Source organism: Synechococcus sp. F70.1 (assembly GCF_047502745.1).
Classification (GTDB): Bacteria; Cyanobacteriota; Cyanobacteriia; order Thermostichales; family Thermostichaceae; genus Thermostichus.
In genome coordinates, this window is the sequence record NZ_JANSJL010000035.1 from 1 (window position 1) to 50,695 (window position 50,695).

Genomic DNA, 50,695 nt, shown 5'->3' on the forward strand with positions numbered 1-50,695 from the left:
TCCCCGGCCTACGGCCCGCTGTCGCGAATGCCCTTCAGGGCGGGGAGTATGTCAATCCAGGCTAGCCAGCCGTTTGCGCTTGGAGGGTAAGGAACTCAGGCAGTTTGCACCTGGCGCACCAGCCCCGTTGCCGCCAAAGCAGCCAAGGCGCGATCCCGGTAACGACCATAGCGCTCTTGTTTGCTGCGAACCTTTTGCCCCTCCAGCTCCGGCAAGAGGCCAAAATTGGCTGGCATGGGCTGGAAGTACTTGGGATCGGCGCTGCTGATGAACTGAAACAGGGATCCCATCATCGTCTCCGGCGGCAACGTGATCAAAGGCAGCCCCAGAGCCAGGCGAGCGGCGTTCTGTCCGGCCAGCCACCCCCCCGCCACGGCGCAGGCGTAGCCTTCAGTGCCCACCAACTGGCCGGCAGCCAACAGGGTCGGACGGCGGCGAAATTGCAACGTAGGCAGCAAAAGCTGCGGCGAGTTCAAGAAGGTGTTGCGGTGCATCACGCCAAAGCGGACAAACTCCGCTGCTTCCAGGCCGGGGATGAGGCGAAAGACCCGCTGCTGTTCTCCCCACTTCAAATTGGTCTGAAAGCCCACCAGGTTCCACAGCTTGCCTGCTCTGTCCTCCTGGCGTAGCTGCACCACCGCATAGGGCCGGGATCCCGTGCGGGGATCCACCAGCCCCACCGGCTTCAAGGGTCCAAAGCGGAGGGTGTCTTTGCCGCGCCGGGCCATTTCTTCAATGGGCAGGCAGCCCTCGAAAAACTTGCGCTCCTCTTTTTCAAAATCCTTAAGGGGCACCTGTTCTGCCTCCACCAGCGCCTGCCAGAAGCGCTCGTACTCCGCCTCTGTCATGGGGCAGTTGAGGTAGGCCGCCTCTCCTCTGTCGTAGCGAGAAGCCTGAAACACTACTGTGCGGTTGAGGGAATCCCCGGTAACAATTGGGCTGGAAGCGTCAAAAAAGCTCAGGTACTCCAGGCCGGTGAAGGCCTGCAGCGCCTTGGCTAGGGGCTCGCTGGTCAGGGGGCCGGTGCAGAGGACAGCTATCCCTTCTGGGATCTCGGTCACCTCCTCCCGGCGCAGGGTGATGAGAGGATGGTTGGCAATGGCTTCTGTTAGGGCCTGGCTAAAGCGAGCCCGATCCACGGCCAGGGCTCCCCCTGCCGGCACAGCGTGGCGATCCGCGGTGGCGATCACCAGAGATCCCAGTTGGCGCAGCTCTTCCTTAAGCAGCCCTGCCGCTCGATCGCTGGCTATGGCCCCGAAGGAATTGCTGCACACCAGCTCTCCCAGTAGATCCGTATGGTGGGCCGGGCTTTGCCGCACAGGGCGCATCTCCGAGAGGATAACAGGCACCCCCAGTTGGGCGATTTGCCAGGCGGCTTCTGTCCCTGCCAGCCCACCGCCCACCACATGGATGGGGGCCACGGTTGGCGATGGATGCGCGGGATGGTGCATCACAGCCTCCAGAGAAAACGCTCAGCCAGTTAGGTACTCCCCGCTAGCAGCTCCCTCAGGCGGCAAAGTGAATGCGCAGGTAGTCCTCTTCCATTTTGGCTCGTGCCGGCTTCATGGCCGCTAGAGCCTGGGGCAACACCAGGTTGCGGCGGTGGTTGCCAATGCGGATGTTGAGCTCGTCGCCAGTTTTGCTAAGCTCCACCTGCTCTTTGGGGATCCCGGGCAAGTAGAGGTCTAGGCGGTACTGGCCGTTGTCGGTAACCACCTGCATTGTCTGCTCAGCGTAGAACACCTCCGCCGGGTTGCGGTCTCCCCAGAGATCCTTTTTCAGGCGGGCCAGGGCGTCCCACCCCACCAGCTCCTCGGGGTAAAGCGGGATCTCCACCACCGGTAGAGGAGCAAAGTCCTCGTGGATCTGCTGGCGATACTTCTGCTGGGCAGCCTTCCAGGCGGCAAAGTAGGGATCCACCACCCCTTCTGGCAAAATGCGGTTGGCGATCACCAAATCGGTGGCGACGCCGTAGAGGCTAAGGTAGGCATGCGCCCGCAGGGACTCCTTGATCACCATCTTTTCGGGGTTGGTGACCAGGCGCACTGAGGTGATGCGGTTGTCGGTAAGGATGCGCTCTAGCCGCTCGATCTTCTGGTAGAACTCGTAGGGGGCATCTAGCACCTGGTCATCTGGCAGGGGGAGCCCGGTTAGCCCTTTAACAATCGGCTCGGCAATAGGGCGCAGCACCCGCGCCAACCCCTGTAAAGGTTTGTAGAACTTGCGCATGTACCAGCCGGAAACATCGGGCAAGCTGAGGAGGCGCAAAGCCGTGCCAGTAGGGGCTGAGTCGATGATGAGCACATCGAACTTGCCTTCGTCGTAGTGGCGGTTGACCCGCACCAGGGCAAAGATCTCGTCCATCCCCGGCAGCACCGCCAGCTCCTGCGCCTGCACGCCGTCCAGCCCGCGGGCCTGCAACACCTGCGTGATGTAGGCCTTGACGGATCCCCAGTTCAGTTCCAGCTCCTGCAGGGCATCCAGCTCCGCTCCCCAGAGGTTGGGTTTGACCTCCACCGGCTCGTGGCCCAAGGGTTGGTCGAAACTGTCGGCCAGGGAGTGGGCCGGATCGGTGCTCAGCACCAGGGTTTTTAGGCCAAGCTCGGCACAACGCCAGCCGGTCGCCGCTGCCATCGAGGTCTTGCCGACCCCTCCCTTGCCAGTCATGAGGATGATGCGTTGCATGGGAGCGCCGTTTACATTCTTTTACAGTTCTAGGCTAACCGATTTGCTCTTTTCTCCTCCGAGCGGCCAAGGGCTGGAGGGCAGTCAACAGGTACACTATATGGTTGCTGAGAAAGTAATGGCCAAGAGTCAAGCCGGTGAAGACAGGTGGGAGGTGGAGGATGATGCGTCGCTGGCGCAGTTTGCTGCTACTTGCCATCCTAACGTTGGGCCTGTGGCTGGGATCCCTTCCTGTCCAGGCGGCTGCCGCCTTGCCCCGAGAGCTACAGCAGCTAGAGCAACACGTAGAGCGGCTGCAGAGCCTGGTGGACGCTGAGGATTGGCTGGAGATCCGCTCCTACCTTCACGGGCCGATGGGCCTGACCCGCAAGACCCTAACTAGCCTGGCAAACACCTTGCCCCAGCAGCAAAAGCGGGAGATGCTGCGCTTGGCCAAGGAAATGGGCCGCAGCTTGGAAGAACTCGACTTTGCCGCCAAAGCCTACGACCAACCAGAGGTGGAAGCTGCCCAGGCCAAGGTGAGAAAGACGTTGCAAGAGCTCAAGGCCCTGTTTTCGTAGTTGGGGACAGAGCGGGTCAAGTTAAGGGGAAACGCTCCCGCAGATCTTGAGCCACCGGCGGGGGTACCAGGTGGTCAATGGGGCCGCCTAGCTTGGCCACTTCCTTAACTAAGCTGCTACTGACAAAGCTGTGCTCGCTAGCAGTAGCAAGGAAAAGGGTTTCCAACTCAGGAGCCAGGAGCTTGTTGGTGTGGGCCATCTGCAGCTCGACATCAAAGTCAGATAGCACCCGCAAGCCGCGCACAATGACTTTTGCCCCTCGCTGGCGGGCGTAGGCCACCGTCAGGCCGGAAAAGGTGTCGACCTCAACGTTTTTTAGGTGGGCAACAGAGAGGAGGATCTGGGCTTGCCGCTGCTCAGGAGTAAACAGAGGCGTTTTGTTGGGGTTTTTCAGGACTGCAACGATGACTTTGGAAAACAGACGGCTGGCCCGCTCGATGATGTCGAGGTGCCCAAAGGTGATGGGGTCAAAGCTGCCGGGGTAGAGGGCAATCATGCTAGAGAGGGTACCGCTCTTCTTAGCCTACCTGCTCTCGGGCCCACGCCAGATAGGTAGCGCTTACCTGAGCAGCCGGCAGAGCCAGGATCTCCGGCTCCTGGTAGGGGTGGAGCTCCCGCAGCCGCTGTTCCAGGCGGGGATAAGCCCTGCTGGGCAACTTAAGCAGCAGCAAGTATTCTTTCTCTGTCTGCAGGGATCCCTGCCAGCGGTAGTAGGAGGCAATGGGGGGCAGCACCTGGGCACAGGCCACGTAGCGCTCGGCCACTAAGGTGTGGGCCAGGCGATGGGCGTCGGCTTCGGAGCCCACGGTGGTCATGACCACGGAGAGGGTTTCTAGGGCGGTCTTGTCGTCCATTAAATTAAAGCTGGCTGTAGGCATTCCTCTCCCCCATCCTACCCTTCAGGCTCCGCAAGAAAAAGGGCAGAGCTAGGCCAGCTCCTCAATAGCCCCACCCAGCCGGGAGGGAGCACCGCCTTCTACCTGAGGACGGGTAGTTTACAATAGAACTCTGCCCGGCTCAGGTCGGGCTTGTATCTTGTCGTTATCTAGGGAGAAACAAGCCTTGCCGAAATTTGCCCTAAAAGCTTTGTGGCTGCAAAACGATTTGGCCATTGCAGTGGATCAAGTAGTGGCCAAAAACCGCAGTCCTCTCACCCGCTACTTCTTCTGGCCCCGAGATGATGCTTGGGAACAGCTTAAGGCTGAACTGGAAAGCAAAAGCTGGATTAGTGAAGAAGATCGCATCAACTTGCTCAACCAAGCCACTGAGCTCATCAACTACTGGCAAAATGGTGGGCGCGACCGCCCTATTAGCGAAGCCCAAGCCCAGTTTCCTGACATCCTCATCAGCGACAGTTCGTGAGTGTTCCCTGCTTCCGCCTGCTATCTCTGCATCCAGGCCATCTTGCTGAGGCTGCCGCCTTTGGGCTAGATTAGCACTCGAGGTTCCAGAGTGCTAACTCTTGACCTAGCCAAGGGAAGGGATCGCTGTCGACCTCGCAGGATCCCGCTCTGCCCGGTAGCACTTAGAACAAGTGGCCTAGTTGCTAGTTGAGATAGCGAGGATCAGGGATTCTATGGCAAAGCAGATTTTGTTTAAGGAGGAGGCTCGCAAGGCTCTAGAAGAGGGCATCAATCAAGTAGCAAACGCAGTCAAGGTTACGATTGGCCCTAAGGGGCGCAATGTGGTTCTAGAGAAGAAATTTGGCGCTCCTCAGATTGTTAACGATGGAGTAACAATTGCTAAAGAAATTGAGTTGGCCAATCCCTTGAAAAATGCCGGTGCCCAGTTGATGCGGGAGGTGGCCAGCAAAACCAACGACGCGGCCGGGGATGGCACCAGTACAGCCACCATCCTGGCCCAGAGCATGATCCAGGAGGGGCTAAAGCACGTTGCGGCAGGAGCTAACCCTGTAGCCCTGCGGCGCGGCATTGAAAAGACCACCGCCTACCTGGTGGAGAAGATTGCCGCCCAGGCCAAACGGGTGGAGGATCGCAAGACCATCACCGAGGTGGCCACTATCTCTGCCGGTAACGACAGCGAGGTAGGCGAGATGATCGCCAGGGCCATGGATGCGGTGGGGCGAGAGGGGGTGATCACGGTCGAAGAGTCCAAGTCGATGGAAACCCAGTTGGAAGTAGTGGAGGGAATGCAGTTTGACCGCGGCTACATCTCTCCCTACTTCATCACCGATACCGAGCGGATGGTAGCGGAATACGAAAACGCCTATCTGCTCATCACGAGCAACAAGCTCTCCAACGTGCAGGAGCTGGTGCCTCTGCTGGAGCGGCTGGCCCGGGAGGGGCGGCCCTTACTGGTGATTGCCGAAGATGTGGAGGGAGAAGCCCTGGCTACCCTAGTGGTCAACAAGCTGCGGGGAGTGTTGAGTGCGGTGGCGGTGAAGGCTCCCTCCTTTGGGGAGCGGCGCAAGGCCATGCTGGAGGACATTGCCATCCTCACCGGGGGCCGGCTCATCTCGGAGGAAATTGGCGTCAAGATGGAGAATGTCACTCTGGACATGCTGGGGTCGGCCCGCAAGATCACGGTTACCCGCGACAAGACCACCATTGTTACCGATGGCAGTACTAAGGCGGCCGTAGAAAAGCGGGTAGCTCAGCTCCGCAAGCAGCTGGAGACCACCGATTCTGAGTACGACCGCGAGAAGTTGCAGGAGCGAATTGCCAAGCTGGTTGGCGGAGTGGCGGTCATCAAGGTGGGAGCTGCCACCGAGACCGAGCTCAAAGACCGCAAGCTGCGCATTGAAGATGCTCTCAACGCCACGCGAGCAGCCGTAGAGGAAGGGATCGTCCCTGGCGGGGGGGTGACGCTACTCCACCTTTCCAAGGGGATCCCAGACTTTAAGGCCAAGTTGAATGCCGAAGAGCAGGTGGGGGCAGACATTGTCTACCAGGCCGTGCGGGCGCCGCTCTATCAGATTGCCCACAATGCGGGGCTGGAGGGATCGATAGTGGTGGAAAAGGTTCTGGAGCAAGAGATGCCCTACGGCCTCGACGCCCTGACCGCCGAGTATGTGGACATGTTTGCCCGCGGGATTGTAGACCCGGCCAAGGTGGTGCGCTTGGCCCTGCAAAATGCGGCTTCCATTGCTGCCATGTACCTCACCACGGAGGCCGTGGTCGTCGAGAAGCCGGAGCCCAAGCCGGCCAAAGGCCGCCCGAGCAAGCCGGGAATGATGTAATGATGTAAAGCCCTTCTGCAAGCCTAGGCCCCTATTCGGGGGCTTTTTCTTGGGCGGAGCTTTCGGGCCGCAGCAGGGGAAAGGCAATGACATCCCGAATGCTGGGAGCATCGCACAGCAGCATCACCAGGCGGTCAATGCCTAGGCCAAGACCGCCCGTGGGAGGAAGGCCATATTCCAGGGCCGTGAGGAAGTCTTCGTCAAGAAAGTGGGCTTCTTCCTTGCCAGCTGCCTTTAGGGCTGCCTGGGCCTCCAGCCGCCGCCGCTGATCCACCGGATCGGTGAGCTCCGAGTAGGCGTTGGCTGTCTCCCGCCCAACAATGAACAGCTCAAAGCGCTCGGCCAGCCCTGCCTTGCTGCGGTGAGGCTTGGTGAGCGGACATACCTCCAGGGGATAGTCCAGGACAAAGGTGGGTTGGCGTAGGCGGCTTTCACAGCAGTGCTCAAAGGCCTTGACCAGCAACTGGCCAGGAGAGTCCTGGGGTGAGAGATTGGGGATCCCTTGCGCGGCCAAGGCGGGCAAGAGCTCCTCAGAGCACTCTTTTTCTACATCGATGAAGATGCCAGTGGCCTCTTCCACCAGCTCTTGCATCGTCACCCGTCGCCAGGGGGGGGTGAGGTCGATGGCTTCCCCTTGGTAGGTAAGCTGCAGGGATCCCCGCACAGCCAGGGCGGCGTTGCACACCAAGGTTTCGGTGAGCTCCATCATCGTGTGATAGTCAGCAAAGGCTTGGTAGGCCTCCAGGGAGGTAAATTCCGGGTTGTGGCGGGTGGAGATCCCCTCATTGCGAAAGACCCGCCCAATTTCGTAAACCCGCTCGATCCCGCCCACCACCAGCCGCTTCAGGTGCAGCTCGGTGGCAATACGGAGGTAGAGATCTAGATTCAGGGCGTTGTGGTGGGTTACAAAAGGCCGCGCCTCTGCCCCCCCGGGGATAACCTGCAACACCGGCGTTTCAATTTCCACAAAGCCTCGCTCTTCCAGGGTCTGCCGCAGGGAGCGGATGATCTTGGCGCGGTCGAGCAGGGTCTGTTTGACCTCGGGGTTGACGATGAGATCGACGTAGCGCTGGCGGTAGCGTTTTTCCACATCCCGCAGGCCGTGCCACTTGTCAGGCAGAGGCAGCAGGGCCTTGGTCAGGATCTGGTATTCGTCCACCCACACCGACAGCTCCCCTTTTTCGGTGCGCTTGAGGCAGCCCCTGGCCCCCAGCCAGTCGCCCACGTCGATGAGCTTGTCTAGGTTCTTGAAAGCCACCTCCCCCATGCGCTCTGTTAGCCGCTGCTTCTCCAGGTAAAGCTGGATGGTGCCAGAGCGATCTTGCAGAGTCAAGAAAGCGAGTTTACCCATCACTCGCCGCGCCCGGATTCGCCCAGCCACGGCCACCTGGACATCCTCCCGCTCCCCGCCAGGCTCCAGGTCAGCAAATTGCGCCTGCAACTCGGCAGCTAGGTGGGTAACGGGAAAAGAATAGGCATAGGGCAGGATCCCTTGCTCCTGCAGGTGGCGGACCTTTTCTAGGCGGGCAGCCCGTTGAGCGGCTTCGCTGCTAGTGGAAGGGGTGGACATAAGTAAAAACTGCTGAAACCAACAAGCGAGGAAGAGGATCCCGGCTTTGCCCCTGCGCTCCCTAGAAGGCGCTTAGGCTCTAGGACAGGCTTAAGGCTTATCCCTGGGCAAGGCCAGCCAAGAGGGCCTGCACCTGCTGGAGGTGAGCCCAGGCGCTGGAGCTCCCTTCTTGGTACCGACTCAGCTCCGCCTCCAACTGCCCCAGATACCCTGCCCACTCTGCCCAGCGCTCCTGCTCAGCAGCAAGCGCAGCTTGCAGTTGGTTGAGGCGCCCCCAGGTTTCGGCCATTGCCTGGGCCCGGGCCCGCAGGGCCTCCTCCTCTTGCTCCAGGTGTTGCCACTCCTGCTCCAGGTCCTGCTGTTGGCGGTTCAGTTGCTCCTGTTGAGCTGAGAGAGAAGCTTCCAGTTGGTGGACAAGCGTTTGCAGGCGGTCTTTTTCCTGGAGCAGCTCCTGCTTTTGCTCGGCCATCTGTCCCAGGAGGGGACCAATATCCACTCGAACCGGAGCGGCAGCCTGATTCTGTAGCTGCTTGAGGCGAGCCTCGTGGCGGGCTAGTTCCTCGTACTCCCGCTGCAGGTTTTTCTCTTGGGGCAGCAGAGCTTCTTCTAGGGCGCTACAGGCAGCCTGGGCGTAGTCGATCTCCATTTCGAGGTCAAACCGTTCCTCGGGAGAGGCGGTGGCCAGCCGCGCTTGTAACCCCTGTAAGGTTTGCCGGTTCTGCTCCAGCTCAGCCCGCTGCTGGCTAACCTGGGCCGCCCGCTGCTCGTAGTCCCGGCGCATTTGGCTAACCAAAGCCGCCAGCTCCTCCACTGAGACCGCCACCTCCTCCCCTCCGTTGCGGCTACCGTCAACGATGAAGTCGTACTCCTGAACCAAACGGTAGGCTTTTTGCTGGAGGCTCTCCTGAGAGTGCAACTGCTGGAGGATCCTCTGCAGTTGCTCTTGGTAAAGCTGCAGGGATCGCTGCTGAACCTGCCAGCCAGCCTGGCTTTGCTCGAGGGCATGGCGGGATCCCCACCAGGCAGCGCGGCGCTCTCGCCAGGCTTGGTAGTCCCGCTCCAGCCCCTCCTGGCCAATTTGGGCTTGCTGTCGCTCCTGCTCCAGTTGGGCCATCTGGTGGTGGAAGTGCTCCTGCTGCTGCTGAACCTGGCTTTTCAAGCTTTGCAGAAGATCCAGGGGCGCCGTAGGGAAACTTAAATGTTCCTGAACTTCTTGCAACAAAGCCCGGAGCTGGGCTGCTTCAGCTTCTCTAAGGCGGCTGGGGCGAGCTTCCAGTTCCTGCCGCTGTCGGTTGAGAGCTTCTCGCTGCTCTCCAATCAGGCGCTGTTGCTCAGCCAGATAGGCTTGCTGGTTGGTCAGCTCCTCTTTGAGACTCTCCAGAAGTTTGCGCTCCTCCTCGACTGCTTTGTATTGCTCGTACAGCCGCTGCACCTCCTCTTCTTGGGCAGCCAGCTCCATCTCGCGGCGGGTGAGCTCTTGGGCCTGAAAGGTGAGGGACTTGCGCCAATTCTCGATCTCTTCCTCTTGGCTGCGGACTTTTTGCTGAAGTTGGCTGAAACTTTGCAGGTAGGTTACCACTTGGCGAGCAGCTTCGCTGATGCGAGTTACCTGACGGTTGCCAGAGACCTCTGCTAGCACCAGCGCCCCATCCTTGAAGCGCCCGGCTTCTTGAGCAATGCGGCCATCCAGGGTGATGGATTCTTCGTTGACGGCCACCCAGGTGTTGTCCTGCTGTTGCTTAGCTAGTAGTTGCAGAGACGACTTGGCAAATCCAAGTGGCTTGGAGAGCTCTGCTAGGTACAGCACGCCTAACCCCCTCAAACGTGGACCGCAATAACCTCAATCCTGCTTTAGGGCCGCCGCTCGACTTGCAGGTTAACCCGCCATCTCAGTTGCTGATCCCAACCTCAACGATAGGGTAAAAAAAACGCCTTTGCCAGAGGCTGCTTGGGGAAACCTGGAGTAGCTATTCAAACTGGCCGCTTAGCCCTAGAGTGATCTAGGGTGAGGTGAAAGGTTCTGGTCAGGGGCGATATGGAGCTGCAGAGTGAACCGCTTGCTATTCGTCGGCGTTCCCCTGCCCCAGCGGTGGTGGTCGCCTCGCAGGTCTACCAGATAGCAGCGCCCGAGGCTGAGCCGCGCCACATTTTGGAAGCCATTGTCTGGCACAAAGAGCAGGAGGTGGAGCGCCAGCGGGAGCAGCTTCCCCTCAAGGAATTGCAACGGCAACTGGAGCAGGCTCCCCCCGTGCGGGATTTCGTGGCCGCTCTCACCCAATCCCCCCACCCCGTCTCTCTCATCGCTGAGGTGAAAAGGGCCTCTCCTAGCCGCGGCATCCTCCGGGATCCCTTTGACCCAGTGGCCATTGCCCGCAGCTATGAAGCAGGGGGGGCCAGTTGCCTATCGGTGCTTACAGATGAGCGGTTTTTTCAGGGCAGCGGCGAGTACCTGCGCCAGATCCGCCAGGCAGTAGGGATCCCCATCCTCTGCAAGGAGTTCATCCTCTACCCCTACCAAATCCTCTGGGCCCGCAGCCTAGGAGCGGATGCGGTGCTGCTGATTGCCGCCATTCTCTCGGATGCCGACTTGGGCTACTTCCTCAAGCTCGTTCAGCGATTGGGCATGGCGGCTTTGCTGGAGGTGCATACCGCTCAGGAGCTGGAGCGAGTCTTAGCCTTGCCGCAACTGCAACAGGCCAAGGGGCGGGTGTTGATTGGCATCAACAATCGCGACTTGAGAACCTTTACAGTCGACTTAAGGACGACACGCAACCTCCTAGCCGCCTACCGGGATCGCCTGGGGGATCTGCCGGTGGTCAGCGAGTCTGGCATCCACACCTTCGCCGATCTGCAGCAGTTGCAAGCCTGGGGGGTGCGCGCCGTGCTGGTGGGGGAAGCCCTGGTCACGCAGCCAGATCCTGGCCAAGCGGTGCGCTCCCTGTTGTCCCCGTAAACTTTTCGCCAGCCACCAAGATGGATCCCTTCTAGATCGATGAAACGGATTCCGGTGCCAGCCCACATCCACTATGAGTTTCTGCTGCGGGTTTTGGAGCGGCAGACGTTTCCGGCAGTCGAGGAACAGGATTTTGGCAACCGCGGCCGCACGCAAGAGCTGATCACCTCTTTGCGCAAGGCCCTCACCCAACAGTTGCAACTGGAAGAAGAGTGGCGCCAGCGGGGCTACCAAGTGGACTACCGCTGGAACCTGGACGATCCGCCTCCCTCCCCTTGACCTTCTAGCCCCCTGCAAGGCTTAGCATCGAGCTATGGAGGTGTAGAGGCTTTTCAGGATGCAGGTTGTTTTGACGGTGCCCAAGCTGGCCTGCTCGGCTTGTGTGGAGACCATTGCCCAGGCGGTGCGGCAACGGGATCCCCAGGCCCAAGTGGAAGCGGATCCCAAGACTAAGCAGGTGCGGATTCTCTCCGCGCAGACGGACACGGACTGGCGGCAGGTGCTTGCCCAAGTGGGCTATCCGCCGGCGTAGCGACGTCGGCAGGACAGAGCTCCCGGCTGGGGTTTTCCTCATTGTTGGGAGGAAGGAGGCTTTGGCGTTGCTTTTACTCGGAGGGCAGCCATGTCTGGTTCTGGTACCCCCAACCCCTCTGCCCCATCTGCTGCCGGCACTTGGCGCTTGGCCATCCAAGGGATGAGCTGTGCCTCCTGCGCTGTCAGCATTGAACGGGCGCTGGGCCAGGTGCCAGGGGTGACGGCGCAAACGGTGAACTTTGCCAGCGAACAGGCGATTGTTCAAGGGGATCCCCGGCTGGTGAGCCCCCAAGCCTTAATCCGGGCAGTGGAGCAGGCGGGGTATCGGGCCCACCTCCTCCAAGACGATTGGCAACTGCTGGAGCCGACGGATCCCGAGCGGATTGCCCAACGGGCGGCAGAACGGGAGTGGAAGCTGAAGGCGGCAATAGGAGCAGGCATCAGCACGGCGCTGCTAGTGGGATCGTTGCCGATGATGCTGGGGAGGGAGATCCCCGGCTTGCCCCTGCAGGATCCGTGGCTGCAGTTGCTGCTGACAATACCGGTGCAGTTTTGGGTGGGCCAGCCGTTTTATCGCGGCGCCTGGGCGGCTTGGCGGCGGCGAACGGCCGATATGAACACCCTGGTGGCCTTGGGAACCAGTGCCGCCTTCTTCCATTCCCTTTTTGCCACCCTCTTTCCCGACTTCTTCCACCGGCAAGGGCTGCACCCCGAGGTGTACTACGAAGTAGCGGCCGTGGTCGTCACGCTGGTGCTGGTGGGCAAGTGGATGGAGCAGCGGGCCAAAGCCCAAACCTCCGAGGCCATCCACAAGCTGATGGGGCTGCAGCCCAAAACCGCAAGGGTAATTCGCCAGGGAGTGGAACAGGAGATTCCAATTGGGGAGGTGCAAGTAGGAGATTGCATCCGCGTGCGCCCCGGCGAGAAGGTGCCGGTGGACGGTGTAATCCTGGAAGGTTCCTCGGCGATAGATGAGTCGATGGCAACCGGGGAAAGCCTGCCTGTCGTCAAATCGGTGGGGGATGAGGTTATCGCGGCCACTCTCAACCAGACCGGCAGCTTTGTCATGAAGGCCCAGCGGGTAGGCAAAGATACGCTTTTGGCCCAGATCGTGCGCCTGGTGCAGGAAGCTCAGGGATCCAAAGCTCCCATTCAGCAGCTGGCAGATCGAGTGACCTCGTGGTTTGTGCCGGCGGTCATTGGAGTGGCGGCGGTAACGTTTGGGCTCTGGTGGGGGCTGGCGGGCAAGCCAACGTTGGCTTTGGTCAATGCCGTTGGGGTGCTGGTCATTGCCTGCCCTTGTGCCCTGGGTTTGGCCACCCCCACCTCGATCCAGGTGGCCATAGGGCGAGGAGCAGAGCTGGGGATCCTGGTGAAGCGGCCTGAGAGCTTGGAGGTTTTGGCCCATCGCCTCGCCACCGTGGTCTTGGACAAAACCGGCACTCTCACCGCTGGCCGTCCCGCTGTTACCGATATCTGGACTCCAGCCTCCTCTCCCCTAGGGCTGTTGCGTCTAGCGGCTGCGGCAGAACAGTACTCAGAACATCCGCTAGCTCGGGCAGTGGTGCAAAAAGCCGAAGCAGAAGGGATCGCGCTCCCGCCAGCCCAGAACTTCCAGGCAAGAGTAGGCGAGGGGATAGAAGCCTGGGTAGAGGGACAGCCGGTGCGTGTTGGTCGGCTGAGCTGGCTGCAGGCGATGGGGATCCCTTGCCATCCCGCCAGCAAGGAGCGGGCTCAAGCTTGGGAGAACGAGGGCAAAACGGTCATTGGCGTGGCTCAAGGGGAGAGTTTTCTGGGACTGCTGGCCATTGCCGATCCGCTAAAGCCCACTTCCGCTGAAGCTGTGCAGCAGCTGCACCAGATGGGGCTGGAGGTGGTTATGCTGACTGGCGACAACCCCACCACTGCCCAAGCCATTGCCCGGCAGGTCGGGATCCGGCGAGTCATTGCCCAAGTCCGTCCTGAGCAGAAGGCAGCCTTGATTCGCCAGCTTAGGCGGCCTCAGGGGCGGGTGGTGATGGTGGGAGACGGCCTTAACGATGCGCCGGCCCTGGCTGAGGCCGATGTGGGGATCGCCATGGGGACGGGCACGGACGTGGCCATGGCCACCGGCGACATTACCCTGGTATCGGGCGATTTGCGGGGTGTGGCTGCCGCCATCCAACTTAGCCGGGCTACCCTTGCCAACATTCGCCAAAACCTCTTCTTTGCCTTTATCTACAACGTCCTGGGGATTCCCATTGCTGCCGGGGCGCTCTATCCCTTCACCGGCTGGCTGCTCAACCCCATGTTGGCGGGGGCAGCCATGGCCTTCAGCTCTGTCTCGGTGGTGGCCAATGCCCTGCGCCTGCGGCATTTTCGGCCCTCACCCCCAGTCCCTCTTGCTCGGAGAGGAGGGAGTTAGGGATCAAGACAAGGATCTGGAATTATCTCCCCGGAGGCGGCAATCCCCCTGGGGGGCCTTGGTGAACAACTAGCGGCAGGCTAGCCTAAAAGGCCCAGGCAGGCTGGGGAAAGTGGGGCGCCAATCCGCTCCCTCAGCGAAAACACCCACCTGTTTTTTCCTGGACCTTTGCAATTCCCAAGGAACGGAGTTTTCGTGTTGAGTACCCTCAGTTTTTCTCCTTCCTCTACCGTTGGGCAGTCCCCTTCTGCGTCCTTGCCCTTGTTGCTCATCGGCCACGGATCCCGTGACCCGGAGGGACAGCAAGCCTTCCTGGAGCTGGCCCAGACCTACCAAGCTCTTACCCCCCATCGGCCGGTGATCCCTTGCTTTCTGGAGCTGGCCCAGCCGACCATTGCCCAAGGGGTGGAACACTGCTTGGCCCAGGGGTGGCAGGAGATCGTGGCTCTGCCGCTATTGCTGTTTGGGGCGCGCCACAACAAGTTCGACGTGACCACGGAGCTGGATCGCCTCCAGGCCCTCCACCCGCAGTTGCGCGTCCACTACGGCGCGCCGCTGGGGATCCGCGTTGAGATCTTGCAAATGCTGCGGGAGCGAATGGCCACTTTGCTGGCCGCCCAGCCGCAGCGGATCCCGGAAGCGGAGACGGTGCTGCTCTTTGTCGGCCGCGGCTCCAGCGATCCCGAAGCCAACGCCGAAGCCTGCAAGCTGGCTCGGCTGCTCTGGGAAGGGTCGGGGTTTGCGGCCGTGGAGACTTGCTTTATCGGCATTACCCATCCGCGCCTGCCCGTGGGGTTGCAGCGAGCCCTCTCTTGGCAGCCGCGCCGGGTTCTCGTGTTGCCCTATTTTCTCTTTACAGGGGTACTGGTGAAAAGAATCGAGGCAGCAGTGCAGGAGCAGCGGCGCTGCCACCCCGAGATTGACTGGCTGATGCTGCCAGAATTGGGCATAGTGGATACGGTGCTGCACAGCCTGCAGCAACTGGAGCAGGAGGCTCTCCAGGGCCAAACTCCAGTGAACTGCCACCTCTGCAAGTTTCGCCTGGCGGTGAGCGCAGAGCTGGGAGCAGGACATTCCCATCCTCATCCCCACGACCATGACCATCACTCCCATGGGCACGGTCCTCACCACCATCACTCTGAACACCACCATGCCCCCGCAGGGGCAGCGGATCCCTGGGCCTCCTTGGAGAGCTATCACCAACGAGCTTGGCAGGTGCCCTAGCAAGAGCGACGGGATAAACTGGGGGGTGGCAGGCGTTGTATGAGTCCCTCAGGGCTAGTGTCTTGCCTACCAGATGACGAAGCTTGTCCGCTCCTTTTGGATCTCTAGTGCTGCTGCTGCAGGGAGCGGGCTCCTCGTCTTCGCCGGGGTGGTGGCTCTGCTGGATCAGATCCTGCCGACCCTGCCCAAGGTTTCCCTCTCCTTGGCTGGGATCCCTGGCCTAGTGGCTGGGCTGGGGGCTGCCTATGGGGTTTGGTGGCTGGCCCGGCTGGCGTTGCAGTCGACCTCTTGGGGCAGCTTCCGAGAAGCGCTGCTAGAAGCTCTATCTCCGTTTGATCCTGCCGATCACGGCGGCCAGCCGCGACTACGACCCAAGCCTAGCCCAGAGCAAGCGCTGCGCCAGCTGCAATCCCAAGTTGCTGCCCTGGAGGCAGAATTGGAACGCCAAGGGATCCAACTACAGCAGGCAAAAGCAGAGCAAGCCCAGCTCCAGCAGCGGCAGCAGCAACTCGAGCGCCTTCTACAGTGCACAAAATGGGAAAACCAAAAGCTGCACTCTCAACAAGAGGAATGGGCCCGGCAACTGGAACAGTCCCAAGAGAAGTTGCAGGCGTTGCAAGCGTCCTACCGGGCCCTGGAGACCCTCTGTGAGATCAGCTTCGCTCTCATCGAGAAAACGCGAGGTGAAGACCCCCGGCTTTAGCTGTGGGGTAGTGCGTCTCCAGCTAGCTACTTTCGCCCACCCGCCTGAGCACGAAGAGACTCCCTTGGCTGCCACGGCCAATCCTCAGATCCTCGTCCAAATAGGTGATATCCAGCCAGCCCGTTGGCTTGCGACAACCCAGGTCCATCTTGATAGCCGGGATCCGGTTGGGATCCCGTTCGAGCAGATAGAGAAAACTCTCGATCTCGTAGCTCATCAACGCCTGGAGTCCCACAAGCAGCCGCTCGAACAGCACCTTGACCCGCCGTTCCGATGCCGGATAGAAGCGGGCTGCCACCGCCAAGATCCCCCGCGGCAGCCAGCCGGATCCCTGGATTTCGGCCACGTTAAAGACTTGGCTCTTTTGGGCTCGAATGCACTGATAGATCTCGCCGGTGGTCAAAAGGGGCAAAGGGGCCAGCCGCAACAAAGCGGCGCTAGTGGTGAACAGGTTCAGCCAAGTCCCCTCCAACCGTTCAGGAGCTGCTAGGGGGTTAGGGGTAGGGTTGAGGACTTCTAGGGCGGCAATGTGAGCCAGAATCTGGTTTTTTTGGCTAGGGGAAACCCTGCGGCCCCGGTCGGTCGTCTCCAAAAGCTGCAACAGCGCCGACTTTTTTTCAGCTAAGGTTTCAGGCATGGGACCATACCGGCAGGACGACCCTATTCTAGGAGCAAGCAGCTAGGCGGAAAACCCAGGGTCTGTGCCTCAATTGCCCGGCTCTTTTGCCCACTGCAGATCCGCCACCTGCTTGTAGCCCAGCCCGGCCCGCACCAGCAGCGGCTCCGGCCCTGTGAGATCGATGACGGTCGAGACCTGGGCCCGATAGGGAGCCTCGTCATCCACTATCAGATCCACTTGCTTCTCCAACTGGCGCATTTCCTCGGCGGTAAAGATTCCCCCTTCCTCCCAATCCGCTGCCGGATCAAAGCCCACCTCCAACGAGCCGATGGGATCCCTGCCCAGCTTGGCCGAGGTGGAGACGATGGGGTTACCCAACTCGGCCAACAGCGCCTGACAGATGGCCGAATCGGGCACGCGGATGCCAGTGGTCTTTCGCTTGGGATCCATCACCAACCGAGGCACCAGCTTGGTGGCTGGCAACAAAAACGTAAACGGGCCAGGGATCAGCCGCCGCATCAGCCGATAGGCGGGATCGCTCACCTGGGCATACTGAGCAATCTGGGAAAGCGAAGGGCACAGAAAGGTAAGAGGCTTGTCGTTAGAAAGCCGCTTGATGTGCCGCACCCGCTCCACTGCCTGCTTGTGAGTGACATCGCAGCCGATGGCATAGACCGTGTCGGTGGGATAAAGCATGACCGCCCCCTCGCGGAGCGCGGCTGCAATGCGCTGGATGGAGCGGGGCTGGGGGTGTTGGGGATGGAGCTTGAAGTATTCGGCCATCAGAAAACGTCAAGACTCAGAACGGCTTTCCGAGACCTCCACCACAGGACGAGGGGTGGGCGGCACCGACAGGGAGCTCTGCGGCCAGTCTTTGAGCTGCTGCATCAGGGCCTGGATGTGCAAACGCGGCAGGTAGGGCCAGTCACCTGCCTCCTCTAGTTCTTGAAGTACTTGATAGAGCTCTTGCCGGGTGTTGGGCAAAGCTTCTTGGAAGGCTCCCTCCAAAATGGTGCGGTGCAGATCTTCCAACAGGCGCAGCAGCATTGCCAGCTCCAGACAGGATCCTGCCCTTGCCTGCGTCGCCTGCTCAACGGCCCGCTTAATCTGGCGCAAGTCGGGTGGCAGATCCTCCTCGGAGACGTACATAGCCACTCATCTCTGGGCTTGGGGGAAGCGGGGGCACTCCTATTCTAGGCTTCTCTTGAGGCGCCGCTAGCTGGATCTTGCCCCCAGGTCGAGGGGGCTCTGGATCCCGGCCCAGACTCTGCCACACTCGCTGCAGGAGAGCATCCAAACCCTGCCTGGCCACTGCCGAGATGGCCAAGACTGGAGCGCCGACGGCGGTTGCAAGCCGCTGGGTGCGCTCGACAACCTCCTGCGGCTCGAGGGCGTCGATTTTGTTTAAAACCACAATCTGCGGCTTGTCGATGAGCCCGTGGCCGTAGGCGCGCAACTCCTGCTGCACAACTTGGTAAGCCCTGACAGGATCGGCCACCGTGCCGTCCACCAAATGAATCAGCAGCCGCGTGCGCTCCACATGGCGCAAAAAGTCATGCCCCAGTCCCACCCCTCGGTGGGCTCCCTCAATGAGGCCGGGAATATCGGCAAACACCACCCCATCGCCCGAGGGATGGGGCACCACCCCCAAATTGGGCTGTAGCGTGGTGAAGGGGTAATCCGCAATCTTAGGCCGGGCGGAGGAGATCACGGAAATCAAGGTTGACTTGCCGGCGTTAGGCAGGCCGACGATCCCCACTTCAGCAATGAGCTTCAGCTCCAGGCGCAGCCGCACCCGCTCCCCCGGTTGGCCCCTAGTAAAACGGCGGGGGGCGCGATCGTGGTTGCTCAAGAAGTGGGCGTTGCCCAAGCCCCCTTTGCCGCCCCGGGCCACCAGCAGCTGATCCCCTGGCTGCACCAGATCTCCAAGGAGCTCGCCCGTTTCCGCGTTGAACACCATCGTGCCACAGGGCACCCGCACCAGCCGATCCGCCCCGCTGGCCCCCGTGCGCTGGTTGGGTCCTCCTTTTGAGCCGTTTTCGGCTTTGATGACTGGCTGGAAGCGAAAGTCCAGCAAAGTCTGCAGCCCCGGATCTGCCACTAGGATCACCGAGCCGCCCCGCCCCCCATTGCCGCCCGAGGGTCCGCCGGCAGGCACGTACTTCTCGCGGCGGAAGGCCACAATGCCATCCCCCCCATTTCCCCCCTGCACCTCAATCTCCACCTGGTCAATGAAATGCAACTGCCTTTCTCCTAACGCTCCCTGGGCCACTTTCTTACTAGCTTGGCAGGAGGGCGAGGAAATTTGCTACAAAAGCTTCTTCCTTGAGCTAGGATAGTGTTTCCAGGACCTACCCTTTTGGGTGTGAAGGTGGAGGCATGCCCATGCCTTCTCCTAGTCTAGGTCTGGCTGTGGTTTGAACTTGCGCAACTGCTCTGCTAGTAAGCCCCTATGACTCGAGTTACCGCTGCTGCCGACGTGGGTTTTACCACCGAGGACTTTGCCGCTCTCCTGGACAAGTACGACTATCGCTTCAGCCCCGGCGAAATTGTAACCGGCACAGTATTTTCGGTGGAACCGGGTGGCGCGTTAATCGACATTGGGGCCAAAACCGCTGCCTTCTTGCCGCTGCAGGAGATGTCTATCAGCCGGGTGGAAGATCCCCACGAGGTACTCCAGCCCGGAGAGACGCGCGAGTTCTTCATCCTCACTGAAGAGAACGAGGAGGGGCAGCTGACCCTCTCCATCCGCCGCATTGAGTACATGCGGGCGTGGGAACGGGTGCGCCAGCTCCAAAAAGAGGATGCCACGGTGCGGGCCACCATTTTTGCCACCAACCGCGGGGGCGCCCTGGTGCGCATCGAGGGGCTGCGCGGTTTTATCCCCGGCTCCCACATCAGCACCCGCAAGCCCAAGGAAGAGCTAGTGGGCGAGGAGCTGCCCTTGAAGTTTCTCGAGGTGGACGAAGACCGCAACCGCTTGGTGTTGAGCCATCGCCGGGCTTTAGTGGAGCGGAAGATGAACAAGCTAGAGGTGGGCGAGGTGGTGGTTGGCACGGTGCGCGGCATCAAGCCCTACGGTGCTTTCATTGACATTGGCGGCGTTTCCGGCTTGCTGCACATTTCCGAGATCTCCCACGAGCACGTCGACACACCCCACAGCGTCTTTAACGTCAACGACGAAGTGAAGGTGATGATCATCGACCTAGACGCGGAGCGGGGCCGGATCTCGCTATCAACTAAGCAGCTGGAGCCCAATCCCGGCGATATGCTGCGGGATCCCAAGCTGGTTTACGAGAAAGCCGAGGAAATGGCAGCCAAGTACCGCGAGCAACTGCGGGCTGCCAAGCAAGGACAGGCGGAACAGGTCGAGGAGGCACCCTTGAGGGTGGCAGAAGAAGAGCTGGAATATGCGGCAACAGCAGCGGAATAGGGCAGGCGGCCTGAGGCACGCTGGCCTGGCCGTCGCGGCCTTCACCTGGGATCGCAGGGGGGCAGGCGAGCAGGAGGGCAGCGGCGGTGGCAGGAGATTTGTCCAGGGGCGTCTGCGGCTACCTCTACACGCCGGCCTATGCTCCTTGGCCAGAAGAGGAGCTGGCTTGGCTAAAAGCCCACGGGGCTGATCCTCTCTGGCACGACTGGGGATCCCGTACCTACCTGGAGGAGCTGCTGCAGGGCGTGGCCAGTGGCTCGGTGCAGCAGGTGCTGCTGGTGCGCCTGGCGGATTTGGGGGACCAGCTGGATGAGGTGCACGGGCGGCTGCTGCAAATCCAACAGGCTGGGGTCCGCCTTAGCCTGGTCAGGGCAGATGGCCTACAAACCCCTAGCACTGCTGGCGAGTGGATCCCGCTGCTAGCTGAGGTTCCCCATCACCTGCAAAGCCGCCGTCGCCGTCAAAGCCAGGCTCAAAGCCGTCTGGCAGGCAAGCCTCCCCCCGGGCCGCCTCCCTTTGGCTACCGCCGCGAAGGGGGTCGCTATATCCCGGATTGCCGCCAGGCCCCCATTGTTCAGGATTTTTTCCGGCACTTTCTCCTCTACGGATCTCTGCGGCAGGCGGTGCGCTTCATTGCGGAGAAGCACCACAAGCGCATCTCAGTAGCCACCGGGCGCAACTGGCTGCTCAACCCGGTCTACCGGGGGGATCTGGCCTACGCCGACGGTACTGTTCTGCGCGATACTCACCCAGCTCTCCTCAGCCGCACCGAAGCCGCCCAGATCGATCGCTGGCTGAAACGCAACCAAGGGATCCCGCGCCGCAGCGCCAGCGCCTCCCGCGCCTTGGCCGGACTCGTCCACTGCCGGGCCTGTGGCAGCCTGCTACGCATTGTGCAAACAACCCCCAGCAAGGGCAAAAGGAACGGCTCTTCTTACCTCTACCTGCGCTGCCAAACCTGCCGCTATAGCCTCCGCTACGCTGAAGTCCTGCAGGAGGTGATTCGACAGGTCTGTGAGCAGTTGCCCCAACGGCTCCAGACGCTGGATCGGCAGGCTCTAGCCCAAACTCGCCAACAGCTCCAGGCCCAACTCCAGGCCAACGCCGAGCGGCTGCGGCAACTGGAAGAGCTGCGACAAGCCGGCCTGCTGGACGAGCCCTCGCTAGCCCAGCGCTGCTACCAGTTGCGAGCAGAGACAGCCCGCTTGGCCCAAAAGCTAGAGCAGCTCCCCCCTGCCAACCTCACCCAGACCGTCCAAACCCTCTCCATCCTGCCCTTCTGGCAGGATCTCAGCGAAAGCGAGCGCCGCGCCTACCTGCGGGAAGTCCTGCGCAAGGTTGAGGTGGATTCCACGGGGGCTGTGCAGATTACCTTTGCCTTTGATCCGCTCTGAAAGACTTCTACAACCCCGGACAAAAGCGGACTTGTGCTCCAGGTTGAGGCTTTCTTCCTGCTTCCACGACCCATAGCTAGCAGCAGAGTTCACCTCCACTACCCCACTAGAGGGATCTCCACAGGCGTCACTTCCCGTCGAGCTGACGGTAGTTGCTCCTTGCTCTTGAGCGAGCACGCAGGCCAAAGGCGGAGCCAACTTTAGCCTAGGCAAAATGCCTACCCGAAGAAACGTACCTGCTCGCCTACGAGCTTAGCTAACCCACGTCAAGGTAGAAGGTGCGTTGGCGAGGTTGCCCATTGTGCTGGGAAGCCCTAGCGGCCTTCTTTAGTCCTCGTTCGCAACAGCGGTGCGGCTTTGGCCACCTGGATCTACCTGAGCTGGCAAGGCCGAGCTTGTATCTAAAAATGAAGGGAATGGCCCGGAAAAGCGTCGCAAACCTTATCAATTCCTTGTCTAGGCCCCTTTCCACTCCAAGATGGATCCTGCAGGGATCTGAGGGATCCCCCCTCAGGAAACCGTCTAGGAGTTGGATATGGAAGGACAAATGCAACCCACCGTCGTGATTACTGGTGCTTCCTCAGGCGTTGGCCTGTATGCCTCCTTGGCTTTGGCCAAGCGGGGCTGGCACGTGGTCATGGCCTGTCGGGATCTGGACAAGGGCCGGCGGATGGCCCAGCAGGTGGGGATCCCAGAGGGGAGCTACAGCCTGATGCCAATTGATCTGGCCAGCCTGGCCAGTGTTCGGCAGTTTGTCGAGCAGTTCCGTCAGTCGGGCCGTTCTCTGGATGCCCTGGTGTGCAACGCCGCCATCTACATGCCCCTGCTCAAGCAGCCCCTGCGCAGCCCCGAGGGCTATGAGCTAACCATGGCCACCAACCACCTAGGACATTTCCTCCTCTGCCACCTGATGCTGGAGGATCTCAAGCGCTCCCCTTACCCGGATCGGCGGCTGGTAATCTTAGGAACGGTTACCCACAACCCCAAAGAGCTGGGAGGCAAGATCCCACCCCAACCTCACCTGGGGGATCTGCGGGGCTTTGCCCAGGGCTTTAAGGAACCCATCAGCATGGCCGACGGCGGCAAGTTCGATCCCGTCAAGGCCTACAAAGACAGCAAAGTTTGCAACATCATCACCATGCGGGAGCTGCACCGCCGCTTCCACGAGAGCACCGGCATCACCTTTCTCTCCCTTTACCCCGGCTGTGTGGCGGAAAGCGGCCTCTTCCGCCATCACTATCCCTTGTTCCAAAAGCTTTTCCCCTGGTTTCAAAAATACATCACCGGTGGCTATGTCTCCCAGGAGCTGGCCGGCGAGCGGGTGGCGCAGGTGGTGGCCGATCCCGAATTTCGCCAGTCGGGATTCTACTGGAGCTGGGGCAACCGGCAACGGAAGCATGCCAAGCCCTTTAACCAGGAGGTTTCTGACGAAGCCAAGGATGAGGCCAAAGCCAAGTTGCTCTGGGAGCTGAGCGAGAAACTGGTGGGTGTGCCCCAGTTGGCAGCCCTCTAGCTTTGCCAGTTTCTAGGAACCACCGCTGGCCAATTGGTTGCGTAGTCTACACCCCCAACTTTTGGGGATCGCAACCCCAGCACCCTTGTCGGGCTTGGCACCTATGCCCTTGGATCCTCAAGGTGGATCTGGAGGACCTCGGGTCCCGCAGGGGCAAGGGATCTTGGCCAAAGCCAGCCCGACGCGAGCCAGGGGATCTTCGCACCCTGTCCAACGGGGTTAACCTTAGCTCCGCTCCGAAATGGGGATGTAGCGCTGCTGGCGCTTGCCGGTGTAGACCTGGGTGGGGCGAAAGAGGCGATTATCCGCCAACTGCTCCCGCCAATGGGCCAGCCAACCGGCTACCCGGGCAATGGCAAACACCGGTGTAAACAAATCCTCTGGGATCCCCAGCTTGGCGTAGACCAAGCCTGAGTAGAAGTCCACGTTGGGGTAGATGCCCTTAGGTCCCAGCAGCTCTGCACACACCCGCTCTACCTCCAGGGCAATGTCGTAGTACTTATCGTGGCCGTGGCGCTCGAACAGCTCCTCGGCAAGCTTTTGCAGGATGATGGCCCGCGGATCCTTCACTTTGTAGACGCGGTGCCCCATGCCCATAATCCGCTCTTTTCTAGCCAGCTTTTCTTCAATAAACGGGCGGACGTTCTCCACTGAGCCAATCTGCCGCAACAGCTTCATTACCTCTTGGTTGGCCCCGCCGTGCAGCAACCCCGAAAGGGTGCCCACCGCTGTGGCCAGGCTGCTGTAGGGGCTAGCCAGGGTCGAGGCGCTCACCAAAAGGGCAAAGGTTGAAGCGTTAACCGTGTGCTCGGCGTGCAGGATGAGACAGGTATCGAAAACGCGAGCTAGCCAGGGATCTGGCTTTTTGCCTGAGAGCATGTAGAGGAAATTGGCGGCATGATCCAGGCTGTCGTCAGGGGGAATGGGATCGTTGCCCTGCCGCATCTGGTGAAACATGGCCACCATCGTCGGCAGCTTGGCCAGCAGGCGGGTAACCGTGACAAAGACGTAGTCGGGATCTGCCTCCTGCACCGGGTAGAACATGCCCAGGCTGGCGACACAGGTCTGTAGGGCATCCATCGGATGGCCCGAGTCGGGAAACGACTTAATCATGTCGCGGATGCGGTACTTGACCCGCCGATGGCTGCGGACAGCCTGATCAAAGTTGTCCAGCTCCGACTGGGTGGGCAGCTTGCCAAAAATCAGCAAATAAGCTGTCTCCAGAAAGGTACTGTGGGCCGCTAGCTCCTCAATGGGGATGCCGCGGTATTCCAGGATCCCTGCCTGGCCGTCGACAAAGCTAATGTTGGATCGCGTGGCCGGAACGCCCTCTAGCCCAGGCCTGTATTCCGCCATAGCTGGATGCCTATGTGCTCCCCAAAACGAGAGAACAAGGGCGCTACTTTGCTTGCTATCCGCTACATTAAACCACGAGGAGGCCTGGCCCGTAAGCCCCTGGCTGCAGGGGGCCATTGACCCAACTGTAGCTGCCCAGGATAGTGCCAGCAGGGATCTGGGCTTGGGGCCCCAGGCGGGTATAGGCGCCGATGTAGCAAGGGGCGTGCAGTTGGGCAGCAGGGTGGACCTCAGCCGTCTTGTGAACCCAGATCCCGGGCGCCCGTTCTTCCACATCCTCGAGCGGAAAATCCCTCATCCGGCCTAGGAGAATATCCAGTTGACCCTGGTAGTAGCTGGCCGGCGTGCCCAGATCCCGCCAGTAGCCCGTGTGCAGGTAGGCTTGCAGCCGCTGCCCTTGCTGGAGCAGGTCGGGGAAGACGCGCCGCTCAAAGCTGAGGGGATTCCCGCTGGGGTAGTCCTTGAAGATGGCTGGATCGAGGACATAGGTGCCGGCGTTGATGGTGTTGGTGGTCAGGGTGAGGGCTTCGGCAGGGGTGGGCTTTTCCCGAAAGGATTGGATCCGGCCGCCTTCCCCCACTTCCACCAGGCCGTAGGCGGTGATGTCCTCGACGCGGGCAAGGGTAAGGGTGGCAACAGCCCCGCTCTGCAAATGGCAGCGCACCAATGCCGCCAGATCCAGATCGGTGAGGATATCGGCGTTGAAGACCACCAAGGGATCCCCGCTGAAATAGGGCTGGGCCAACACCAAAGCCCCTGCCGTATCCAGCGGTGTTTCCTCGACGATGTAGCGAAGCTTTACCCCCCAGGCAGCGCCATCTCCTAGGGCAGCCTCGATTTGCCTGCCCAAGTACCCAACACTCAACAGGATGTCCGTCAAGCCAGCTCGACGGCAGCGGCCAATGAGCCAGTGCAAAAAAGGTACCTCCAACAGGGGCAGCAACGGCTTTGGCTGCCATAGGGTCAAAGGCCGTAAGCGAGTTCCCTGCCCCCCTGCCAGAATTACCGCCTGCATAGCTGTCCCCAACCCATTTTCCCAGCCTAGATGGTAGGGGAAAAGGATCCGGCTTGCCAGAGCCAACTGGCTGAGCCAGAGGCAGGGAGAGCCCCCCTTTGCCGCTGTTCTGCTGGGCAGCGAAGGCCCGCTAGGCTGGCGGCGACGGCTGGGGATCCCGGCAGGCGGCCAGGATGGCCTGGGCAGCCAACTGGCCAGAGAGGGTGGCTCCTTCCATGCTGTCGATGTAGTCCTGGGCGGTGTAGCTGCCGGCAAGGAAGAAGTTGGGCACGGGAGTTTTCTGCTGCGGCCGATAGGGCTCCATGCCTGGCGCCTCGCGGTAGAGGGAGTGGGCCAGCTTGACCACGCTGTACCAGGTCAGGTTCAGTTGCCGCGAGGAGGGAAAGAGCTCATGCACTTGGTGCAGCACGTGCTGGGCAATGGCCTCGTTGGACATGGAGATAAAGGGATCCCCGGGCGTAAGCACGCATTGCAGCAGGGATCCCTGGCCGGGTTTGTAGTAGTCAGCAGGGCTGGTGAGGGCGAGATCGGCAAAGCAGGAGAAATCGGCATCGGCAGTGTAGAGGAGGTTGTCGATGCCAAGCGGCTGGGGGTAGTCGACGGCGCGTTTGGCTTGGCCCCGGGGATTTAGCTCCGTCACCCAGCCGTCGAAGCGCAACTGCACCGTGGCAACCGGCACCGAGTCCAGCTTGTAGAGGTTGTCGAACTGGGGCCACTGCCGCCACACCTGGGGGATCAGGCGTTTTGCCCCTTCTACCGCCGTTGCACATACATACACATCCGCCTCCACGCGCTCGCCGTTGGCCAAAACCAGGCCGGTTACCGCGTAGGGGGGGGAGTCGCTGACTTCAATGCGGCTAACCCCCCGCCGGGTATGAACCTGACCGCCGCGGGCTTGCAGGTAGCGGACGATGGGTTGGGTAAGGTAATTGTCCGGGGATCCCTTGAGGAAATTGAGCTTAGAGGCGTCTGTTTTGCTGGCAAACATCTGAAAGATGGTCAGCATGCAGCGAGCAGAAATCTGCTCCGTGTCGATGAAGCCCAGGGCATAGGCAATGGGGTTCCACATCCGCTTCAGGCTACCCTCAGACCCGCCGTGCTGGCGGAACCACTCGGCAAAGCTTACCCGATCCAAAGCGCGAATCTGTTGCATTGCCCCTTCGTAGTCCAGCAGGCCGCGAATCAAGGGGCTAGTGCCTAGCGCCAAGGCGTTGCGCAGTTTATCGGCCCAGGAGAGCTGGTTGGTGGTAAAAAAAGCTTTGAGGCCATTGAAGGGCGCTCCTAGGGGAAAGCGAAAATCGAGGCTGGCCACCCGCCCGCCGCGGCTGACAAAAGTGTGGACGTGCTGCTTGGGCAGCAGATTCTCGTAGGCCCCCACCTTTTTCATCAGGGCAAACAGGTTGCTGTAGTTGCAGAAAAAAACGTGCAATCCCATCTCAATGTGGTTGCCCTCGGCATCCTGCCAGGATCCCACCTTGCCGCCGGCAAAGGGCCGCGCCTCGTAGATCTGCACTTCATGGCCCGCCTCAGCCAAGTAAACCCCCGTTGCCAAGCCGGCCAACCCTGCTCCAATAATGGCTACCCGCATCGCGATTTCCTAGGCCCCGCTAGGGGCTGACGCAACTGCAAAGAAAGATGAACTGCTCCCATTCTGGAACAAAATGCCGCCCACTTCTCCCCTTGACAGACAGCGGCAAAGTTTGTCACGATACACTACTAGCTAGTGCGGATGTAGCTCAGTGGTAGAGCTTCTCGTTGCCAACGAGAAGGTCGCGCGTTCGAATCGCGTCATCCGCTTCTTGAACATTCCCCCAGCTCCTCTACCAAACGAAGAGAGGAGTCGCCTAGCGCTTGTAGAAGGTCTCTAGGCTGTGGCGGTCGCCCACAAAGCGCCAGTGCCAGGGCTCGTAGCTTACTCCTTGGGGGTTGCTGCGGGGAAAGGACAGCTCAAAGCCAAAACGAGCAGCGTTCTTCTCCAGCCAGCGGAAGGCAGGAGTCTTTTCAAAAGCCTCCTGGAGATCCCACTGCGGAAACTGGGCATCCCCAATGTCGATAGCGTAGCCGGTGTGATGCTCGCTATATCCCGGGGGAGCGCTGACTGCAGCCCGTTCTCCTGGCCGCAGAGCCCGCGCTTGGGCTACTTGAAAAAACAAAGCCTCCTGCTCTGCTATCGAGCGAAACCCAGAGATGGGGACAAGGCGGATCCCGTCGGCTAGAGCCGCTGCGCTCATTCGCCGGTAGCTCTCGGCAGCGGCGTGGCGCAGGCGCACCTCGCGCCCGTGGTAATAGCCCACTACCTGGAGGGTCTCTGGCGGAGCTTCAGCATAGGCATAGTGGCCCAGCAGAGAGGGCCTGCCCTCTCCTTGCTGAGAAACAGAGAGATTTTGCGCCAGGGGTTCTCTTCTTTCCTTTGATCCTGGCAACCCGCCCACTGCCCACACCGTTGAGAGCAGCAGCGTAAGCAAGGCTAGACCTAGCCTTAAGCCCAGCCTCCAGGGACCTGAGGAGCCTTGCGCTTTTGCTGGAGGGGGAGGGTAGCGACGCGCAACTGGAATGTCGTCGTTCATACCCAAAGGCTGGGAGGCAAGCCCTCAGGTTCAGCCTCCTCACGGGCCCAAGTCCGCCAAGATATCGCGGGCGTGAGTTTCCGTATTAATGTTTTGGTAGACCTTAGCAATTTTGCCCTCGCCATCAATGACGTAGGTTACTCGCTTGGCATAGCCGCCTCCGTCCACATCGTAGGCGCGAGCAATTGCGCCGTCGCTATCCACCAAGAGAGGGAAGGGCAAGTTGTACTTTTCGGCAAACTTCTTGTGGGAAGCTTGGTCGTCCATGCTTACCCCCAGCACCACCAAGTCTTTGCTCTGATAGTCCGCGTAGGCGTCACGGAAGCCGCAGGCCTCTTTGGTGCAGCCAGGGGTGTCATCTTTGGGGTAAAAGTAAAGAATCACCGTTTTCCCAGCAAAATCGGCTAGGGAAACCGGGTTGCCGTGGGCGTCGACGGTGTTAAAGCCAGGAGCAGGGGTACCGACCGCAAGAACCATAGACGGGTGACCTATAGGACTGCCCTCAGCATTTTCTTCAGCCCCCCTCCTCCCTGTCAAGCGCCGGATTCGGCTCGGCTGTCCGTTGCAACTCGGCCACCACTTCCTGGAGCTCCGCAGCTAACCCCGAAGGTAGCCGTCGTCCCAGGATCTCCGCCAGCGAGCGGTAGTACCATAGGGATCCCTCCTTACCGCCGGAGAAGCGCTCCCAAAGCTGATCCCCTAGCTGGCGAAAGTCCCGTAGGAGGCAGCGGGCGTTGTGCAGCTTGTCAGCGGCAGCCACCAGCAGAACCGAAGCGTCTGCGGTTTCCAAATGCTTCAGGTAGGCCGTTTTCCGCTCCTTCCAGTTTTCTTTGGGCTCGCCCCGGGAGCTATCGCTTTCAGTATCCGTACACCCTAAGATGATCTGCAGCACTCGTTCTCCAAAGCGCTCCCGCAGTTGCTGTTCAATCTGGGCCCGTGGCTCGCCGCTATAGCGGGGGCCATCTTCCAGGCTGTCGTGGAGCAAAGCAGCAATGGCCTCATCCTCATCGGCACCGTACTCTAGGGCAATGGAGGCTACGGCCAACAGATGGCTGAGGTAAGGGATCCTGGTTCCCTTGCGAGTTTGAGCAGCGTGCCATCGGTAGGCGTAGCGCATGGCCTCGGCAAACCGCGGCGTCAAGTGGGTGGACATCGGTCTCTCTCCAGTCGGGGTTGGTAAGTTGAGGAGATGGGGCGGGGATCGTTAGCACCTGGTCGGAACCTCAGAGGTTCAGATCCCAGCCCCCTGCCAAGTGTACTGCTAGGCGAAGGAGCTCGGAGTGATTTGGCTGGTAGGCGGCCACCTCTACTTGAGGGCTGGCGGGAAATCCCCATTGCCGCTCAGCAGCAGCTCTGTTTTGGAGGCAAGATAGCCTCCCCTCCCAATTGGCCTTGCAGCTGCAAACGGCGCTGGCTGAGGTTGTGTCGGGTAGAGCCTGAAAATGGGACAGCATGCTACTGTCAGAAGGCCATGACGGCTTAGAGACAAGCTCGGGACTCATTGGCAGCTCCAAGGCTCTGCTAGCTGCTGCCTAGAAGCCAGCTGCAGCTGTAGGGAGTATGTCAACCTGGAAAAACCCTTTCTAGTTAGAGGTCACCATGCGGATCCCGACTTGCACCTATCGCATCCAGTTTCACGCCGGTTTTGACTTCGAGGCAGCACGGCAAATCGTTCCCTACCTAAAGTTGCTGGGTGTTAGCGATCTGTACGCCTCTCCCATCTTTCAGGCTCGCAAAGGCAGTACCCACGGCTACGACGTGGTGGATCCCACCCAGATCAACTGCGAACTGGGAGGGATCGAAAAATTTGAAGTTCTATGGGAAACTCTCCACCAGCAGGGAATTGGCTGGATCCAAGACATTGTTCCCAATCACATGGCCTATGATGGCCAAAATCGAATGTTAATGGATGTGCTGGAAAGCGGCCCCAACTCAGACTTTATCGATTACTTTGATGTTGACTGGGATCACTCCTACCTTGGCATCAAGGGCAGAATTTTGGCACCCTTTCTGGGAGATTTCTACAACAAATGCTTAGAGTCCGGACAAATCCAGCTTCGTTACGATGCCGATGGCCTTAGCATTAACTACTTCAACTTGAGGTTTCCTCTCAATATCGACACCTACGCCGATGTTTTTACTTACAACTTAGGCAAGCTGAGGCGAAAACTAGGACGCAGCCATCCTGACTACGTCAAGCTACTGGGAATTCTCTTCAGCCTCAAGTTCATTCCTAGCAAAGAAGACCTCCTAGAGCGCACTGACCAAATCAATTTTGCTAAGCACTCTCTGTGGGAGCTTTATACCTCCAGCCCGCATATTCAAAGCTTTTTTGATGAGAACATTGCCATCTTTAATGGCAAGCCAGGAGATCCCTCAAGCTTTGACTTGCTGGACAGTCTCTTGGCACGGCAAAACTTCCGCCTTTCCTTCTGGAAGGTAGGTGCTGAAGAGATCAACTACCGTCGCTTCTTTACCATCAATGACTTGATCTCGCTGCGGGTAGAAGACCGGGAGGTCTTTCGCAAAACGCACCAGCTCATCTTTAAGCTTGCAGAGCAAGGGCGCTTTACGGGCTTGCGCATTGACCATATTGATGGCCTATTTAACCCGGAGGAATATCTCCATCGCCTCCGTGAGCGCTGTCCAGATCTCTACATCGTTGTAGAAAAAATACTGGGGCCTGACGAGAAGCTGCCTCCTCAGTGGCCGGTACAGGGCACAACAGGTTATGACTTCCTGGCTAAGCTGAACGGCCTCTTTTGCTGCTCTGAGAACGAGGAGGCGTTTGAAAGGCTATATCAGAACTTTACCGATCTAAGGCAGTCTCCCGAACAGGTAATCGAAGACAAAAAACGCCTAATCATTGAGCGCAACCTAGCGGGGGATATGGACAACCTTGCCTTTTTGCTTAAGCGAATTACCAGCCATCACCGCTATGCCAACGACTTTACTCTCTACAGCTTGCGCCGAGCTCTGGCAGAGGTTTTGGTGTGTTTCCCAGTTTACCGAGTCTACATCCATGAAGGGGTTCTCAGCCCAGAAGGTCAGCAGGCTATCCGCCAAGCTGTAGAGAAAGCTAAGGAGAACCTGCCCATCTTAGTCAACGAGCTGAATTTCCTACAGCGCTTTCTCTGTCTTGAGTTCCCCGAAAACATCTCGGAGGAGGAGAAGAACGAGCAAATCTACTTTGCCATGCGGCTGCAACAGTTGGCCGGCCCTCTCATGGCCAAAGGGGTAGAGGACACGGCCTTCTACGTTTACAATAGGCTGCTATCCCTAAACGAGGTAGGCAGCGATCTGTGTCGTTTTGGCATTTCTATCCAGGAGTTCCATCGCTTTAACCAAGAACGAGCAGCCCAGTGGCCTTTGACCCTAAATGCCTCTTCCACCCACGACACCAAGCGCGGCGAGGATGTGCGGGCCCGCCTGAACGTACTCTCCGAAATACCCGCCGAGTGGGAGAGACATATTAACCTCTGGCACGAGCTCAATGTTGGCTATAAAGTTTACCGCAAGCAAGCCAAGCGTTCGGAGCTGCCAGATCGCAACGATGAGTATTTTCTCTATCAGACTTTGATCGGCTCCTATCCTTTTCAACCAGAGGAAGTTCCGACCTTTGTCCAGCGAGTTAAAGACTACGCCATTAAAGCGGTTCGGGAAGCTAAAGTCCATACTGCCTGGCTTCGCCCCGACACCGAATACGAAGAAGCTACCCTTGCTTTCATCGATCAGATTCTGCAGCCCTCAAGCCCCTTCTTGGAGTCTTTCCTGCCCTTTCAGCGCAAAATTGCCCACTTTGGCATCTTTAACTCTCTCTCTCAAACTCTGCTGAAGCTCACTAGCCCTGGGATCCCGGATATCTATCAGGGCACGGAGCTGTGGGATCTCAGCATGGTGGATCCCGACAATCGTCGACCTGTGGACTTTTCCCGTCGCCTAGCTTACCTCGAAGAAATCCAGCGGCGGATCAAGCAGGATCCCCTGCAACTTATCCAAGATCTTCTGCTCCACCGCCACGATGGCCGCATTAAGCTGTTTCTTATCCACCTGGTGCTCAGGGCCCGTCAGAAACAGCCGCAGCTGTTTCTGGAAGGCAGTTATATTCCTCTACAGGTGAGCGGCTCCTATGCCAACCACGTTATAGCCTTTGCCCGTCAGCACGATAAACAAGTCATACTGGTGGTGGCACCCCGCTTTTTAACTTCCTTAATTGACGAAACTCAAGATCCCCTGGGGGAATCGGTTTGGAAAGATACGGAAATTCAACTGCCGCGCTGGAAGCGGCTGGACTGGGTGAATGGCTTAACCCAGGAAGAGATCCCTGGTGGCGACAGCTTGCCCGTGGGGGCCGTCCTCAAGTCTTTCCCCGTGGCTCTGCTATGGGGGCAATCTCGCTGAGGAGCCTAGGGAGCCGCTGCCGCAGGAGTCAGGGCCTGGAAGTTGACAATGCGGGCAAACTCTTGGGGATCGAGGCTAGCACCCCCCACCAGTACGCCATCAATCTGCGGCTGGGCCATCAGCTCGTCGATATTGCTGGCTTTGACCGAGCCACCGTAGAGGATGGGTAGATGGTCAGCGCCCAGATGCTGGCGAATAAGGCCAATGACGCGGTTGGCCTCAGCGGCTGCACAGGTTTTTCCCGTGCCAATGGCCCAGATTGGCTCGTAGGCAATCACAAGGTTTTGCAGATTGATCCCTGTCAAGGCGCGATCCAACTGTCCCACAATCCAAGACTCGGTTAGCCCCTGTTCCCGCTGCTGCAAGCTTTCCCCCACACAGAGGATAGGGGTGAGCCCATGCCGCTGGGCCGCCGCCAAGCGCCGGTTGACGGTTTCATCCGTTTCGCCAAAGTACTGCCGTCGCTCGCTGTGGCCAACGATAACGTAGCGCACCCCCAGCTCTACCAGCATGGGGCCGGAGATCTCTCCCGTAAACGCCCCTTGATCCTCCCAATGCAGGTTTTGCGCTCCCACAGCTATGCCGGATCCCCGCGTTTCTTCTGCCACCACGGCCAGGTCTGTAAAGGGCACGCACAGGATGATCTGCCGCTGCGGCATCACCCCTGAAGACGACGCTTGCAGGGCTGGGCCAAACTCGCGGAGAAACTGGCGGGCCTCCACTTGGGTTTTGTGCATTTTCCAGTTGCCCGCGATGAGGATGGGACGCAAGATAGATCCTCCCTAAGCGACACAACGATCCCAACGGGGAATCCCGATTTCGAGTGTATCAGCAAGCGGTTCCAAAAGAGGGCGGAGGAGCTTGCTGGCGGCGCTCTTCCAAGCTGGCTGCTATAGCAGCTAGGCAGTCTTGCAAAGGGGAGCCCCGCTCCAGGTGCTGGACGGCAACGGCATAGGCTTCAGGGTGGGCTTGCAACAATGCCCGGCTCTGGCGCAAGAAGCGGTTCATTTGAACCCTCACTTGAGCAGCAGAGGCCAAAGGCGGGGCAGCCCGGATCCCTGACAGGAGCTTAGCCAACTGTTGCCTATCCTCCTCATCCCCCACCACTTGGCCATAGTGCAGAGACTCTGCGGCAGCCCCTGCCATCCAAAACAGGCCGTAGCGCTCCAGATTTGCCCAGGAGATGCCCCCCTGGGCTTCCCAGGTGTGCATGGGGGCCGGATCCAGCTCCACTCCGCCGTAGCCCGGGATCCCCCGTCGAAAGGCTTGCCAAGGGCTGAGCACGTAGCCGCGCAAGGGGATCCCCAGCAGGTGAGCCACCAAAATGTGTCCCGCCTCGTGGCGGATGACCCGCTGCCGATAGGCTGGAGAAGCCCAATCCAGGAGCGCGCCCAGCAACCCCGACAGCCGCCCCCCAAAGGCCACCTGTTCGACAATCCCCAAGGCCACCATCCCAGCCAAAGGCAGAGCTAGCCACGGCCCCAGAGCTGCCGAAGCCACCAAGGCCGCCACGATCCAAGCCGCGCGGGTGATTCCAGCTTCCGACATCGCTTAGGCTTTTGCCTCCGGGCCTAGCTCGAGCGCCAACAGCTCATCGGCCAACTGCAGAAACGCCTCCCGATCCAAATAGGAAACATCCCCCACCCATTCCCCTAGCTTGACCACGTAGACTTCGCTCAAAGTCGGCCGGCGCCGCAGATCGCGCGAATAGGCTTTCACCAACGCCAACACCGATTGTTTCTTAACAATTCGCCGGTAGCGGGGATCGTCCCTAGCCCGCACGCGGTAAGTAACCCCTGTTTCATCGCCAATTTCCATCTCAAACTGGCGCTCTCGCACCTCCTCGATGTAGAGCTCCCCGTCCTCATCCAGCTTTTTCCGCTCTTCCACCACCACCTCGTAGCGGCGGGTGCTCAAGACCTGGCCAAAAAAGAGCCCTCCGTAAGGGATCTCGCGAAAAGCCATCTGCCGGCGGGAGATGGTGTAGAGGGGCCCCCACAGGAAGGGGTAGAGCAACGAGAGAAACCCTGCCAGAAAGGAGACTGCCCCCAGGAAGGATCCCTCGCCAAAAGCGCGAGACAGCACCAGCAGCGCTACGCCCACCAAAATCGCCGTAATGATCCGGCCTACGCTGTTGAGGGCATCGCTCCAGTAAGCGGCGTACTGGAGCCGCGTAGGCACTAGCGGGATCACCGACTCGCACTCTTCTGGGGTAAGCTCCAACAACATGCACCGGGATCCTCGAAAGAACCAGACCCCATCTTAGAATGAGGCAGAGAGGCTCTGGGGCAAGTTTCCGGGGTCAGACAGCAGGTGGCCCATTTTCTTCACTCCCACAGCCGCCGAATGGGAGAGCGGTGCAAAAGGCGGTGGGTTTCAGCCAACAAGTCTGGGATCGGCAGGTGCTCGGGACAGCGAGGCAGACAGTCGCCGCACTCGGTGCAGCGGTCAGCAGGTACTCCCGGGAACCAGTGCCCCGCCTGGCCAAACATGTTGTAGCGATACTGGGCAAACTCCGTCATCTCGTGGGCAATGGCCAAGTTGCGCAGCCGCAGCACCTCTGGGATGTGGATCCCTTCTGGACAGGGTAGGCAGGCATAGCACTGGGCACAGCGGCTGGACCCCAGGCGTTCTTGCTCTACCTGCCGCAGCCGCTCCTGCACCACTAGGCCCTCCGTCCACCAGCGCTCCGGATCCTGCAGGGCCACCAGGGCTGTTTGTAACTCGTCAGGATGGGTGATGCCTAGGCTGAGGGTGTGGATGCGGGGATCCGCCAGCAAAAAGCGGTAGGCAAACTCCAAGGGGCTAAAGGGCGCACAGCTCTCCTGCAGGCGCTGGGGTGGGCGGTAGAGCATTCCCCCCTTGTCGGCGGGGGAGATGATGAACACCCCCATATCCTGCTGGGCCGCCGCCTCTAGGGCCGGTGCATTGCGCTGCTGGAAAAAGTGGTAGTGCAAATTAACAAAGTCAAACTGGCCGGTCTGGATGGCCTCTAGGATTAGCTTCAGGGATCCATGGGTGGAAAAGCCGATGTAGCGCACCAGCCCCTCCTGCTGCGCCTGCCTGAGCAGCGGCAACCCTTCCCGCAGTACCCACTCCAGGTGTTCGGGCAGGTTGATGCCATGGAAGGCAAACTGATCCAGATACTCCACCTGCAGCCGCCGCAGGGATCCCTCTAGTCGTTCCCGCAGCCTCTCGCCGGGCGTAAGCTTGGTGGTCAGGATCAGGCGCTGCCGCGGCACTGCCAGCTTCTGCAGGATCTCCCCCAAGAGCACCTCTGCATGGCCGTAGGCCTGCGCCGTTTCCAGGTGGTTGATCCCTGCCTCCAGCGCCGCTGCCACCGTGGCCTGCGCCTGCTCCGGCGGCACGTTGACCAGCCGCATGCTGCCCAGGGAAAAAGCCGACATAAGCTGCTGGGTGCGTCCAAAGCGGCGGTAGAGCATCTAGCCCAAGGCCTCCCTGAAAAACGCCACTGCCTCTGCCAGCACCTCGAGGAAGCGATCCACCTCGGCCAGGGTGTTGTAGAGGTAAACGCTGGCCCGCGCTGTTGACTGCACCTGCAAGTGGCGGTGCAGCGGCTGGGTGCAGTGGTGGCCAGCTCGGATGGCGATCCCCTGCTCATCCAGCAGCGTAGACAGGTCGTGGGGGTGGATGCCCTCCGCTGAAAAGCTGACCAGTCCTGCCCGGCGCGCCGGATCCTTGGGGCCATAGATCTTCAGGCCTGGAATGCGCTGGAGCCCCTCCAGGAGGCGAGCGGTTAACTTTTGCTCATGGGCATGCACGCGCTCTAGCCCAATCTGGCTCAAGTAGTCTACGGCTGCCCCCAAACCCACCGCTTGGGCGATGGCCGGCGTGCCCGCCTCAAACTTGTGGGGGATATCGGCGTAGGTGGCGTGATCCCAGTACACCTCAGCAATCATCTCGCCCCCACCCAAAAAGGGCGGCATGGCCCGCAGCAGCTCCCGCTTGCCGTAGAGCACCCCAATCCCAGTGGGGCCGCACATCTTGTGCCCAGAAAAGGCCAGCCAATCGCAATCCAGGGCCTGCACGTCCACGGGCATGTGGGGCACACTCTGGCAGGCATCCAGCAACACCCTAGCCCCGTAGCGATGGGCTAACTCAATCACCTCCCGAACCGGGTTGATGGATCCCAGCATGTTGGAGACGTGAGCTACCGCCACTAGGCGGGTGCGATTGCCCAGTAGAGAGCGGTAGTGCTCCAGATCCAGCTCGCCTTCGGGCGTGATCTGGATAAACCTAAGGCAGGCCCCCGTCTTCTGAGCCACGAATTGCCACGGGATCAAATTGCTGTGGTGCTCCATCACCGACAGGATGATCTCATCTCCCCGCTCTAGGGTGCTCATGCCCCAGCTGTAGGCCACCAAGTTAATGGCCTCGCTGGCGTTGCGGGTGTAGATGATCTCCTGCGGGGAGGGCGCATTGACAAAGCGGGCAATCTTCTCCCGCGCCCCCTCATAGGCCTCAGTGGCTTCATTGCCCAGGGTATGCACCCCCCGGTGCACGTTGGCGTTGCTGTGCCGATAGTAGAGGTCCATGGCCTGCAAAACCGCCAGCGGCTTCTGGGAAGTGGCCGCATTGTCGAAGTAGATGAGCGGCTGGCCGTTGATTTGGCGCTGCAGGATTGGAAAATCCGGCCGCACCTGGGCAGCTAGGTCGGCAGCAGCGTCAAAAGCCTGGTCCAGCTTGGGGGAAGAAAGAGAGGATACCGCCATAGTCTGCGCAGAAGCCTACCTCCCTCAGTATGGCATCGCTCTAGGATCCACCCCGAAAACTCTCCCTTGCCGGCAGAAGAGAGTTGTCACAAACTGTAATTTGATGTTAATTTTCTTTGAGAAAGGTTATGAGGTATTAACCATGCAACCCTCTCCCCGGATCCCTTCTCGCCTGGATTCTGCTTCCGTAGCTAAGTACTACGACACCACCAACGACTGGATCCCGGGCTGGACGGAGCAGGCGGAGCGCTGGAATGGCCGCCTGGCTATGGTGGGTTTTGTCATCAGCATCGCCACCGAGGCGCTAGTGGGCCACAGTGTTTTCGCCAGCACCCTCGCCCAGTGGCTGGGACTGCGGTAGCTCTGGCAAGGCAAGCTGGAGAAAGCGGCGGCGGGCTGCTAGGATCCCAGTTCTTCTCCAGCCAGCTTGTTGGCTTAGCACTTCGACACTAGACAGCAATGCTTGACAACCCCTTCCTCCCCTACATCGCTGTGATGGTAACAGGCCTAGTGGCTGCCGTTGCCCTGGGTTCGATAGCGTTCTTTAACTCCAAGCGCCCTGCAGGCTGGGAGGGTGCTGTTCGTCCACCCTATGTGCCGCAGTATGGGCAAGAGGGCGAAGCTCCACCGGCATGGGAAATTGGCTGGACGGAGCAAGCTGAGCGCTGGAACGGGCGGCTGGCCATGCTGGGGTTTGCCATTAGCATCGCAGTGGAAGCACTAGTGGGCCACAGTGTGCTGGCCTCTGTCCTAGGCCTGCGCTAACAGCCGGCCCGGATTTCTTGAGCAGGTCTCTTGGGACGTCCTGAGCAGCCAAGGCTTTCGTTGGCCAAGCGGTGGGTTGGGTAGAGCTTGAACATAAAACGGGTCCGTCTCCCCAAGACCGATTTTCTTCAAGCAGGCTCAAGACTCTACCTCGTTGCTGCGCTTTTGCTCAACTTGAGGATCTGGGCCGCCACGCCTAGGGTTTCTTCGTAAAGATAGTCAGGGCCAGGCCGCTGCAACTCGGCAGCCAGCAGCGTTTCCAAGGAATCCTGCTCCAGGGGTGCCACCTGGCGAACCACGCATCTCTGGGCACCTCCCCTGGCTTCCATGCGCATGCAGCCGGTGGTTTCCGAACAAAGCACGGTGCAGGCGTTGGCTTCCTGGTTGCTCGAGGTGAGGCGCAGCCCAATGAGGTCCCCCGGCTGGCTAGTCTCCGAGACCAGGGGTACGGCGGCCAACTCTGCCTTCACCTCACCTCCAGCTTGAGTTTGGAAGCGGATGAGGTCAATCTCATAGTCCTGTTCCCGGCTCTGCGCTCGCTCGGTGGGCGTCCACCCCAGACGGCTGGCCAGCCAGCTCAGGAAAAGGAGGGCCTGGCAGGGGTTGCCGGCTTTGTAGTCAATGGTTACCTGATCTATCCAGTACAAAGACTCCCGCCGCTCTGGCGGGTCGAAGGCTTGGGCAGTGAGTTCCTGCCAGGGCAGCAGCCGGCGCCAGTTGAGATCCCCGCAGTGGTGTCCCTCGCTGACGAGAAGATTCATCTCCTGCAAGTCTTCCTCGGGATTGACAAAGCCCCGGGAGTCGACGATGACGCGGCTGCTTAGAGCCACCAACTTCTGAAACAGCAAGCTGTTCAAGTCCAGGTTGCCTTGCCACCACAGGAAGGTGGGCAAGTTGGGGATCAACAGCGAGGCGACGGTGCTGCAAGCCCGCACAAGAGCCGATTCCGGTGCCTTCAGGGTGATGTATTCGCAACACACCAGCGAGCTGCGCTGTTCGCGCGTCACCGGACAGTAGGCAGCTACCTGGGCCTCGAGGGTGTCGTCTGTGGCTCCCTCCCGTTTGGCCCGCAGGTCAATGACGCGGCAGGGGTTTTGGCTAGCAATGGCCTCGACGGTGGGGGAAGGCAGCAGCAGGGCATCGTCTAGCGACTCATACACCACCAGGGTAAAGGTGGCAGCCCGGGCGGCAACGCTCTCTTCCTTGGAGGACCAGATTTTGTTTAGCTCCTGCTCGATTTCCTCCAGAGAGACGTCTTTTGGGGCTTGCAAAGGCAGGACGGCAGCAGGTTGGTCCATCGTCTCCTCCTGCAGTGGGCTCTTGCTTGATTCTAGGCAGACAGGCCGGCTGCGCAGGAGGGGTTTAAGGTAAGGTACAGATCTTCAGGTAAACCCTCAGGCCAGACGCGGCTGGATGCTCAGCTCCAAGGGTCGGCCAGGATCCCCCACAAGCACCAAACCGCGGCCATTGGCGTGTAGATGCCGCACAATCCAGTACAGCGTTTCGATGCGCTCCGGGCAGCCCAGTTTTTCTGCCAACTGAGTTAGGGTCAGGGATCCCTTTTGCTCTTGCATCACCTCCAGCACCTGACGCTGGAGCTGCAGGACGGCGCTAGCCGCTTTCTTGCCGGCTTCCACCCCCGGCTGGTGATAGGCGTTGACCTGGATCAAGGAGGCGTAGAGGCCCACTGCCCGTTCGTAGAGGGCAATCAGGGCCCCCACGGAGCGGGCATCCACCCGCGGCAGCGTCACCGTGATGGAGTCGCGCCCGTTTTCGTAGAGGGCCTGGCGGGTGCCCTGCAGTAGGCCATCCAGGTAGTCGCCGCTGGTTACCAGTGGCTCTACGAAGGGGGAAGGGATCCCGGGCTCGCGATCCTGGAGCACCTCGATGAAGGTTACGAAGAAGTTGTTCAAGCCCTCCCGCAACTGCTGCACGTAGGCGTGCTGATCGGTGGTGCCCTTGTGGCCGTAGACGGTGAGGCCCTGCTCCACCAGGTTGCCCTGCAGGTCGTGGGACTTGCCTAGGGACTCCATCACCAACTGCTGCAGGTAGCGGCTAAACAGGGCCAGGCGGTCTTTGTAGGGTAAAACCACCATATCCTTGCGCCCCCGCCCCTCGCCGACGATGTACCAAGCCATGGCCAAGAGGGCAGCGGGGTTGCGCTCCAGCTGGGGTACGCGGGTGGCCTCGTCCATGGTGGCGGCCCCGGCCAGCAAAGCCCGGATGTCGATCCCCTGCAACGCTGCCGGCAACAGGCCTACTGCCGAAGTTTCTGACGTGCGTCCCCCCACCCAGTCGAAGATGGGGAAGACCGCCAGCCACCCTTCCCGCTGCGCCTGCTGCTCCAATTGGCTGCCGGGACCGGTAACGGCTACTGCCTGGCTGGCAAAGGGGATCCCGGCCTTCTGGTAAGCCAGCGCCACCTCCACCAAGCCGTTGCGCGACTCGGGCGTGCTACCGGATTTGGAGGCGACAACCACCAGGGTCTGTCCCAGTTTGCCTGCTAGCCGTCCCAGCACCCGATCAAACCCGTCGGGATCCGTATTGTCGATGAAGTGGATGTTCAAGGGCGGCTGCAGCGGAGCCAAGGCCTCCGCCACAAATTGCGGCCCCAGGGCCGAGCCGCCAATGCCAATCCAGAGCAGCTCGGTGAAACGCCCTCCTCCACTTGCCGGGATCACGCCGCCGTGGATCTTTTTGGCAAAGCTCTCCACCTGTTCAACGCAGTCTTGAATTGCCTGCCGGATTTCGGCAGTGGGAGCCAGCTCCGGCGCCCGCAGCCAATAGTGGCCCACCTGGCGACCTTCGTCCGGGTTGGCAATGGCCCCGGCTTCTAAGGCCTGCATTTCAGCAAAAGCCCGGGCAAAGAGAGGCCGCAGCGCCTCCACTTGGGCAGGGGTAAAACGGATGCGGCTGATATCCACAAAAATTTCCAGCTCGGGATGGTAGTAGAGCCAATCGCAGTAGCGCTGCCAAAGTTGAAGGCTGTCCATGGGATCCCTGCCGCCAAAGCCGTAACCAGCTTACCAAAGCCGTGCCGCAGCCGGCTCCCTGCCAAGAAGCAGCTAGGATCCAAAACACCGCCTGCTAAAGTGCTCCCCGAAAGCGCCTCCCATGAACCTGGACGCCGACCGGCAGTGGATGGAACGCTGCCTCTCCTTGGCCCGCTCGACACCACAGCGCCCCTCCCCTAACCCGCGGGTAGCCTGCGTTATTGTCCGGGGGGATCAGGTGGTGGGGGAAGGTGTTCATCTGGGAGCCGGCCAGCCCCACGCCGAGGTCTTGGCTCTGCAGCAGGCGGGATCCCTGGCCAAGGGCGCCACCCTCTACGTTAACCTCGAGCCCTGCAACCACTATGGGCGCACCCCCCCTTGTACTGAGGCCATTCTGGCGGCTGGGATCCGGCGGGTGGTGGTGGGGATGCAGGATCCCAATCCGCTGGTAGCCGGCAAAGGGATCCGTCGCCTGCAAGAGGCAGGAGTCGAGGTGACAGTGGGGGTGCTGGAGCAGGACTGCCAAGAGCTCAACGAGGGCTTTGCCTTTGCCATTGTGCGAAAGCAGTGTTTTGGCCTGCTCAAATACGCCATGACCCTAGACGGCAAGAGCGCGGCCACCACTGGCCACAGCCAGTGGATCAGCAACCCCTTGGCACGAGAGTGGGTTTACCGCCAGCGGGCCTGGCACGACGCCGTGATCGTTGGCTCCCAAACCGTTTGGCACGACAACCCCCGCCTCACCTGCCGCCTACCGGATTTTCAGGGATCCCAGCCTCTGCGGGTGGTTCTCAGCCGCTCCCTTAACCTCCCCCCAGTGGCCCACCTGTGGCAAGTGGAGGAGGCGCCAACTTTGGTGATTACCGAAGCCACTGAGGCCCATCCCCTCTGGGGAGCCCTGGCCAGGCAAGGGGTGGAGCTGCTGCACCTGGATCGAGTAACCCCGGCTCGAGCAGCGCAGGTTCTCTTTGAACGAGGCTGTCTGAGCGCCCTCTGGGAATGCGGCGGCACCCTGGCCTGGGCAGCCCTCAAGGATGGGGCCATTCAGAAGGTGGCCGCCTTCATCGCTCCCAAGATCCTGGGAGGGGCCAACGCACCAACTCCCGTAGAAGGGGAAGGGATCCCTGAGGTCAACCAGAGCTGGCAACTGCTGGAGCCGCAACTGCAGACCTTGGGAGACAACTGGCTAATTAGCGGGAAGCTGGCTCCCTTCCCTCTGGCCGCTGAGGCAGGGTTAGCTTCTTCCTGAGGCTTGGGACCCCTTGGCCTCCTGCCCATGGTAGGTAAGCAGCAGCGATGTTACACTAAGTTACAGCATAGATTACGATATGTCGATCATCCTTGCTATTGTTGTCTTGCTGGGACTTTGGGCGCTGCGCCTGATGGAGCAGGCTTTCCAGCGGCAGGAGTTCTCGCGCATGCTGGCGGGAACCTTAGTGGCTACGGCTGCTGGTGGCCTCTTGACCTGTTACTTCCTGATGAGCGACATCCTACGCCTGTTGTTTTACCTGCAAGCCCACTCTTCTTCCTCCTATGCCCAAGATCTCCTCTCGGATCTCAGCTGGCTCGACTAGGCCAGTTGGGCTGACAACCAGGCTTTGATGCGCTGGATCAGGAGGTAGTTGGGGGCAAGCAAGTTTTGGTAGAGAAGCTGTGCAAGAGCGTCGACAGGGCTAAACTCTTGCCCAACCAGGAAAGGATAGCTAAAGCCCAGAGGAGTTAGGTGATCCCCCTCTAGACGCTGCCATTCGGTGTGCTCCCCGTACTTGCGAGAAAGTTGCTGATAGAGCAGTGGAATATCGTCAATATCATCCTGCTGAAACTCTACAAGCAGGTTGTTTCTCACCGGATACCGCTCCTCAATGAGGCGATTGGTCTCTGCCGGAGAGGGCTCAAACTCCAACCACAGGTTTACCGGCGGTGACGAGGATCCCATCCACATCCGCCACAGATCGCTGAGTTGCTGTTGAGGCCACGCTTGCACCAACACCTGCAACAGCGGCAGCGCCCGCTCCAACCCGGCATTGCTGTAGGCCAAAAAAATATTGCCGCGCCGCTGGGATCCCAAAGAAGGGAGGGCTAGGCAGGAGAGGATCTGCAGCTTACCGCCAAGGCTGTGGCCCAAGCCAAAGAGGGGTAAGTCCATCAAGCCTTTGCTCTGCAGGCTTCTATGGAGAGATCGTGCTGCCTTGAAAGCTATTTGGGCGTGATCGAGGTCGGTGGCGTAGGCAGTGGCTACAACGGCCATGCCCATGCGGGCCAATTCTTCCAACAGACGGCTGTAGAAAAACTGCGGCGCAGATCCCACAAACGCTCCGCCTAGAAAGTGGATTACGGCGCGGGGTTGGGGAGGCAGAAGCAACCAAGTCTCTCCATCCGTTTGCCAAGTCGGTTTCATGGCGCAGCAACCTCACCTGCCATTTGACTGAGATTCCTCCCAACGGGATCCCCCTTCATCCTAATTGCCCCCTCTTTGCAAGGGGAAGGGCAAACTGGACAAGCCTTCCTAGGAAAGCCTTGGCGAGACCTTGTGAAAGTACCACTAGTAGTTTCCCGGGGCAAAGTTAGCGCGAACGGCGCTGGACTTTGGCTAAAATACGTGTGGTTATGCCAAGTACTTCTTGTATTCTGGGCTTGTGAGCTAATCGATGATGAAGCGCTATGCCCACGGGACGTAGCTAGAACAGCAGCGTGCAGAAGCTGGTCAACAGCAGTGTCAATGCCGTCAGAAGCAGGCTAAAGCTCCACAGCCACACCGCAGCAAGCAGTAGGATCCCGATGACCCAGATGAGTAGGGCATTCCAGTAGGGTCGGTTAGGGGCTTTGGAGACGTTAATTCTTTGAAAGAAAGGCAGCAGGATAAACGCCACATCCAGCAATAGACGCGGCAGCCGCAGATCCTGGGGTAGCGGCCGATCCCGCACCGCCAGATAGAGCAGCCCCCAGCTCAATAGAAGCGGGATCAGCAGCAGATAGTTGGACTCGGCCAGCAGCGGCCGATCCACCACCAGGGGAAACAGAGGGCTGATCCCCCAGCCCAGATAGAGGTAAAAGTTGAAGTTCAGCAGTGGCCGCAGCAGGGGGGGTAGGTTGAGGCTCTGAATACTCCCCCGGGCTCCAACTCTCTTGCCCCCAGATCCGCCTTCTCGAGGGATCGGCTTTGCCCCAGCTCGCCAACCGCAGTAGTCACAGTAGGGAGACTTGTACCGGTAGGCTGGGATGGGCTTACCACAGGCCGGGCAGCGTTGGAGGGGACGAGGTTGGGAATTGGAGGCCATGGTTATCCCTGATGCGGCTGCTCCAGGATGCCTCAAGCTTTAGCTAATGCCCAAAGCAAACGAGAGGGTAATACAGGCCGCCCCTAGGGCTGCCCCGGCGAGCACCTGGATGGGCGTATGGCCCAGCAGCTCTCGCAGGTAGGGCTCCTGGAAGCGATCGGCGCCTTTCTCTTCCAACCATTCTTCTAGGAGGCGGTTCAACACCTGCGCCTGCTTGCCAGCAGCCTGGCGGATCCCGGCAGCATCATACATCACCACCAGGGCAAAGACCACCGTTGCTGCAAACAGGAGGCTATCCCAACCTTCCTCTAACCCCACGCCCACGGCCAAAGCAGTCACCAGGGCCGCATGGGAGCTGGGCATCCCCCCCATCTCCAGCAAGACCCGCAGGTTGAGCTTGCCCGAGCGCACATAGGCCAGGATGAGCTTGATGGCCTGGGCTAACCCACTGGCCAGCAGGGCAACCCAGAGAACGTGGTTAGCCATCAACTGTTGCAGCATAGGGCTCTCCGGCAGAGGAAGGGGAGCAAGGCCTCCAAGGGGGGCAGGTTAATGCTGGCGGCGGGCGATGAAATCTGCCAGGGCCAACAGGGGCTCAGCCTGGGATCCATAGGGGCGCAGCGCCTGCTTAGCCGATTGGATCAGCTCTTCGGCCTTCTGCCGAGAGGCCTCTAGACCCAGCAGGCTGGGGTATGTGGCTTTGGCAACCACTTGATCTTTGCCTGCTGTTTTGCCCAACTGTTCGCTAGTGGCAGTGACATCCAAAATATCGTCGACAATCTGGAAGGCTAGGCCAATATCCCGGGCATAGTGGCTCAACCGCCCCAGCAGCTCCTCATCGGCCCCGGCCAGGATCGCTCCTGAGACCACTGAGGCCTCTAGCAGGGCGCCGGTTTTGTGGCGGTGGATGTACTCCAGGGTTTCCAGGGAAATGGCCTTGCCCTCCGACTCCAGATCCACCACCTGGCCTCCCACCAAGCCAGTTGCCGCAGCCGCATGGCCAATGCGGGCAATCACCTCCAGGATCCGCTGCGGCGGCACCCCCCGCGTTTGGCTGGCGATATGCTCAAAAGCGTAGGCCAGCAGGGCATCGCCTGCCAAAATGGCGATATCCTCACCAAACACCTTATGATTGGTGGGCTTGCCGCGGCGAAAATCGTCGTTGTCCATGGCCGGCAGATCGTCGTGGATCAACGACATGGTGTGGATCATCTCCAGCGCACAGGCCGTAGGCATGGCCTGCTCCACCGAGCCGCCGGCCAACTCACAGGCTGCTAGACAGAGGATGGGCCTGAGGCGCTTCCCCCCTGCCAGGAGGCTATAGCGCATTGCCTCATAGAGGCGTTCTGGATAAGCAGGCCTAACCGCGGCAGAGAGGGCTTCCTCCACCTGTTGCTGCCGCTGGCTTAGGTAGGTTTCTAGGTCGAAAGTTTGGGCAACCAAGCTGGTTTTCCTCTCAACTCAGCCCCAGAGGATCCCTGGCGGGCAGCTCTACAACAAGGCCCACAGGCTGACATTATCGCATGTTCGCCCGAGCTCCGGATCCCTCCTGCCAAGGCTTGCTTTGGCTTATGGCGAGGATTGCAAGTACTGGGATCTTTGGAGTGCAAGCTTGCGCCGTTTGTCATCTCGATGTCAGGATGCACTAAGGGTCTTCACTGGCTGAGTTTTTCATGTCCCACTCACCTGCCTACCTCAGCGCTTCTCCTCCTCCCGATGGCGATGGCAACCGCCTGCTACGGGCAGCCCGCGGGGAAGTGGTGGATCGCCCCCCAGTTTGGATGATGCGCCAGGCGGGCCGCTACATGGCGGCCTACCGCGAGTTGCAGAGCAAGTACACCTTCAAGCAGCGCTGCGAGATCCCGGAGCTAGCCATCGAGATCTCCTTGCAACCCTTTCGCGCCTTTGCCCCCGACGCCGTGATCCTGTTCAGCGACATCCTCACTCCTCTCGAGGGCATGGGCATTACCTTTGAGCTGGTGGAGAACCAGGGGCCGATTATCGACCCGCCAATTCGCTCCCAAGCCCAGATTGAGCAAATCCGACTGTTGGAGCCAGAAGAAAGCTTGCCCTTCATCAAAACCATTCTCACGACCTTGCGCCGTGAGGTGGAAGGGAAGGCGACCCTGCTGGGCTTTGTTGGCTCACCTTGGACTTTGGCCTGTTACGCTGTCGAGGGGCGCAGCTCCAAAGACTATGCCTACATCAAGAGTTTGGCTTTCACCCAGCCGCAGCTCTTGCACCAGCTGCTGGGCAAGCTGGCCGATAGCATTGCCCGCTACGTGATCTACCAAATTGAGAGCGGTGCCCAAGCGGTGCAGTTGTTTGATACGTGGGCTGGCCAGCTCAGCCCCAGCGACTACGAGACCTGGGCTTTGCCCTACCAAAAGCAGATTGTGGATCAGGTCAAGGCTCGGTATCCCCAAGTGCCGCTGATCCTCTACATCAACGGCAGCGCCGGCTTGCTAGAGCGGGTGGGTAAAGCTGGTATCGACGTGTTCAGCCTTGACTGGATGAGTGACATGGCAGAAGCCAGGGCCCGTCTGGGATCCCTGGCTGTCCAGGGCAACCTCGATCCAATGGTCTTGCTGGGATCGCGGGAGTTGATCCGCCAGCGCACCCTGGAGGTGATTCAGAAGGCGGGCTCGCGGGGGCACATCATGAACCTGGGGCATGGGGTTCACCCTGCCACCCCTGAGGCCAATGTCCACTACTTCTTCGAGACGGTGCGCCAGTCGCCGGAACTCCTGAGGGCCGCTTCCCCAGCTTCCTGACTGAAGCCCAGCAGGCTCCGGTGCCCTTTTCTCTCCAGCCTGCCGAAACGCTGCGCGAGGATCCCCCCCTTCAATCGGGCTCGAAAGATCCGTCCTCCTCTTCTAGGCTCCAGCTTGCTGCCAAGGCGTCCGCCATTGCCGCCCGCAGCGCGCGAGTATCTGCCCACAGTTGCGCGGGATCCGACAGCGGATCCGACAGGGGAACCAAACGCAAGACGCGGTGCTCCTGCACCAGATCGATCACCACGCTAGGCCGTTCCGTGCCCACCTCTGCCACCTCAGCGGGGGAGGGATCCCGCAAGCAGGCGTAGTCGAAGCTGTTTAGGTTTAGGTAGAGGCTGCGATTGGCCACCAAGGTGGCCGCCGTTGCATCCTGAAATACCTCCATCACATAGCCCTCCCCCTGCCTTTGCACCTGACCTTCGACGATATCGAAGTAGCGAACCCGCCCCAAATCCGCCAAAAGACGGTAAATATCCCGCTTGTTAACCAAAATTCCGCTGTCGACAATGCAGGGGGCACAAGGACGACTCTCGGTCATAGGGCAGCTAGTCTTGAGGCACAAAGTAGGTGGGTCGGGAAGTTGTGTTGAATCCTCAATTAGGGCAAAGAAAATCCAGAGACTTTGCGAAACTCAAGCTACCACAGGATGACCTCTCCCTTTCTTTGCCAAGGGCTGCAGGCTCCTTAAAGATCCCGCTCTGGCCTCCCTTGAATGTATCACAGCTTTTCCAAAAGGGACATGGGTCTTCGCTTTCAAGATGTCTCCACGATAAAGGTCAAGCAAACTGGTTGAGCATCTGCCGTCTTTGATCTACATATTGTGGAAAAGTAAGCAGCCAAGGAGTTTGAGACACTAGATGTTGTAGGCAACAGCAAGAGCAGCCCATCTCTGCCCCAGTCTCTGTCGTCGATGAGGAAGATAGACCGCGCAACCTTTTGCCTGCCCAAGCCAGAGGCGCAAGGGAGAGTGGCGGCTAGAAGAGTTCGGCTTAAAACCTCCGAAAAGCCTCATCCGGTTTAAAGTGAGGATTGACCTGACAAGAGTGAGGCTTGGCCGATGACAACTGCCCCAATTCCCGCCTTCTGCCAAGGGATCCGCTACTTTGGCGATCCCTGGCCGGAATTCGACCGCCTGGGCCAGGAACCTGCAGTGGATGCTGCCACAGGCAAGCTGCGGGATCCCGGCAGCCGTATGGCCGCCTACCAGACCTTGCTCTATGCCGATGCGCTGCGCTACCTCACCCTGCAGATGACCGCCAGCAAAGCCTCGGGCCACCCGGGCGGATTTGCCAGCCAAGCGGAAGCCTATGCCGCTTTGGTGTACCTGGGCCAAAAGAACATCCCTACCGAGGTGGGCCACCACGCGCCCGGCTTCTATGCCGCCATGTTCTTGGATGGATCGCTGGCGGAGATGGGCATCCACACCGTCTCCGACCTCCAGGCTCGCTTCCGGGAACGGGAAGGGCTGCTGGGTCACCTCTCTGGCTACGTCCCTGGCCTGCTAGCGCCAGCAGGGCCCCTTGGGCAGGGGCAGCATTTTGCCATGGCCGCCGCCTTGCTCTACCCGGATCGGCTCTTCCCCGTCACCATCGGCGATGGGGGCTTGGGGGAGCCCTACGTGATGAGCTCTATGCTCCACTTTCACACCGCCTTCCCGCAGCGCACCAACTTCCTGCCGGTGCTGGTCTGGAACGGCTATAGCCAAGAGCACCACAGCATGATCTCGACCTTCACCAACGCTCAGATGGTCGAGTACTGGCGGGGCAATGGCTTTGAGGAAGTGGTGCTAGTCGACGCCAAAGACTTCGACGATGCCCAGCAGCCCGGTCCCTATGTGGATAGCACCCAATTTTCTCTGGAAGCCCGTCTGGCCTTTGCCCAGAGGGTACTGACCGAGATGGAGCGGGCCATCCAGTCAGCGCTGAGCGGACATCTGACGGTTTTCATCCTCAAACAACTCAAAGGAGCGGGCGTACACGCCAAGGGATCCAAATCCCACAACCTCTATGCCCACCACACCTTGGATCACCCCGACATCGTGGCCGCTCTGCAGGCACGGGCCCTCCACCCAGCCGCTTGGGCTTTGGTGCGCCAAAACTGCGAGCGGGCAGCCGGTGGGCCAGCCGCCAAGGTAGTTGTCACGGAGTCCGTCCGGCCCTTGCCGCCTTTGGGATCCCTGAACTTAACCGAGTTCCCCCTCGGCGATAAGCAAGTCTCCACCACTGCCATCGGCGCCTTGGTGGTGCAGGTGGGGCAGAAAGACCCTGACTTTCTGGTAGCCAATGCCGATGGCAACGAGGCCTCTGGTCTTGCCAATGTCAACCAGGGCCTGAAAGTCATCCACCCCACAGTGGATCCTCTCTACAACCAACAGCCCCAAGGGCGGGTCTACGAACCCCTGAGCGAAGATGCCTGCGCTGGCTTGACAGGGGGCCTGGCACTCTTTGGCGGGCGCTCCCTCTGGTGCTCCTACGAAGCCTTTGCCGTCAACGGCTTGCCCATCTGGCAGACGGTAACCCAGGCGATGGCGGAGCTGCGCCGCCCCACTCCTTCCGCTATTGCTCTCTTCACGGCTGGAGCGTTGGAGCAGGGACGCAACGGCTGGACCCACCAGCGGCCGGAAATTGAGGCCTACCTAGCGGCCATGATGCGCAACGGCAACATTTTCCCCCTCTTTCCCCCCGACGCCAACTGCGCCCAAGCTGCCTACGAGTGGGCCTTATCGACCTTCAACAAAGGGATCCCGATCTTTGCCAGCAAAACCCCCCTGCCCATCCGCACCACCCTAGAACAAGCCCGCCAGGCAGTGGAGCAGGGTTGCACTGTGCTGCAGGAACTGCCTGGCTCCCGCACCGTGGTCTTTGCTGTGGTGGGAGATATGATCCTCCTGCCCGTCTTTGCCGCCGCTGAACAGCTCAAGGCCCAGGGGATCGGCAGCAAAATTGTCTCTGTGGTCAACCCCCGCCGCCTCTATCGCCCCGTCGACGTGGCCTGGTCCACCTGTGCCCAGGCTGATGGGGAGTTCATGTCTGACCAGGAGTTTGCCGCCTGGTTTGCTGGCGAGGCCCTCATTGGCGTAACCGGCGGATCCAGCCTGATGTTGGAGCCCCTGTTGCTGCGCTACACTGGCCCGCGCGACATCTTTGCCTGGAAACGTGGCGAAACCACCGCCACCCCTACGGAACTCATGGACTACAACGGCCTGACAGCTCAGGCTCTGGCAGAGAGGGCAAAGCAATTGCTAGGCTAAGGGCAAGCTTTTAGCTTGGTCAGCATTGTCCACCTTATTTTTTCCTATGACTGAGGCTAGCTATCTCCGAGAGAAGCTTGAGAGTATATCTCCCACCGAGAGGGTAGAGCGAGTTGTTGTCCAACGCTTTGCTGTTCCTCTCCTGAAGGCGCTTGGCTTTGACGACTCGGAAATTAGAGAAGAATTCGAGACAGGTTGCGGCCAGGTCGATCTCGCAGCAAGAAAGAACGGAGATCCTGAAGATACTTTCTTTAGATCCCCGAAGAATCCCTACTTGCTTTTGGAGGCAAAATCTAGAGCAGTTAATCTCAGAGAAGGATCTTGCTATAGAGATGCAGTTTGTCAGATAGAAAGTTACTTGCTTGCCAAGAACTGCAAATCTGCAAAATGGGGAATTATCACCAATGCAAATAACATCCAGCTTTGGAGGAAGCATGGAAAAGTCGTTCACCCTGCTACAGCAAACCTTGATATTAGCTCAGATAACATTGAGAGCATAGTGCGTAACTTGCGAGACAAGATAGAAAACTATGAGCGCGCTCTGACTGTATGCGTGTATAACAATAAAGGGGGCGTAGGCAAAACAACGACGGTCATTAACCTTGCGGCAGCACTAGCAACCAAGGGAAAAAAGGTCTTAGTTGTTGACTTTGATTCTCAGGGTGATCTGACAAGAAATTTGAGAGCCGCTCCTGGAAAAATTACACTGACGCAATGTTTAAAGGATCCCAAAATAGACGTCCATGCCATTGTCCAAACATATAGACTC

The 50,695-nt window shown here is 59.8% G+C and carries 48 protein-coding genes and 1 tRNA gene; 21 read left to right on the plus strand and 28 right to left on the minus strand.

Annotation, left to right across the window (positions count from 1 at the left end; genetic code table 11):
• Positions 1-95 precede the first annotated feature (95 nt).
• Both trmFO and NW860_RS02380 read right to left on the minus strand, forming a co-directional pair.
• Complete coding sequence (gene trmFO / locus NW860_RS02375) at positions 96-1,451, minus strand: FADH(2)-oxidizing methylenetetrahydrofolate--tRNA-(uracil(54)-C(5))-methyltransferase TrmFO (protein ID WP_414512153.1); 1,356 nt, start codon at positions 1,449-1,451, stop codon at positions 96-98.
• 55 nt (positions 1,452-1,506) lie between these two features.
• Positions 1,507-2,685 carry a TRC40/GET3/ArsA family transport-energizing ATPase gene (locus tag NW860_RS02380; RefSeq protein WP_414512155.1) on the minus strand — a complete coding sequence of 393 codons (1,179 nt, stop codon included), beginning with the start codon at positions 2,683-2,685 and terminating at the stop codon, positions 1,507-1,509.
• Positions 2,686-2,846: 161 nt separating this feature from the next.
• On the opposite strand from NW860_RS02380, the gene psbQ reads away from it, so the two are divergent.
• Positions 2,847-3,245, plus strand: a complete 399-nt coding sequence (gene psbQ / locus NW860_RS02385; protein WP_414390721.1) for a photosystem II protein PsbQ — start codon at positions 2,847-2,849, stop codon at positions 3,243-3,245.
• Positions 3,246-3,261: 16 nt separating this feature from the next.
• On the opposite strand, the gene coaD is transcribed toward psbQ, so the two are convergent.
• Both coaD and cutA read right to left on the minus strand, forming a co-directional pair.
• On the minus strand, positions 3,262-3,741 hold the full coding sequence (gene coaD, locus NW860_RS02390; RefSeq protein WP_414390724.1) for a pantetheine-phosphate adenylyltransferase: 480 nt from the start codon (positions 3,739-3,741) through the stop codon (positions 3,262-3,264).
• A gap of 22 nt (positions 3,742-3,763) precedes the next feature.
• Positions 3,764-4,099, minus strand: a complete 336-nt coding sequence (gene cutA, locus NW860_RS02395) for a divalent-cation tolerance protein CutA (protein WP_414512158.1) — start codon at positions 4,097-4,099, stop codon at positions 3,764-3,766.
• A gap of 178 nt (positions 4,100-4,277) precedes the next feature.
• On the opposite strand from cutA, the gene NW860_RS02400 reads away from it, so the two are divergent.
• Positions 4,278-4,607: a 30S ribosomal protein PSRP-3 gene (locus tag NW860_RS02400; protein ID WP_414396119.1), complete on the plus strand. Its 330-nt coding sequence runs from the start codon at positions 4,278-4,280 to the stop codon at positions 4,605-4,607.
• A gap of 214 nt (positions 4,608-4,821) precedes the next feature.
• The gene (groL, locus tag NW860_RS02405; protein WP_414512160.1) at positions 4,822-6,444 is read left to right on the plus strand and encodes a chaperonin GroEL; all 1,623 of its coding nucleotides are present in this window, start codon (positions 4,822-4,824) and stop codon (positions 6,442-6,444) included.
• A gap of 31 nt (positions 6,445-6,475) precedes the next feature.
• Here groL and lysS read toward each other — a convergent pair whose 3' ends face one another.
• Both lysS and hmpF read right to left on the minus strand, forming a co-directional pair.
• Entirely contained in the window at positions 6,476-8,014 is a 1,539-nt protein-coding gene (gene lysS, locus NW860_RS02410; protein ID WP_414410178.1) for a lysine--tRNA ligase, read from the minus strand.
• A 97-nt stretch (positions 8,015-8,111) separates the two neighbouring features.
• Positions 8,112-9,821: a pilus motility taxis protein HmpF gene (gene hmpF, locus NW860_RS02415; protein WP_414512163.1), complete on the minus strand. Its 1,710-nt coding sequence runs from the start codon at positions 9,819-9,821 to the stop codon at positions 8,112-8,114.
• Between the two features lie 228 nt (positions 9,822-10,049).
• Between hmpF and trpC the strand changes: the two genes are divergently transcribed.
• The 6 genes from trpC to NW860_RS02445 all read left to right on the plus strand — a co-directional run bounded on the left by trpC (position 10,050) and on the right by NW860_RS02445 (position 15,832).
• Positions 10,050-10,967 (plus strand): indole-3-glycerol phosphate synthase TrpC, encoded by a 918-nt coding sequence (gene trpC, locus NW860_RS02420; RefSeq protein WP_414512165.1) that lies wholly within the window; start codon positions 10,050-10,052, stop codon positions 10,965-10,967.
• Positions 10,968-11,006: 39 nt separating this feature from the next.
• Entirely contained in the window at positions 11,007-11,246 is a 240-nt protein-coding gene (locus NW860_RS02425; RefSeq protein ID WP_414396092.1) for a DUF5340 domain-containing protein, read from the plus strand.
• 58 nt (positions 11,247-11,304) lie between these two features.
• On the plus strand, positions 11,305-11,499 hold the full coding sequence (locus NW860_RS02430) for a copper chaperone (RefSeq protein WP_414396091.1): 195 nt from the start codon (positions 11,305-11,307) through the stop codon (positions 11,497-11,499).
• A gap of 90 nt (positions 11,500-11,589) precedes the next feature.
• Entirely contained in the window at positions 11,590-13,905 is a 2,316-nt protein-coding gene (locus NW860_RS02435) for a heavy metal translocating P-type ATPase (protein WP_414512167.1), read from the plus strand.
• Positions 13,906-14,100: 195 nt separating this feature from the next.
• Positions 14,101-15,129, plus strand: a complete 1,029-nt coding sequence (locus NW860_RS02440; protein WP_414512169.1) for a sirohydrochlorin chelatase — start codon at positions 14,101-14,103, stop codon at positions 15,127-15,129.
• Between the two features lie 73 nt (positions 15,130-15,202).
• The gene (locus tag NW860_RS02445) at positions 15,203-15,832 is read left to right on the plus strand and encodes a hypothetical protein (protein WP_414512171.1); all 630 of its coding nucleotides are present in this window, start codon (positions 15,203-15,205) and stop codon (positions 15,830-15,832) included.
• Between the two features lie 22 nt (positions 15,833-15,854).
• Here the strand turns inward: NW860_RS02445 and NW860_RS02450 are convergent, their stop codons facing one another.
• The 4 genes from NW860_RS02450 to obgE form a co-directional block, all read right to left on the minus strand.
• Positions 15,855-16,469, minus strand: coding sequence for a PAP/fibrillin family protein (locus NW860_RS02450; RefSeq protein ID WP_414512173.1), 615 nt, complete (start codon positions 16,467-16,469; stop codon positions 15,855-15,857).
• Positions 16,470-16,538: 69 nt separating this feature from the next.
• Positions 16,539-17,234 (minus strand): L-threonylcarbamoyladenylate synthase, encoded by a 696-nt coding sequence (locus NW860_RS02455; protein WP_414396083.1) that lies wholly within the window; start codon positions 17,232-17,234, stop codon positions 16,539-16,541.
• Between the two features lie 9 nt (positions 17,235-17,243).
• Positions 17,244-17,600 carry a hypothetical protein gene (locus NW860_RS02460; protein ID WP_414396082.1) on the minus strand — a complete coding sequence of 119 codons (357 nt, stop codon included), beginning with the start codon at positions 17,598-17,600 and terminating at the stop codon, positions 17,244-17,246.
• The gene (gene obgE / locus NW860_RS02465; protein ID WP_414396118.1) at positions 17,554-18,693 is read right to left on the minus strand and encodes a GTPase ObgE; all 1,140 of its coding nucleotides are present in this window, start codon (positions 18,691-18,693) and stop codon (positions 17,554-17,556) included. The genes NW860_RS02460 and obgE overlap by 47 nt, the downstream gene beginning before the upstream one ends.
• A 210-nt stretch (positions 18,694-18,903) precedes the next feature.
• Between obgE and NW860_RS02470 the strand changes: the two genes are divergently transcribed.
• The 3 genes from NW860_RS02470 (at position 18,904) to NW860_RS02480 (ending at position 22,791) form a co-directional block, all read left to right on the plus strand.
• Positions 18,904-19,884, plus strand: coding sequence for a 30S ribosomal protein S1 (locus NW860_RS02470; protein WP_414396080.1), 981 nt, complete (start codon positions 18,904-18,906; stop codon positions 19,882-19,884).
• Positions 19,885-19,982: 98 nt separating this feature from the next.
• Positions 19,983-21,278, plus strand: coding sequence for a recombinase family protein (locus tag NW860_RS02475; RefSeq protein WP_414512176.1), 1,296 nt, complete (start codon positions 19,983-19,985; stop codon positions 21,276-21,278).
• 535 nt (positions 21,279-21,813) lie between these two features.
• Complete coding sequence (locus tag NW860_RS02480) at positions 21,814-22,791, plus strand: protochlorophyllide reductase (RefSeq protein WP_414512178.1); 978 nt, start codon at positions 21,814-21,816, stop codon at positions 22,789-22,791.
• 225 nt (positions 22,792-23,016) lie between these two features.
• Here NW860_RS02480 and NW860_RS02485 read toward each other — a convergent pair whose 3' ends face one another.
• The 3 genes from NW860_RS02485 to zds all read right to left on the minus strand — a co-directional run bounded on the left by NW860_RS02485 (position 23,017) and on the right by zds (position 26,750).
• Positions 23,017-24,147: a citrate synthase gene (locus NW860_RS02485; protein WP_414396075.1), complete on the minus strand. Its 1,131-nt coding sequence runs from the start codon at positions 24,145-24,147 to the stop codon at positions 23,017-23,019.
• Positions 24,148-24,214: 67 nt separating this feature from the next.
• The gene (locus NW860_RS02490) at positions 24,215-25,162 is read right to left on the minus strand and encodes a sugar phosphate nucleotidyltransferase (protein ID WP_414512181.1); all 948 of its coding nucleotides are present in this window, start codon (positions 25,160-25,162) and stop codon (positions 24,215-24,217) included.
• 130 nt (positions 25,163-25,292) lie between these two features.
• Positions 25,293-26,750: a 9,9'-di-cis-zeta-carotene desaturase gene (gene zds / locus NW860_RS02495; protein ID WP_414512183.1), complete on the minus strand. Its 1,458-nt coding sequence runs from the start codon at positions 26,748-26,750 to the stop codon at positions 25,293-25,295.
• 137 nt (positions 26,751-26,887) lie between these two features.
• On the opposite strand from zds, the gene NW860_RS02500 reads away from it, so the two are divergent.
• Positions 26,888-26,959: transfer RNA gene (locus NW860_RS02500), tRNA-Gly, on the plus strand.
• A gap of 47 nt (positions 26,960-27,006) precedes the next feature.
• On the opposite strand, the gene NW860_RS02505 is transcribed toward NW860_RS02500, so the two are convergent.
• The 3 genes from NW860_RS02505 to NW860_RS02515 form a co-directional block, all read right to left on the minus strand.
• Complete coding sequence (locus NW860_RS02505) at positions 27,007-27,594, minus strand: D-alanyl-D-alanine carboxypeptidase family protein (protein ID WP_414396117.1); 588 nt, start codon at positions 27,592-27,594, stop codon at positions 27,007-27,009.
• A gap of 174 nt (positions 27,595-27,768) precedes the next feature.
• Positions 27,769-28,206 (minus strand): peroxiredoxin, encoded by a 438-nt coding sequence (locus tag NW860_RS02510; RefSeq protein WP_414396069.1) that lies wholly within the window; start codon positions 28,204-28,206, stop codon positions 27,769-27,771.
• Positions 28,207-28,243: 37 nt separating this feature from the next.
• On the minus strand, positions 28,244-28,882 hold the full coding sequence (locus NW860_RS02515; RefSeq protein WP_414396067.1) for an HD domain-containing protein: 639 nt from the start codon (positions 28,880-28,882) through the stop codon (positions 28,244-28,246).
• A gap of 446 nt (positions 28,883-29,328) precedes the next feature.
• Between NW860_RS02515 and treY the strand changes: the two genes are divergently transcribed.
• The gene (gene treY, locus NW860_RS02520) at positions 29,329-32,130 is read left to right on the plus strand and encodes a malto-oligosyltrehalose synthase (protein ID WP_414512186.1); all 2,802 of its coding nucleotides are present in this window, start codon (positions 29,329-29,331) and stop codon (positions 32,128-32,130) included.
• Positions 32,131-32,135: 5 nt separating this feature from the next.
• On the opposite strand, the gene tpiA is transcribed toward treY, so the two are convergent.
• From tpiA to NW860_RS02545, 5 genes are all read right to left on the minus strand, one after another.
• A complete protein-coding gene (gene tpiA / locus NW860_RS02525; RefSeq protein WP_414405199.1) occupies positions 32,136-32,900 on the minus strand; it encodes a triose-phosphate isomerase in 765 nt (254 codons plus the stop codon).
• 58 nt (positions 32,901-32,958) lie between these two features.
• Positions 32,959-33,678 carry a hypothetical protein gene (locus tag NW860_RS02530; protein WP_414512189.1) on the minus strand — a complete coding sequence of 240 codons (720 nt, stop codon included), beginning with the start codon at positions 33,676-33,678 and terminating at the stop codon, positions 32,959-32,961.
• A 3-nt stretch (positions 33,679-33,681) separates the two neighbouring features.
• Positions 33,682-34,359 carry a hypothetical protein gene (locus NW860_RS02535; RefSeq protein WP_414396060.1) on the minus strand — a complete coding sequence of 226 codons (678 nt, stop codon included), beginning with the start codon at positions 34,357-34,359 and terminating at the stop codon, positions 33,682-33,684.
• Positions 34,360-34,457: 98 nt separating this feature from the next.
• Complete coding sequence (locus tag NW860_RS02540; protein WP_414512191.1) at positions 34,458-35,573, minus strand: aldo/keto reductase; 1,116 nt, start codon at positions 35,571-35,573, stop codon at positions 34,458-34,460.
• Entirely contained in the window at positions 35,574-36,863 is a 1,290-nt protein-coding gene (locus tag NW860_RS02545) for a cysteine desulfurase (protein WP_414512193.1), read from the minus strand. It lies immediately after the preceding gene.
• A 142-nt stretch (positions 36,864-37,005) separates the two neighbouring features.
• On the opposite strand from NW860_RS02545, the gene NW860_RS02550 reads away from it, so the two are divergent.
• Positions 37,006-37,224, plus strand: coding sequence for a chlorophyll a/b-binding protein (locus NW860_RS02550; RefSeq protein WP_414396054.1), 219 nt, complete (start codon positions 37,006-37,008; stop codon positions 37,222-37,224).
• Positions 37,225-37,322: 98 nt separating this feature from the next.
• On the plus strand, positions 37,323-37,628 hold the full coding sequence (gene psb35 / locus NW860_RS02555) for a photosystem II assembly protein Psb35 (RefSeq protein ID WP_414405195.1): 306 nt from the start codon (positions 37,323-37,325) through the stop codon (positions 37,626-37,628).
• Positions 37,629-37,774: 146 nt separating this feature from the next.
• Here the strand turns inward: psb35 and NW860_RS02560 are convergent, their stop codons facing one another.
• Positions 37,775-38,926, minus strand: coding sequence for a glucose-6-phosphate dehydrogenase assembly protein OpcA (locus NW860_RS02560; RefSeq protein WP_414512196.1), 1,152 nt, complete (start codon positions 38,924-38,926; stop codon positions 37,775-37,777).
• A gap of 96 nt (positions 38,927-39,022) precedes the next feature.
• Positions 39,023-40,621 carry a glucose-6-phosphate isomerase gene (locus tag NW860_RS02565; protein ID WP_414396049.1) on the minus strand — a complete coding sequence of 533 codons (1,599 nt, stop codon included), beginning with the start codon at positions 40,619-40,621 and terminating at the stop codon, positions 39,023-39,025.
• A gap of 127 nt (positions 40,622-40,748) precedes the next feature.
• Here NW860_RS02565 and ribD point away from each other — a divergent pair, with 127 nt between their 5' ends.
• Positions 40,749-41,870: a bifunctional diaminohydroxyphosphoribosylaminopyrimidine deaminase/5-amino-6-(5-phosphoribosylamino)uracil reductase RibD gene (ribD, locus tag NW860_RS02570; RefSeq protein ID WP_414512215.1), complete on the plus strand. Its 1,122-nt coding sequence runs from the start codon at positions 40,749-40,751 to the stop codon at positions 41,868-41,870.
• Between the two features lie 79 nt (positions 41,871-41,949).
• Complete coding sequence (locus tag NW860_RS02575; RefSeq protein ID WP_414512198.1) at positions 41,950-42,195, plus strand: hypothetical protein; 246 nt, start codon at positions 41,950-41,952, stop codon at positions 42,193-42,195.
• Here NW860_RS02575 and NW860_RS02580 read toward each other — a convergent pair.
• The 4 genes from NW860_RS02580 to crtE all read right to left on the minus strand — a co-directional run bounded on the left by NW860_RS02580 (position 42,192) and on the right by crtE (position 45,342).
• Positions 42,192-43,019, minus strand: a complete 828-nt coding sequence (locus tag NW860_RS02580; RefSeq protein ID WP_414411932.1) for a DUF1350 family protein — start codon at positions 43,017-43,019, stop codon at positions 42,192-42,194. The genes NW860_RS02575 and NW860_RS02580 overlap by 4 nt on opposite strands.
• Positions 43,020-43,299: 280 nt before the next feature.
• Positions 43,300-43,899, minus strand: a complete 600-nt coding sequence (locus tag NW860_RS02585) for a hypothetical protein (RefSeq protein ID WP_414512200.1) — start codon at positions 43,897-43,899, stop codon at positions 43,300-43,302.
• Positions 43,900-43,938: 39 nt separating this feature from the next.
• Positions 43,939-44,400, minus strand: coding sequence for a divergent PAP2 family protein (locus tag NW860_RS02590; protein WP_414396042.1), 462 nt, complete (start codon positions 44,398-44,400; stop codon positions 43,939-43,941).
• A 48-nt stretch (positions 44,401-44,448) separates the two neighbouring features.
• Positions 44,449-45,342: a geranylgeranyl diphosphate synthase CrtE gene (gene crtE, locus NW860_RS02595; RefSeq protein ID WP_414410199.1), complete on the minus strand. Its 894-nt coding sequence runs from the start codon at positions 45,340-45,342 to the stop codon at positions 44,449-44,451.
• A 230-nt stretch (positions 45,343-45,572) separates the two neighbouring features.
• On the opposite strand from crtE, the gene hemE reads away from it, so the two are divergent.
• Complete coding sequence (hemE, locus tag NW860_RS02600) at positions 45,573-46,673, plus strand: uroporphyrinogen decarboxylase (protein ID WP_414425214.1); 1,101 nt, start codon at positions 45,573-45,575, stop codon at positions 46,671-46,673.
• A gap of 70 nt (positions 46,674-46,743) precedes the next feature.
• Here hemE and NW860_RS02605 read toward each other — a convergent pair whose 3' ends face one another.
• Positions 46,744-47,214 (minus strand): hypothetical protein, encoded by a 471-nt coding sequence (locus NW860_RS02605; protein ID WP_414405188.1) that lies wholly within the window; start codon positions 47,212-47,214, stop codon positions 46,744-46,746.
• Positions 47,215-47,733: 519 nt separating this feature from the next.
• Between NW860_RS02605 and NW860_RS02610 the strand changes: the two genes are divergently transcribed.
• The gene (locus NW860_RS02610) at positions 47,734-49,926 is read left to right on the plus strand and encodes a phosphoketolase (protein ID WP_414411930.1); all 2,193 of its coding nucleotides are present in this window, start codon (positions 47,734-47,736) and stop codon (positions 49,924-49,926) included.
• A gap of 46 nt (positions 49,927-49,972) precedes the next feature.
• On the plus strand, positions 49,973-50,695 hold a 723-nt coding region (locus tag NW860_RS02615; RefSeq protein ID WP_414512203.1), incomplete at its 3' end, for an AAA family ATPase.

What these genes read in the sequence shown, in the direction of transcription:
- trmFO (WP_414512153.1), bottom strand. Translation starts at nt 1,451, where the DNA reads ATGCACCATCCCGCGCATCCATCGCCAACCGTGGCCCCCATCCATGTG.
- NW860_RS02380 (WP_414512155.1), bottom strand. Translation starts at nt 2,685, where the DNA reads ATGCAACGCATCATCCTCATGACTGGCAAGGGAGGGGTCGGCAAGACC.
- psbQ (WP_414390721.1), top strand. Translation starts at nt 2,847, where the DNA reads ATGATGCGTCGCTGGCGCAGTTTGCTGCTACTTGCCATCCTAACGTTG.
- coaD (WP_414390724.1), bottom strand. Translation starts at nt 3,741, where the DNA reads ATGATTGCCCTCTACCCCGGCAGCTTTGACCCCATCACCTTTGGGCAC.
- cutA (WP_414512158.1), bottom strand. Translation starts at nt 4,099, where the DNA reads ATGGACGACAAGACCGCCCTAGAAACCCTCTCCGTGGTCATGACCACC.
- groL (WP_414512160.1), top strand. Translation starts at nt 4,822, where the DNA reads ATGGCAAAGCAGATTTTGTTTAAGGAGGAGGCTCGCAAGGCTCTAGAA.
- lysS (WP_414410178.1), bottom strand. Translation starts at nt 8,014, where the DNA reads ATGTCCACCCCTTCCACTAGCAGCGAAGCCGCTCAACGGGCTGCCCGC.
- trpC (WP_414512165.1), top strand. Translation starts at nt 10,050, where the DNA reads ATGGAGCTGCAGAGTGAACCGCTTGCTATTCGTCGGCGTTCCCCTGCC.
- NW860_RS02425 (WP_414396092.1), top strand. Translation starts at nt 11,007, where the DNA reads ATGAAACGGATTCCGGTGCCAGCCCACATCCACTATGAGTTTCTGCTG.
- NW860_RS02430 (WP_414396091.1), top strand. Translation starts at nt 11,305, where the DNA reads ATGCAGGTTGTTTTGACGGTGCCCAAGCTGGCCTGCTCGGCTTGTGTG.
- NW860_RS02435 (WP_414512167.1), top strand. Translation starts at nt 11,590, where the DNA reads ATGTCTGGTTCTGGTACCCCCAACCCCTCTGCCCCATCTGCTGCCGGC.
- NW860_RS02445 (WP_414512171.1), top strand. Translation starts at nt 15,203, where the DNA reads ATGACGAAGCTTGTCCGCTCCTTTTGGATCTCTAGTGCTGCTGCTGCA.
- NW860_RS02450 (WP_414512173.1), bottom strand. Translation starts at nt 16,469, where the DNA reads ATGCCTGAAACCTTAGCTGAAAAAAAGTCGGCGCTGTTGCAGCTTTTG.
- NW860_RS02455 (WP_414396083.1), bottom strand. Translation starts at nt 17,234, where the DNA reads ATGGCCGAATACTTCAAGCTCCATCCCCAACACCCCCAGCCCCGCTCC.
- NW860_RS02460 (WP_414396082.1), bottom strand. Translation starts at nt 17,600, where the DNA reads ATGTACGTCTCCGAGGAGGATCTGCCACCCGACTTGCGCCAGATTAAG.
- NW860_RS02470 (WP_414396080.1), top strand. Translation starts at nt 18,904, where the DNA reads ATGACTCGAGTTACCGCTGCTGCCGACGTGGGTTTTACCACCGAGGAC.
- NW860_RS02480 (WP_414512178.1), top strand. Translation starts at nt 21,814, where the DNA reads ATGGAAGGACAAATGCAACCCACCGTCGTGATTACTGGTGCTTCCTCA.
- NW860_RS02485 (WP_414396075.1), bottom strand. Translation starts at nt 24,147, where the DNA reads ATGGCGGAATACAGGCCTGGGCTAGAGGGCGTTCCGGCCACGCGATCC.
- NW860_RS02490 (WP_414512181.1), bottom strand. Translation starts at nt 25,162, where the DNA reads ATGCAGGCGGTAATTCTGGCAGGGGGGCAGGGAACTCGCTTACGGCCT.
- zds (WP_414512183.1), bottom strand. Translation starts at nt 26,750, where the DNA reads ATGCGGGTAGCCATTATTGGAGCAGGGTTGGCCGGCTTGGCAACGGGG.
- NW860_RS02510 (WP_414396069.1), bottom strand. Translation starts at nt 28,206, where the DNA reads ATGGTTCTTGCGGTCGGTACCCCTGCTCCTGGCTTTAACACCGTCGAC.
- NW860_RS02515 (WP_414396067.1), bottom strand. Translation starts at nt 28,882, where the DNA reads ATGTCCACCCACTTGACGCCGCGGTTTGCCGAGGCCATGCGCTACGCC.
- treY (WP_414512186.1), top strand. Translation starts at nt 29,329, where the DNA reads ATGCGGATCCCGACTTGCACCTATCGCATCCAGTTTCACGCCGGTTTT.
- NW860_RS02530 (WP_414512189.1), bottom strand. Translation starts at nt 33,678, where the DNA reads ATGTCGGAAGCTGGAATCACCCGCGCGGCTTGGATCGTGGCGGCCTTG.
- NW860_RS02535 (WP_414396060.1), bottom strand. Translation starts at nt 34,359, where the DNA reads ATGTTGTTGGAGCTTACCCCAGAAGAGTGCGAGTCGGTGATCCCGCTA.
- NW860_RS02540 (WP_414512191.1), bottom strand. Translation starts at nt 35,573, where the DNA reads ATGCTCTACCGCCGCTTTGGACGCACCCAGCAGCTTATGTCGGCTTTT.
- NW860_RS02545 (WP_414512193.1), bottom strand. Translation starts at nt 36,863, where the DNA reads ATGGCGGTATCCTCTCTTTCTTCCCCCAAGCTGGACCAGGCTTTTGAC.
- NW860_RS02550 (WP_414396054.1), top strand. Translation starts at nt 37,006, where the DNA reads ATGCAACCCTCTCCCCGGATCCCTTCTCGCCTGGATTCTGCTTCCGTA.
- psb35 (WP_414405195.1), top strand. Translation starts at nt 37,323, where the DNA reads ATGCTTGACAACCCCTTCCTCCCCTACATCGCTGTGATGGTAACAGGC.
- NW860_RS02560 (WP_414512196.1), bottom strand. Translation starts at nt 38,926, where the DNA reads ATGGACCAACCTGCTGCCGTCCTGCCTTTGCAAGCCCCAAAAGACGTC.
- NW860_RS02565 (WP_414396049.1), bottom strand. Translation starts at nt 40,621, where the DNA reads ATGGACAGCCTTCAACTTTGGCAGCGCTACTGCGATTGGCTCTACTAC.
- NW860_RS02575 (WP_414512198.1), top strand. Translation starts at nt 41,950, where the DNA reads ATGTCGATCATCCTTGCTATTGTTGTCTTGCTGGGACTTTGGGCGCTG.
- NW860_RS02580 (WP_414411932.1), bottom strand. Translation starts at nt 43,019, where the DNA reads ATGAAACCGACTTGGCAAACGGATGGAGAGACTTGGTTGCTTCTGCCT.
- NW860_RS02585 (WP_414512200.1), bottom strand. Translation starts at nt 43,899, where the DNA reads ATGGCCTCCAATTCCCAACCTCGTCCCCTCCAACGCTGCCCGGCCTGT.
- NW860_RS02590 (WP_414396042.1), bottom strand. Translation starts at nt 44,400, where the DNA reads ATGCTGCAACAGTTGATGGCTAACCACGTTCTCTGGGTTGCCCTGCTG.
- hemE (WP_414425214.1), top strand. Translation starts at nt 45,573, where the DNA reads ATGTCCCACTCACCTGCCTACCTCAGCGCTTCTCCTCCTCCCGATGGC.
- NW860_RS02605 (WP_414405188.1), bottom strand. Translation starts at nt 47,214, where the DNA reads ATGACCGAGAGTCGTCCTTGTGCCCCCTGCATTGTCGACAGCGGAATT.
- NW860_RS02610 (WP_414411930.1), top strand. Translation starts at nt 47,734, where the DNA reads ATGACAACTGCCCCAATTCCCGCCTTCTGCCAAGGGATCCGCTACTTT.